This is a genomic window from Klebsiella pasteurii, assembly GCF_018139045.1.
GTDB lineage: Bacteria > Pseudomonadota > Gammaproteobacteria > Enterobacterales > Enterobacteriaceae > Klebsiella > Klebsiella grimontii.
In genome coordinates this window covers 57,672-115,342 of sequence record NZ_CP073236.1, presented here as the reverse complement: position 1 = coordinate 115,342, position 57,671 = coordinate 57,672, and the positions used below count along the sequence as shown (strand labels likewise).

Sequence of the window (57,671 nt, the reverse complement as noted above, 5' to 3'; positions counted from 1 at the left end):
ACCAATGTACTGCGCTAAATTTTCTGGCCGCATGCGTGCGGCCAGGGGTTGAAACGCGTTGTCGGAAAAATCGAGCGACAGATTGCTCACGTTCGCCTCTACTTACGTTGATCGTCCACCGTAACCCCTTGCGGCGGCGTAAAGGTGAACTTAGATGCATCCACGGCACCATTTTGTTGCGACTTCAGTTGATAGCTGCTGCGTTGATCGTCCTGCTCCACGGCGCTGAACTGATGAATCGTGCCGTCACGACCCACGTTAATGGTGAACTGCTTCAGATTGCCGCTACCGTTTTTCGGCGTCAGAACAAAATCATCGCCGTTCTGCTTAATGTTGTAGTTCTGCCAGTCGCTGGCCTGGTTGCGGGCAATCAGCATAAACGGCGTGTTGCTGGTCGCATCTTTCAGCCAGGTGGCGGTAGCCTGCTCAACAAAGGGGTTGTAGAACCACAGCGTTTTGCCATCGGAAACCAGCACGCTTTCATCCGGCTGGGTCATATGCCAGTTGAACAAATTTGGTCGCTTGACCCACAGGTCTCCCTGCCCGTCCTGCACGGCGTTGCCGCTGCCGTCCGTCACTTTCTGCGTAAAGCTGGAGTGGAAGCTGCTCACTTTATCAAGGCGGCTTTTTAAATCGCTGGCGGCGTCCGCCCATACCTGGCTGACGACAAAACTGGACAGTAATGCACAGGTGATTGCGAGTTTTTTCATTGTTATTCCTTAATGTGCGTCACTCCCGACGCGGGAGCCTAATCTGCTGCTAATGTAGAACGGCCAACGGCGGTAAAACAGCAGAACAGGCTGATTTTCACTTATTTACCCAACTTTGCGGTTACTCAAAAGGCGGCGGAGCCAGCACTTCACGGTTACCGTTATGACCCTGCTCGCTCACGATACCCTGAGCTTCCATTTGCTCAATAATACGCGCGGCGCGGTTATAACCAATACGGAACTGACGCTGCACCCCGGATATGGAGGCCTTGCGTTTCTCCGTCACAAAGTTGACGGCCTGATCGAACAGCGGATCGAGCTCTTCACCACCTTCATAGCCACCACCGCCGCCTTCGCTTTCGCTATCGGAGGTGATGCCATCAACATACTGCGGACGCCCGCGCGCCTTCCAGTCCTGGACGACAGCGTGAACTTCCTCGTCACGTACAAAAGCGCCGTGCACGCGCACCGGGATCGTCGAGTTAGGCGCGGAGTAGAGCATATCGCCCATCCCCAGCAGAGACTCCGCACCGCCCTGGTCAAGGATGGTCCGCGAGTCAATTTTACTCGATACGGTAAAGGCGATACGCGTCGGGATGTTGGCTTTAATCAGGCCGGTGATAACGTCAACCGACGGTCGCTGGGTCGCCAGCACCAGGTGGATACCTGCAGCGCGCGCTTTCTGCGCCAGACGCGCAATCAGCTCTTCCACTTTCTTGCCGACGGTCATCATCAGGTCGGCAAATTCGTCGACCAGCACCACGATATAAGGCTCTTTTTTCAGTACCGGATGCGTCGCATCCATACTGTCGCCGGGCTTCCAGTAAGGATCCGGAATGGGTCGTCCCATCCGCGCGGCTTCGGCAATCTTCTCGTTATAACCTGCGAGATTACGTACGCCTAGCGCGGACATGAGTTTATATCGGCGCTCCATCTCGTTAACGCTCCAGCGCAAAGCGTTGGCCGCATCTTTCATATCCGTCACAACTTCCGTCAACAGATGCGGTATTCCCTCATAGACCGACAGCTCGAGCATTTTCGGGTCAATCATGATGAACTTCACATCTTCCGGCTGCGCTTTGTAAAGCATGCTCAGGATCATGGCGTTGACCCCAACAGACTTACCGGAACCGGTAGTACCCGCCACCAGCAGGTGCGGCATCTTCGCCAGATCGGCGGTGACAGGTTCGCCCGCGATGTCTTTACCGAGGACCACCGTGAGCGGTGAAGGATTATCGCGGAATTTGGCATTATCCAGCACTTCGCGCAGGTAAACGGTCTGGCGCTTTTTGTTAGGCAACTCCAGGCCAACGTAAGGTTTACCCGGAATAACTTCCACCACACGGACCGCCGCCGTGGACAGTGAGCGCGCCAGATCGCGCGACAGGTTGGAAATCCGCGCCGCTTTTACCCCTGGAGCCAGGTTTAGCTCAAAGCGGGTGATGACCGGGCCTGGTGAGTAGTTCACCACGTCGGCTTTAATGCGGAAATCGGCCAGACGAGCTTCAACCAAACGCGCCATTTGCTCAAGGGCGAAGGTATCGATCGGCTCAACTTCAGCCGGTGGCGGCGTGAGCAGGTCAAGCGAGGGCAGCAGCGTCGTCGGCTTCTGTAACGGGCGACTGTCGCCATTGCGCATCAGTAGCGGGTGAATGAGACTTTCCTGCGGCTGCGGGATCGGCTGCTGCGGAGCCTGCTGCTGCGGATAGCTGCCAGGAGCCTGCTGCGGCATCGGCTGATGGTGAACAGGCTGCTGCTGTACGGATTGATAAGCCTGCTGCTGCGTATATTGCGGCGGCTGAGGCATCTGCGGGTGCGGCATCGGCTGCTGTACGGGCTGCGAATGCTGGGCCGGCTGCTGATACTGCGGGGCAGGCTGCTGTACTTCCGGCAATGGCGTGAAGACAGGCTCGCTCGGCGTATCATCAACTAATGTTTTCATTGGTGAGAATTCATAATCCGCCGCAGAGAACGGATGCGATCCCGGCGGCTGCTCGCTGGCGTAGCGCTGCTGCTGTGAAGCGGCAAACTGACGAGCAAGTTCGGCTTCAGCGGCAGAATCCTCGTCTACATCATCCTCTTCCGCAGCGTAGCTATCGCCATAGCGCTGATTTTGCGCAGCCGCGAACTGACGCGCCAGCTCACCCTGCTCAAGCTCTGCTACTTCCTCGTCCGTCAGCGCATCGTCATCATAGTGCTGATGCTCTGCCTGACGCGCACGTTCTTCAGCCAACCGTTGCGAAGGCAGCTTAATGCCATAGGAAGCCAGCTCACGGCGCGTGGGCACACGAACGCGGTTTGGACGCGGCAATTTCGGGCCTATGCCCTCTTTTACCTGCGCTCGCGGACCGCCCGACGCCGGGCTAAACAGCGGCGCGGCGCTGGATGCGGCAGATGCCGCGGCGGCGCTAGCAGAGGCCGCCCCGGTGGCCTGATGGACGCCAGACGCAAGCGCGCTCACCGCGGCAACATCAGCCGCCGGAGCAGGCGGAGGCGAGATCGGTTTTGTCGCAACCGGACTGACCGGCTCCGGAATCGGCTGATACCATGCGGCAAGCTGCTCGCGTTCACGCGCGCGTTTCTCTTCCACTTCTTCGAAGTAGTACATCGGCGGACGCTGAGGCTTCACCTCCTCTTGCGGAGGCTCAGGCTCAATGGAGGCGGCGTAAGGCTCAGGCTGCTGTACCGGGGCCTGTTCCGGCTGGTACGCGTGCTGCGGCGGGTAAGCCGGTTCAGGCTGATAAGCAGGCTGCTCAACAGGAGCCTGCTCCGGCTGATAGGCATGCTGCGGCGGGTAAGCCGGTTCAGGCTGATAAGCGGGCTGCTGAACAGGAACCTGCTCCGGCTGATAGGCATGCTGCGGCGGGTAAGCCGGTTCAGGCTGATAAGCGGGCTGCTGAACAGGAACCTGCTCCGGCTGATAGGCATGCTGCGGCGGGTAAGCAGGTTCGGGCTGATAAGCAGGCTGCTGAACAGGAGCCTGCTCCGGCTGATAGGCATGCTGTGGGTGGTAAACCGGTTCAGGCTGATACGCTGGCTGCTGTACCGGGGCCTGTTCCGGCTGGTACACATGCTGCGGCTGGTAAGCCGGTGCTGGCTGATATGCTGGCTGCTGTACCGGGGCCTGTTCCTGATGATAGGCTGGCGGAGCCTCATACCCTGGCCGCGGTTCAGACCATGCCTGCGGCGCAGCGGTATCCTGCGCGGCCAAAGCCACCGGATCGGCAATGTTATGACCGTTTAACAGAGGATCGTAGGGGTCAAAATCGCCGGGACGTGCCGCACTGACGCCGGAGAACAGAACATCATCAGCATTTGCCGGACGCGCTGCGCTGGAGCCAGAAAAAAGCACATCGTCAGCGGCAACAGGCGCACCGCCGGCGCTGTACTGGACCTCGTCTTCGGCGTCATCCATCCGTTTACCCGAGAATAGCGCCGCATCGGTCTTACGCCCCATCGGATTAGAGAACTTCTCAGCCAGACGCTGGCGGCGAGCTAAGGCGCTGCGTAAAATCCGCGCGCGTCGAGAACCCTGCGGCTTCGCAGGTTCATCATCTTCATATTCTTCTTCATCTTCTTCATATTCCCCTTCATCGACCCAGGTGTCGTCACGACGGGTACGGTTACTGGCGAAAGTGAGAATAGAAAGGATCGCGCCGCCGAGTTTTTCAGCAATGCTAACCCAGGACCAGCCGGTAAACAGCGTCAGTCCTGCGGCCCAGATACAGAGCAGCGCAATTGTGCCGCCGCTGCTGTGCAGCAGCGGTTGCAGGGTAGTACTCAGTAAGCTGCCGATCACCCCGCCCGAAGCGAAGTACCAGATATCATCCGCGTTAATCGCCGCCAGACCGCAGGACGTGAGGATCAGCGCCAGCGCGCCAATCAAACGCAGCGAGACGGCGAAATAGTCGATGTACTCGTCGTTTTCCTGATGACGCCAGGCAAACCAACAGCCACCGATAATGATGACCGGAATGGTATAGGCCATTACGCCAAAAATAAAAAATAGCGTATCGGCGAGCCATGCTCCCGGCGTCCCACCTATATTGTGAATAGGCTCATGCCACGCCGTTTGTGACCAGCTAGGATCCGAGGGATTAAAGCTGAGTAAGGCCGCCATCAACCAAATGGCAAAAAGGGAGCAAAGAATGAGTAACGCCTCAAGGAGTCGGCGCCCGCTACTTAGCTTTGTGAATTTGACTTCTTTGTCTTCGGTGTATTCCTGGCTCAAGAAAGGCTCTCCAGGTATCAGGCTGTTTCCTGCCTTCGGCTAAAACGGACAACAGTGCCGGGTCTCCCCGGCACTGTTGCTGTATGGATTAACAGGAGTGTAATCAAACTACATCGATTTTGCACCTGTTCCGTGTTAGCGCGTCTTGATTACCAGACGATTACTTTGCTTGACTTCTTCCATCACCACATAGGTACGGGTGTCATTTACGCCCGGCAGGCGCAGCAAGGTCTCGCCCAGTAATTTACGATACGCTGACATATCCGGTACGCGGGTTTTCAACAGGTAATCGAAATCCCCGGAAACCAGATGACACTCTTGAATTTCTTCAAGTTTTTGCACAGCGGAGTTAAATTGCTCAAACACATCCGGCGCGCCACGATTCAGAGTAATCTCAACAAATACCAGAAGTGATGCATCCAGATAGTGCGGGTTGAGCAGCGCTGTATAGCCCTGTATAAAACCCTGTCTTTCCAGTCGACGCACGCGCTCAAGGCAAGGCGTCGGAGAAAGTCCCACCCGTTTAGAAAGCTCGACGTTGGAAATACGCCCGTCTTTTTGCAATTCATTCAAAATATTACGATCAATGCGGTCGAGATCTTTGCCAGGGCGCTTCTTGCTATCTACCATTATTATTGTCTCTCTGTATTCCTTCCCTACTCCTGTTCCGACTCTGAGCCTTCACTGCCAGAGTCCATCCTGTTATCACCCGTACGACATTGGGTAACCCAGGGGTACGTGAGAAGCCCGTTGCCTGACGGCAGCCACCGACATCACGCATGGCGTCTGTCCACACCATGCGTAGATTTCGCTAACCCGGATAAAAATGGCATTTGCGTGCATGAAAATTCGCCACACGCGAAACACTGCTTTTCTTCTTCCATGAATGTTTTCGCAAAAGCACAGGGGATTGTCAAAGCAAAACATCGATTTTTAGTACAAGATGCCAGATATTCATTATCCTCCCCGGTTGATTCTCATGTTTTCCTCTTATAATTGTCTCGCTAACAGTAGAATTAGTTATATTCTTCGTTCGTTAAATCGCCAATTAATCGGCATCTTCTATTGCACATATCGTTAACAAAACCGCCACGCTCTTTTTTTACGCCAACAAATTCCCTACAATCCAGCTCATGTATGCCAATAAATTATGAGGATCTCATGGGCACGGCCAAACACAGTAAACTGCTTATTCTTGGTTCTGGACCTGCGGGATACACCGCTGCGGTCTACGCAGCGCGCGCAAATCTGCAGCCGGTACTGATTACCGGAATGGAAAAAGGCGGTCAGCTGACCACCACCACTGAAGTGGAAAACTGGCCAGGCGATCCTAACGATCTGACCGGACCGCTGCTGATGGAACGCATGCACGAACATGCCACCAAGTTTGAAACCGAAATTATTTTCGATCATATCAACAGCGTCGACTTGCAAAACCGTCCGTTCCGCCTGATGGGCGACAGCGGTGAATACACCTGCGATGCCCTGATTATCGCTACCGGCGCATCAGCGCGCTATCTGGGTCTGCCATCGGAAGACGCGTTTAAGGGCCGCGGCGTTTCTGCCTGCGCGACCTGCGACGGTTTCTTCTATCGTAACCAGAAGGTCGCGGTGATCGGCGGCGGCAATACGGCTGTTGAAGAGGCGCTGTACCTGTCTAACATCGCTTCCGAAGTTCATTTGATCCACCGTCGTGATGGCTTCCGCGCGGAAAAAATCCTTATCAAACGCCTGATGGACAAAGTGGAGAGCGGCAATATCGTGCTGCACACCCACCGTACGTTGGAAGAAGTGACCGGCGACCAGATGGGTGTAAGCGGCTTGCGTCTGCGCGATACGCAAAATGCTGACAACTTGGAATCCCTCGAAGTTGCGGGGCTATTCGTGGCAATCGGCCACAGCCCGAATACGGCAATTTTCGCCGATCAGTTGGAGCTGGAAAACGGCTACATTAAAGTTCAGTCCGGCATCCACGGCAACGCCACCCAGACCAGCATCCCGGGCGTTTTCGCCGCTGGCGACGTGATGGATCATATCTATCGTCAGGCGATTACTTCTGCCGGCACAGGCTGCATGGCTGCGCTGGATGCAGAGCGTTATCTGGATGGTTTAGCCGACGCTTGCAAATAATCTTTACAAGTCAGTAACAAAGGTAAAGAAGGCGACGAAAAGTCGCCTTTATTTTTGCCCCGTTGTAACATTGCCGTGCCCAAAAAACTCATAACTACACCTGCTAAGCGCGCAATGAATAAAACCCGTCAACAAGAGTTAACCCGTTGGTTAAAAGATCAAAGCATTATCTCCCGTCGCTGGTTGATGATTTCCCGAGTATTGGGCGTCGTTAGCGGCCTGTTGATCGTTGCTCAGGCCTGGTTCCTGGCGAGGATCCTTCACCGCATGATTATGGAAAATATCCCCGCGACGGCGCTGCTGCTGCCCTTTACGCTACTGGTGCTGGTCTTCGTACTTCGCGCCTGGGTGGTCTGGCTGCGTGAAAAAGTGGGGTTTCAGGCAGGTCAACATATCCGACTGGAGATCCGCCGTCAGGTTCTGGATCGCTTACAGCAAGCGGGGCCGGCCTGGATACAGGGGAAACCCGCCGGTAGCTGGGCCACGCTGATCCTTGAGCAGATCGACGATATGCATGATTACTATGCTCGCTATTTGCCGCAGATGACGCTGGCGGCCTCTATCCCTTTGCTGATTGTCATCACTATTTTCCCGGTCAACTGGGCTGCAGCGCTTATTCTGCTGGGCACCGCCCCGCTTATTCCGCTGTTTATGGCGCTGGTTGGGATGGGTGCGGCCGATGCCAACCGACGCAACTTTCTCGCTCTGGCGCGGTTGAGCGGCCATTTTCTCGATCGCCTGCGCGGTATGGAAACGCTGCGAATTTTTCATCGCGGTGAAGCAGAGACCGACAACATACGCGAAGCCTCTCAAGATTTCCGCCAGCGGACCATGGAAGTACTGCGCCTGGCGTTTCTCTCCTCCGGGGTACTGGAATTTTTCACCTCGCTCTCTATTGCGCTGGTCGCCGTTTACTTTGGCTTCTCCTATTTGGGAGAGCTCAACTTTGGCCATTACGGCGCCGGGGTGACGTTGATGTCCGGTTTCCTCGCCCTGATTCTGGCCCCCGAGTTTTTCCAGCCGCTGCGCGATTTAGGCACCTTTTATCATGCTAAAGCACAGGCTATTGGCGCCGCTGATAGCCTGAAGACCTTTATGGAAACGCCGCTGGCGCAGGCAGAGCGTGGGGAAAAGGCATTAAGCGATGACGTAATGGTAAGCCTTGAAGCTCGCGACCTGCTGATTAAATCTCCCGAAGGAAAAGTGCTGGCCGGACCGCTGAGTTTTTCCTTACGCGCTGGGGAACGTGTGGTGCTGGTTGGACAAAGCGGCTCGGGCAAGAGCTCGCTGCTGAATACGTTAACCGGTTTTCTTCCCTATGATGGCTCTCTCAGGGTCAATGGCGTTGAGTTAAAGAGCCTGGACGCCGACCGCTGGCGCCGTCTCCTGAGTTGGGTTGGGCAAAATCCGCAATTGCCCGCGGCGACGCTGCGCGAAAATGTCCTGCTCTCTTGCCCTGATGCTACCGAATCCCAACTGCAGCTTGCGCTGGATAAAGCCTGGGTCAGCGAGTTCCTCACCCTTCTGCCGCAAGGTATTAATACGCCTGTTGGCGATCAGGCCGGTCATCTGTCGGTCGGGCAGGCCCAGCGCGTCGCCGTCGCCCGCGCGCTGCTGGTGCCCTGTCGTCTGCTGCTATTGGACGAACCAGCGGCCAGCCTTGACGCGCATAGCGAACAGCGGGTGATGCAGGCGCTGACCAATGCGTCAACACAGCAAGCCACGCTGATGGTTACCCACCAGTTGGAAGGCCTGGCGAACTGGGATGCCGTCTGGGTTATGCAGGATGGTCAAATTGTTGAGCAAGGCAGTTATTCGCAGCTGGCGGCCGCAGGCGGTCCTTTCGCGACCCTACTCGCCCATCGTCAGGAGGAGATTTAAATGCGCGCATTGTGGCCTTACCTGGCGCTCTACAAACGACATAAATGGCTGTTGCTGCTCGGTATCGTGTTGGCGATCGTGACGCTGCTGGCCAGTATTGGCCTATTAACGCTGTCGGGCTGGTTCCTGTCGGCATCCGCCGTGGTTGGCGTAGCGGGCATCTACAGCTTTAACTATATGCTGCCGGCCGCCGGCGTACGCGGCGCGGCGATTATTCGCACCGCAGGCCGCTACTTTGAGCGTCTGGTCAGTCATGACGCCACCTTCCGCGTCCTGCAGCACCTGCGGGTCTTTACCTTTAGCAAGCTGCTGCCGCTCTCCCCCGCCGGACTGGCGCGTTTTCGACAGGGCGAGCTGCTCAACCGGGTGGTTGCCGATGTCGATACCCTGGATCATCTCTATCTACGCGTTATATCGCCGCTAGTAGGGGCGCTGGTGGTGATCCTGGTCGTCACCGTGGGACTGAGCGTGCTGGACGTCACGCTGGCCCTGACCCTCGGCGGTATTATGCTGCTCACCCTGCTGGTGATGCCGCCGCTGTTCTATCGCGCCGGCAAACCCGCTGGTGAAAGCATGACCCGGCTTCGCGGACAGTATCGCCAGCAGTTAACCTCATGGCTGCAGGGACAGGCGGAGCTCATGCTGTTCAACGCCAGCGATCGCTACCGGCGGCAAATGGAAAAAACAGAAGCGCATTGGCTGGATGCGCAGCGTCGCCAGGCGGAACTGACCGCGCTCTCTCAGGCGCTGATGCTGCTGATTGGCGGTATTGCGGTTATCGCAATGCTGTGGCTCGCCTCCGCGGGCGTTGGCGGCGATACTCAGCCAGGGGCGCTGATTGCGCTGTTTGTCTTTTGCGCGCTGGCGGCGTTCGAAGCGCTGGCGCCGGTTACTGGCGCATTTCAGCATCTGGGGCAGGTGATCGCTTCCGCAAAACGCATCACGCAAATCACCGAGCAAGAGCCGGAAGTCTGCTTCGCTCAGGGCAAAGACCAGAAGCTGGATCGCGTCTCGTTGAGCTTAAATCAGGTTACCTTCAGCTATCCTCAGCAGCCCTCCCCTGCGCTGGAAAATATTTCATTGCAGGTCAAGGCCGGGGAACATATCGCCATTCTGGGGCGCACAGGCTGCGGTAAATCAACCCTGTTGCAGCTGCTGACCCGGGCATGGGATCCGGCGGAAGGCGAAATATTACTCAACGATCAGCCGCTGGCGCAGCTAAACGAAGCAACGCTGCGTCAGGCGATGAGCGTCGTGCCGCAGCGAGTGCACCTGTTCAGCGCCACATTGCGCGATAACCTGCTGCTGGCTTCCCCCAACGCCAGCGATGCCCGGCTTGCCGAAACGCTTGAGCGCGTCGGTTTAGCGAAATTACTGGACGATAGCAGCCTGAATAGCTGGCTGGGCGAAGGCGGCCGTCAGCTCTCCGGCGGCGAACTGCGCAGACTGGCTATCGCCCGCGCCCTGCTTCACGACGCCCCGCTCATGCTGCTTGATGAGCCTACTGAAGGCCTCGATGCGACGACCGAAAGCCAAATCCTTGATTTACTCGCAGAAGTGATGCGTGAAAAAACCGTATTAATGGTGACCCATCGTCTGCGTGGACTGGCGCGTTTTAATCAGATAATAGTCATGGACAACGGGAAGATTATTGAGCAAGGTAGTCACGCAGAACTGCTGGCTGAACAGGGGCGTTACTACCAGTTTAAGCAGCGTCTGTAGGCTACTATTGAATCATTGCCTGATGCGTTGAGGTAAAAATGCGGCTGGTTCAGCTCTCTCATCATTCCATCGCCTTCCCCTCCCCGGAAGGCGCTTTACGTGAACCTAATGGCCTGTTGGCGCTGGGCGGCGATCTTAGCCCGGCGCGGCTACTGATGGCCTATCAGCGCGGTATTTTTCCGTGGTTTTCACCCGGCGATCCTATTTTATGGTGGTCCCCCGATCCGCGAGCGGTACTGTGGCCAGAGAAATTTCATCTCAGCCGCAGTATGAAGCGTTTCCATCAGCGCTCGCCTTATCGCGTCACGTTGAATCACGCCTTCGGTCAGGTTATCGAGGGCTGCGCCGACCATCGCGATGAGGGAACATGGATAACGGCAGGAATCGTTCAGGCCTACCATCAGCTGCACGAGCTGGGGCATGCGCATTCTATTGAAGTGTGGCAGGGAGATGCTTTAGTCGGTGGAATGTATGGCGTTGCGCAGGGCGCGCTGTTTTGCGGAGAGTCGATGTTCAGCCGTGCCGAAAACGCCTCTAAAACCGCGCTGCTGGTCTTTAGCCAGGTATTTTCACAGGATGGCGGAAAATTAATCGATTGTCAGGTGCTGAATAAGCATACGGCGTCGCTGGGCGCAGTGGAAATTCCTCGCCGCGATTACCTCGACTATCTCTCCGTGCTGCGGACTTATCGTCTACCGGAACTATTCTGGGTACCGAGGGTGCTATTTGCAGGAGAAGCGTAAATGTTTTCAGCACATTTTTTGTTGGGATGTTATAATTGCGCGGTAGAGTAGCTTCTGCCCGTTGCCCCGCCGCCGTTTGGGAATAATAAGAGTCAGATAACACCCATTGTTCTGTCACTCCCCTTTACGTTTGCGCCTGTCACCCGGTTTATCCGCGTGAATCACGGGTAATGCGCCAAAACTACTTCGGCGATTTGACGTAAAACTTTACATACTTGCTGAACTTCGGCATTATCTTGCCGGTTCAAAACTACGGTAGTGATACCCCAGAGGACTAGATGGCCAAAGAAGACAATATTGAAATGCAGGGCACCGTACTTGATACGCTGCCTAACACTATGTTCCGCGTAGAACTGGAAAACGGTCACGTGGTAACTGCGCATATTTCCGGTAAAATGCGTAAAAACTACATCCGCATTCTGACGGGCGACAAAGTGACTGTTGAGCTGACCCCGTACGACCTGAGCAAAGGCCGCATTGTCTTCCGTAGTCGCTGATCGTTTTCGCGCTTAGCGCGCCAGATGCTGAAGGCCGGGATAATTCCCGGTCTTTTCATTTCTACGTCATTTACAACTAAAAGCGCGCAGATAAAAAAACCGGCCCTGAGGCCGGTTTTGTCATTGGGTACCAGAAACTTAATGCGCCGCTTCCGGTTTGTGCTTCTGCGCACTCTGGAAGTCGTAGGTCAGCGCATTTTTCTCTTTGTCCAGTTCCACCGTTACCTGGCCGCCGTCAACCAGTAAGCCAAACAGCAGCTCGTTGGCCAGCGGTTTTTTCAGGTTGTCCTGAATTACCCGTGCCATCGGACGTGCGCCCATGGCCCGGTCATAGCCTTTCTCGGCCAGCCAATCGCGAGCTTCCTGGCTGACTTCCAAAGAGACGCCTTTCTGATCCAGCTGAACCTGCAGCTCGACGATAAATTTATCCACCACCTGATGGATAACCGTCGTAGACAGGTGATCAAACCAGATAATGTTGTCGAGACGGTTACGGAATTCCGGCGTAAAGATCTTTTTGATCTCATCCATCGCATCCGGACTGTTGTCCTGATGAATAAGGCCAATGGATTTACGCTCGGTTTCACGCACCCCGGCGTTGGTGGTCATCACCAGCACCACGTTACGGAAATCCGCTTTGCGGCCGTTGTTGTCGGTCAGCGTCCCGTTATCCATCACCTGCAGCAGCAGGTTAAAGACGTCCGGATGCGCTTTTTCAATTTCATCAAGCAGCAGCACCGCGTGCGGATGCTTAATAACCGCATCGGTCAGCAGCCCGCCCTGATCGAAACCGACGTAACCCGGAGGCGCACCGATTAAGCGGCTGACGGTATGACGTTCCATATATTCGGACATATCAAAACGCAGCAGCTCAATGCCCAGCGACTTCGCCAGCTGTACGGTAACCTCGGTTTTACCGACCCCGGTAGGCCCGGCGAACAGGAAAGAGCCGACGGGTTTGTGCTCATGGCCAAGCCCGGCGCGCGCCATCTTGATCGCTTCGGTTAAGGCCTCAATCGCCTTATCCTGGCCGAAGACCAGCATTTTCAGGCGATCGCCGAGGTTTTTCAGCGTATCGCGATCGCTGCGGGAAACGCTCTTCTCAGGTATGCGCGCAATCCGCGCTACCACGGACTCAATATCCGCCACGTTAACCGTTTTCTTACGTTTACTCACCGGCATCAAGCGCGCACGCGCCCCGGCTTCATCAATCACGTCAATCGCCTTATCCGGCAGATGACGATCGTTAATGTATTTCACCGCCAGTTCCACCGCCGCACGTACCGCCTTCGCGGTGTAACGGACATCGTGGTGCGCTTCATACTTCGGCTTCAGGCCGTTAATAATCTGCACCGTCTCTTCCACGGAAGGTTCGGTGATATCAATTTTCTGGAAACGACGCGCCAGGGCACGATCTTTTTCAAAGATGTTGCTGAATTCCTGGTAGGTTGTCGAACCGATTACCCGGATCTTACCGCTGGAAAGCAGCGGTTTAATCAGGTTAGCGGCATCGACCTGCCCGCCGGAAGCCGCCCCCGCACCGATAATGGTGTGGATCTCATCGATGAACAGAATACTGTTGGTGTCCTGCTCCAGCTGCTTGAGCAGCGCTTTAAAGCGTTTTTCAAAATCGCCGCGATACTTGGTGCCTGCCAGCAGCGAACCGATATCCAGCGAATAGATAGTGCAATCGGCCATCACTTCCGGCACGTCGCCCTGCACGATACGCCAGGCAAGCCCTTCAGCAATAGCGGTTTTACCGACGCCGGATTCCCCCACCAGCAGCGGGTTGTTCTTGCGACGGCGGCACAGAACCTGAATAGCGCGTTCCAGCTCTTTCTCGCGACCGATCAGCGGATCGATACCGCCTACACGGGCAAGCTGGTTGAGGTTGGTGGTGAAGTTTTCCATACGATCCTCCCCGCCTGCTTGCTCTTCGCCGCTGCCTGGCTGGCTTCCGCTACTATCGGAAGACTGGCTCGGCTCGTCTTTACGCGTACCGTGAGAGATGAAATTCACTACATCAAGTCGGCTGACTTCGTGTTTACGCAGCAGATAGGCCGCCTGAGACTCCTGCTCGCTGAAAATCGCGACCAGAACGTTGGCGCCAGTCACTTCGCTGCGGCCGGAAGACTGGACGTGGAAAACGGCACGCTGCAGGACGCGCTGGAAGCTCAGCGTCGGCTGAGTATCGCGCTCTTCTTCCGTTGCAGGCAGTACGGGTGTGGTCTGTTCGATGAAGGCTTCAAGCTCCTGACGCAGCGCGACCAGGTCCACTGAACACGCTTCAAGCGCTTCGCGGGCCGAAGGGTTGCTAAGCAGCGCCAGCAACAAGTGCTCGACGGTCATGAACTCATGACGGTGCTCGCGCGCTCTGGCGAAAGCCATGTTTAAACTGAGTTCCAGTTCTTGATTGAGCATAGGCACCTCCCCCAAGTTTATTGCCTGCATTCAGGCTTTTTCTAGCGTACACAACAACGGATGTTCGTTCTCCCTTGCGTACTGGTTCACCATCGATACTTTGGTTTCGGCGACTTCGGCGGTAAAGACCCCGCAAATCGCTTTACCTTGATAGTGAACCGTCAGCATCAGTTGCGTTGCACGTTCAACATCATAAGAAAAGAATTTTTGTAACACGTCAATAACAAACTCCATTGGAGTGTAGTCATCATTGACTAATATCACTTTATACATAGATGGCGGTTTAAGCGCATCCTTAACTTCGTCCTCTACTAGCTGATCGAAGTCCAACCAGTCTCTCTTACTCATCGTCAGTGTTCATCATCGGTTGCTGTTGCCAACAGGCGGTGGCCTGTCGATGACCAGAGGCTATGCACATCACAAATCTACAATAGATCATAGATAATTATCATCTATTACTTCCATCCGCGACGTCTGTCACATTCCCCGGCAATAGCGTTAACTGCTTCAAATTTTGACGCATTTTTCACCGTCCCCCAGCGTCAATCGCTTGACGCATTTCCTGATTTCTCTAAATTGTAGTGGCGAGAGTTGGCGAGCAAATGAACAACTCGTCACTCCACTACCGGTTCATTCCATCTTACTTATAAGATTTACGAAGGATGTCGAAGTATGGAAATGGGTACTGTTAAGTGGTTCAACAATGCCAAAGGGTTCGGTTTTATCTGCCCTGAGGGCGGCGGCGAAGACATTTTCGCCCATTACTCCACCATCCAGATGGATGGTTACAGAACGCTAAAAGCCGGACAAGCGGTTCGGTTTGATGTTCACCAGGGGCCAAAAGGTAACCACGCCAGCGTGATTGTCCCTGTTGAAGCTGAAGAAACAGAAACAGCCGCATAACTCTTTTGCTTCATTGTGTACATCCCGCCAGCAAAATGCCAGTCCTTCTGACTGGCATTTTTTTATCGCTACTCGCGCGCCAGGGCGTCTACCGGGTCCAGACGCGCCGCGTTGCGCGCCGGTAGCCAGCCAAACAGCACCCCAGTCAGCGTGGAGCATAAAAATGCGGTCAATAGCGCCAACGGCGAAAAACCGATCTCCCAGCCGGGTAAAAACAGCTGGAGAACAAAGGCGATCAGCAGCGAAAGCGTGACGCCCAGCGCCCCGCCGACCAGGCAAACCAACACCGCCTCGATCAAAAACTGCTGTAACACATCGCTGGCCCGCGCACCGACCGCCATACGGATACCGATCTCCCGCGTGCGCTCGGTGACTGAGACCAGCATAATGTTCATTACGCCAATTCCGCCGACCACCAGCGCAATCACCGCCACCAGCGTCAGAAACAGCTGTAATGTATGTGTGGTCCGTTCCGCCGTTTTCAAGACGCTGTCCATATTCCAGGTGAAAACATCTTTCTTACCGTGACGCAGTTCCAGTAGACGCAACAGCTGCTGCTCGGCAATCGAGCTGTCATAACCTTCATTCACCCGCACGGTGATGGAATTCAGCCACGACTGCCCCATCACCCGCCCGGCCATCGTGGTATAGGGTAACCAGACGCGCAGGATTTTGCTGCTGCCGAACATCGACTGTTTTTCATCCGCGACGCCGATCACCGTCGCCGGCATGTTGCCGACCAGAATGATCTCACCCACCACTTTCGCTTTGTGCGGAAACAGCTGTCGACGCGCGTTACTGTCGAGCACCACCACCTGCGCGCGGCTATTTAGCTGAAGCTCGTTAAAGGTATTTCCTTCGCTGAAGGTCATGCCGTAGACGTTAAAATACTGTGACCCTACGCCCTCGGCGCTGGCGGCAACGTCAATGTTATCAGCCCGCAGACGCAGGCTTTTTGATACCGCCGGGGTCGCCGAGCTGACCCAGGGCTGTTTCTGAATAGCCAACAGGTCATCGTACTTCAGAGACTGCTGATAGCGGGGATCGTCATCGCCGAAATCCTTGCCGGGATAAACATCAATGGTATTGGTACCGATAGCGCGAATATCGGCCAGCACCATCTGCTTCGCGGCATCGCCCACCACCACAATCGACACCACCGAGGCAATGCCGATAATAATCCCGAGCATCGTCAGCAGCGTACGCATTTTATTCGCCGCCATCGCGCGCCAGGCCATAACCAGCGCTTCGCGAAAGCCGCTGCTGAACTGACGCCACGCCGATGGCTCAGCCGCCGTACGCTGACGCAGTACGCCGTCGTGGGCGAACCCCAGCGCGGGCGGATTACGCACGATTTCACCATCGTGTATTTCAATGACCCGTTCTGCCTGGGCCGCCACCTGCGGATCATGGGTGACGATAATCACCGTATGCCCCTGCGCTTTTAGCTGGTGAAGGATCCCCATGACCTCTTCGCCGGAGCGGCTGTCCAGCGCGCCGGTTGGCTCATCCGCGAGAATCACTTCCCCGCCGTTCATCAGGGCGCGGGCGATACTCACCCGCTGCTGCTGGCCGCCGGAGAGCTGCGAAGGCTGATATTCAGCTCTGTCGCCCAGTCCCAACCGAATCAGCAGCTCATGGGCCCGGGCCAGACGCGCTTTACGCTCCGCGCCGGCATAAACCGCCGGAACTTCGACGTTCTGCGCCGCGGTCAGATGCGATAGCAGGTGATAGCGCTGGAAAATAAAGCCGAAATGCTCCCGCCGCAGGCGCGCCAGCTCGTCGCCGTTGAGACGAGCCACGTCCGTTCCCGCGACCCGGTAGGTACCGCCGGTCGGTTTGTCCAGACAGCCGAGAATATTCATCAGCGTGGATTTGCCGGAGCCGGACGCCCCGACAATAGCCACCATTTCTCCTGCGGCAATGCTCAACGTAATGCCTTTCAGCACCTCAACGTTGCCCTCACCAGAAGGATAGCTGCGGCGAATATCACGCAGTTCCAGTAACGCCGTCATTTCGCCGCTCCGGCCGCACCTTCGCCGATAATCACTTCATCCCCCTCTTCCAGCCCTTTCACCACTGCCACATCGGTGTCGTTACGCGCGCCGATAACGATTTCACGCTCTTTAACTTCACCGGTACGCAGCAGACGCACGTGGTAGCGGTTATCGCCGATGGCTTCACCCAGCGCGCTCAGCGGGATGGTGATGACGTTTTTCACTTCCGAGAGCTGGATATGCACCTGGGCGGTCATTTCCAGACGCAGGATGCCCTGCGGGTTCGGCACTTCAAAACGGGCGTAGTAGAAAATCGCGTCATTGACCTTTTCGGGTGTCGGCAAGATATCCTTCAATGTCCCTTCATAGCGCGTCAGCGGATCGCCCAGCACGGTAAACCAGGCTTTTTGCCCCGGCTTCAGATGAATCACGTCCGCTTCCGAGACCTGCGCCTTCACCAGCATAGTGCTGAGATCGGCCAAGGTTAAAATATTCGGCGCCTGCTGGGCGGCAATCACCGTCTGCCCCTGCAGGGTAGTGATTTGCGTCACTTCCCCGGACATCGGTGCCAAAATTTTGGTGTAGTCGAGGTTGGTTTTGGCCGTATCCAGGGTAGCCTGATTACGTTTGACCTGCGCTTCAATCGTACCGATTTGCGCCTCTTTGACCGCTAAGTCAGTCGCGGCGGTATCGAGGTCCTGGCGAGAGACTAACTGGCGCTGCGCCAGCTGCTGCTGGCGGGCCAACGTCGCCGCAGACAGTTTACGCTCCGCACGGGCCTGGTTGAGCTGCGCCCGCAGCTCCATCAGCGTCGCTTCAACTTCTTTAATCTGGTTTTCCGCCTGCTCGGGATCGATAACCCCCAGCAGTTGATCTTTTTTGACTTTGTCGCCAATCTCAACGCGCAGCGTTTTTAGCTGTCCGCTAACCTGGGCTCCGACGTCAACTTTTTTTAACGCATCCAGCTTACCGGTCGCCAGCACGCTCTGCTGCAGGTCGCCTTTGCGTACAACCAGCGTCTGATATTGCGGCAGCGGCGCATTCAGAATTCGCCATCCCCAGACGGCGAGGGCCAGTACGACAATCGCCAGCAGCCACCATACTTTCCTGCGCTTTCCATTTAATTTCATAAAAATTCCTGATGTTTTAACCCGCAGAACCCGCAACAATTCTATCTAAATGCGGCAATAGAATAACGCGCATTTTTAGCTGCGCTTAATTTTTGTTTAACCAAAGTTGAAGGTCGCGCGGATCAAGGCATGCCGGGAGAGTTCCCGGCAGAGAGAGGTAAACGGCGGTCGGCGCTAATCCGCCCGCCCGCGCGCCAGCCATAGCACGCGGGAGAACATTTTTTTCAACAGCGCCGGAATGGCGTCAACCCCGCGACGCCCGGCCTCCATCGCCACTTCAATCGCCAGGTCCGGTTTTGACGAACGGTGGATCGCTTTGGTGATCACCCGCCGCATATTCATGGGAATATTCATCGGCAGCTGGGCCACCCGATGATAAACATCGTCGAAGCCCTGGCGGTACATAAAATGCTCCATATCCATCGCCGGTAGCGCGGTGAGATGGTCGCGCTCAAGCATTTTGTCGTCATTTAACAGCCCGCGAACGGTGGCGGCATATTTCTTCCCGGCCTCATCGCCGTCCACCAGCACGTGCCATTCAATACCCATTCGCCGGGCGAATTTGATAAGCGGTTTTAATCCCGACTGGGCAAACTCAATCACCTTCACCCCTTCTGCATCAAAATGGTGGCCGCACTGGCGAGCCAGCTCGTTGATAACCCAGGTTTCGGTCTCCCCTTCGACCAGCAGCCAGCAGCGGGCAAAGAGCGATGAAGCGCGGTTAAAGCGAATATGAAAAGCGATGCGCCGGCTGTCTTCGGCATTCATCCCGCCGGGACCCAGCCGCCAGGCAGATACCCGTGAAGATTCGCGCACCAGCCGGCAAACGTGCTCGACGGGCGTTAATGACAGCAGTTCGCCAGAGTTCGTCGTCGTCACCCGCTGCAGCGGCAGTAAATTAAGCAAATGCCAGGCTACAGACAGCATAATCGGATGCAGACGGGTTTCCGGGTCCTCAATCAACAAGAGCGGCCGCGCATCGCGATCGAGTCTCACCGTACCTTTCGCCTGCAACAACGTAGAAAACAGTCCCAATAAAATCACCCGATGGCTGCGCCCGCCGGGCTTGTCGATCATCCTGTTAATGATGTCCAGGTAGCGCCAGCTGCGCTGTTCATCATGTGAATGACGGCGCATCAGGCGATGACGCGACTGTGCGCTGCTCTGCTCGGCAAAATAGTGCTCCAGCAATTGCACCATGGCCGACAGCCCCTGGCGGATCTGCCCATCGGTTAAATTTTGCGGATGATGCACCAGTTCTCGGGAGAGGAAATCAAGCTGGCGCGCGGTAATTTCGATCTGCGGCGAATGCGGAACAGTGCCGTTGTGGATCCGTCGCATAAAGCGGGCGTCGCGCAGCCGCAGAACCGGCATCAGCCGCACCAGGTGACGGGCGAGTTCATCAATATCGTCAAGCTCCAGCGCTTCCCCTTCACCATTAATAAAGCTACGCAGGGTCATTACGCTGTCGTCATCAGCAAGCTCCCCCTCGAGGCGATAGAAAACGCGCTGATAGCCGTCGTCGCAGGGCACCCAGCAGTTGCTGAGAGGGCGATAGCGTCGTACCCGATGGCGGCCGGGTTCATTTTCACGGAAGGTCAAAATGATATGCAGATGATGCTCGCGCCCCTGAATATCGCCGGGCGGAAACCAAAAATCTTCCCGAACAAAATGATAAAGGTCAAACTCCGGCGACAGGAGTAGCGTCAGGGCATCCAGCAGGCTGGATTTACCCCAGGCATTTTCGCCAATCAGCACGTTATTTTGCTCAAGCATCAACGATAAACGGTTAATGCCGCGAAAACCGACTATTTCGACGCGCTCAAGATGCATATGCCCTCCGCTCGGTGGCGACTATCTCCTTCAGTTATCAGCAGTATAGCGAGGTGAGCATCAACATGACACCACAGGCGTATTATGAATCGCTATGGGGTGAAGAGCCGGAATGTGATGCGAGATATTTTACTTAATTGAGAAACGCATTCATCATCAAAAGTCGTTTTTTTAATCATTTTTGTTCTACACTTTTAAAAATTCCCATATAAAAAGGAATCCCAGCGCATTGTTCTATATCAAATTACATCAATTTATTTAACTGGTCCCAGAGTAGCGATCGTCCCTAGAATAGCGTCGCTTTATTCTAGTCGTCATTCTTTGTGGCGAAAATAAAGGCCGGCACGAAAACTCGTGCTCGTTTACGTTTTTATTGAGGTGGTTATGTTTAGAAAATTAGCAGCAGAATGCTTTGGTACATTCTGGCTGGTATTCGGTGGCTGCGGCAGCGCCGTTCTGGCTGCAGCGTTCCCGGAGCTGGGAATTGGTTTTGCCGGCGTCGCGCTGGCCTTCGGTTTAACCGTATTAACCATGGCCTATGCCGTTGGCCATATTTCCGGCGGGCATTTTAACCCGGCGGTGACTTTAGGTTTATGGGCGGGTGGTCGTTTCCCGGCCAAAGAGGTGATTGGTTATATTATCGCCCAGGTCGTCGGCGGTATTATCGCCGCCGCTATTCTGTATGTTGTCGCCAGCGGTAAAGCGGGCTTCGACGCCGCCGCTAGCGGGTTCGCATCGAACGGTTATGGCGAACATTCTCCGGGCGGTTTCTCCATGCTTTCCGCCATTGTGATTGAGATTGTCCTGACCTGTGGCTTCCTGCTGGTTATTCACGGCGCCACGGATAAAAACGCCCCTGCCGGCTTCGCCCCTATCGCCATTGGCCTGGCGCTGACGCTTATTCACCTGATCAGCATTCCGGTCACCAACACGTCGGTAAACCCGGCGCGTAGCACCGCGGTAGCGATTTTCCAGGGCGGCTGGGCGCTGCAGCAGCTGTGGCTATTCTGGGTAATGCCGATTATCGGCGGCATTCTCGGCGGCGTGCTCTACCGCACCCTGCTGGAAAAACGCAGCTAAGCTCCCACTATTCTCTTGAGGCCCGGTATCGCCGGGCCTTTCTTTTTTTCGACTACTTTACTCAGTCCGGCGATTTGGGTAGTGTCAGTGACGCTATTTTCACTCTGCAAGGATCGTGTCGTTCATGTTTTCGGGACTATTAATCATTCTGCTGCCGTTGGTCATAGGCTATCTTATTCCTCTTCATCGGCCATCAGCCCTTAAACTCATTACGCGACTTCTGAGCTGGATCGTCTACGTTATTCTCTTCTTTATGGGAATTAGCCTGGCCTTCCTGGATAATCTGGCCAGCAATCTCCTGGCGATCCTTCATTATGCGGCGGTCAGCGTCGTTATTATTATGCTGTGCAATATTGCCGCCCTGATGTGGCTTGAACAGAAAATGCCCTGGCAAAATCATCATCGTCAGGAAAGATTACCCTCGCGTCTGGCAATGGCGCTGGAATCCCTTCAGCTATGCGGCGTGGTGCTTATTGGCTTCCTGATTGGTCTAAGCGGTCTCTCTTTTTTACAACACGCCACCGAGGCCAGCGAATATACGCTGATTTTCCTTTTGTTCCTCATCGGTATTCAACTGCGTAATAATGGCATGACGCTGCGGCAAATCGTTCTTAATCGTCGCGGCATGATTGTCGCGGTGGTGGTGATGGTCAGTTCATTGCTGGGCGGCGTCATCAATGCCTTTATTCTTGACCTACCGCTAAAAACCGGACTGGCCATGGCCTCCGGTTTTGGCTGGTATTCACTCTCCGGGATCCTGCTGACCGAATCCTATGGCCCGGTGATTGGCAGCGCGGCATTCTTTAACGATCTTGCCCGCGAGCTGCTGGCGATTATGCTTATCCCTGGTCTGGTGCGCCGCAGCCGTTCAACGGCGCTAGGCCTTTGCGGCGCGACATCAATGGACTTTACACTGCCGGTACTGCAACGTTCAGGCGGGGTGGAGATTGTGCCGGCGGCCATCGTTCATGGCTTCATTCTCAGTCTGCTGGTGCCCATCTTGATGGCTTTCTTCTCCGCTTAATACCTACCTGGCGGTAGTCTCCTGCCGCCAATTTTGCGCTAAATCAATCTCCCTGTAAGTTGTATCAGAAATACCTTTTCTCTTCTCGCGCTCGGGCATAACCTTAAACATGTATCTTAAATATAACTTTAAAAAAGGTGTGACCATGTTTTGTGTGCAATGTGAACAAACCATCCGTACCCCGGCAGGGAACGGCTGCTCTTACGCGCAGGGTATGTGCGGGAAAACGGCCGAAACCTCCGATCTGCAGGATCTGTTGATTGCTTCTTTGCAGGGCCTCTCCGCATGGGCGCTTAAAGCCCGCGAATACGGCATCATCGACCACGACATCGATAGCTTCGCGCCGCGTGCTTTTTTCTCCACGCTGACCAACGTTAACTTCGACTCCCCGCGTATCGTTGGCTACGCCCGCGAGGCCATCACCCTGCGTGAAGCGCTGAAAGCCCAGTGCCTGAACATTGATGCCCACGCGACGGTTAACAACCCGATGGCCGATCTGCAGCTGGCGAGCGACGATCTGGGCGACCTGCAGCGCCAGGCGGCGGAATTCACCCCGAACAAAGACAAAGCGGCCATCGGCGAGAACATTCTCGGCCTGCGCCTGCTGTGCCTGTACGGCCTGAAAGGCGCTGCGGCTTATATGGAGCACGCGCACGTTCTGGGTCAGTACGACAACGCCATCTACGCCCAATACCATAAAATCATGGCGTGGCTCGGTACCTGGCCTGCCGATATGAACGCGCTGCTGGAATGTTCGATGGAAATCGGCCAGATGAACTTTAAGGTGATGAGCATCCTGGACGCCGGCGAGACCACCAAATATGGCCATCCCACCCCGACTCAGGTCAACGTCAAAGCGACCGAAGGCAAATGCATCCTGATTTCCGGCCATGACCTGAAAGATCTGTACAACCTGCTGGAGCAAACCGAAGGTACCGGGGTTAACGTCTACACCCACGGTGAAATGCTGCCGGCGCACGGTTACCCGGAACTGCGTAAATTCAAACATTTGATCGGTAACTACGGCAGCGGCTGGCAAAACCAGCAGGTCGAGTTCGCCCGCTTCCCTGGCCCGATTGTCATGACCTCAAACTGCATCATCGACCCAACCGTCGGCGCCTATGACGATCGTATCTGGACCCGCAGCATCGTCGGCTGGCCGGGCGTGAATCATCTGGAAGGCGAAGATTTCGCCCCGGTTATCGCCCAGGCGCAGCAAATGGCAGGATTCCCATACAGCGAGATCCCGCACCTGATCACCGTTGGCTTCGGTCGTCAGACCCTGCTGGGCGCGGCTGATACGCTGATCGACCTGGTGAGCCGTGAAAAACTGCGTCATATCTTCCTGGTGGGCGGTTGCGACGGGGCGCGCGGCGAACGTAACTACTTCACCGATTTCGCTACCAGCGTACCGGATGACTGCCTGATCCTGACCCTGGCCTGCGGCAAGTACCGTTTCAACAAACTGGATTTCGGCGATATCGAAGGTCTGCCGCGTCTGGTCGATGCAGGTCAGTGTAACGACGCTTACTCCGCCATCATCCTGGCGGTCACGCTGGCGGAAAAATTGGGCTGCGGCGTCAATGACCTGCCGCTATCGCTGGTCCTTTCCTGGTTCGAGCAAAAAGCGATTGTCATCCTGCTGACCCTGCTCTCGCTGGGCGTGAAAAACATCGTCACCGGCCCGACGGCGCCAGGTTTCTTCACGCCGGACTTGCTGGCCGTTCTCAACGAGAAATTCGGTCTGCGTTCGGTGACCACCGTTGAAGAAGACATGAAGCAGCTGCTGAGCGCGTAAGGAGTAAAAGTATGACTTTGCCAACTCATCAGTGCCCATGGCGGATGCAGGTTCATCACATCCATCAGGAAACGCCGGATGTCTGGACAATTTCGTTGCTCTGCCACGACTATTATCCGTACCGTGCCGGGCAGTATGCACTGGTCAGCGTACGTAATTCAGCGGAGACGCTGCGTGCTTACACCATTTCATCGACGCCGGGAGTAAGCGAGTACATCACGCTGACCATCCGTCGGATTGACGATGGCGCAGGCTCACAGTGGCTGACCCGCGACGTGAAGCGCGGCGACTATATCTGGCTGTCCGATGCCATGGGTGAATTTACCTGTGAAGATAAGGCTGAAGATAAGTTCCTGATGCTGGCTGCTGGCTGCGGCGTTACGCCGATCATGTCAATGCGTCGCTGGCTGGCGAAATATCGCCCGCAGGCTGATGTGCAGGTGATTTTTAACGTGCGTTCCCCCCAGGATGTCATTTTTGCTGAGGAATGGCGTCAGTATCCGGTGACGCTGGTGGCGGAAAATCACGCCACCCACGGTTTTGTGGCAGGACGTTTAACGACTGAACTGCTGCAAAGCGTGCCGGATCTGGCATCGCGTACCGTGATGACCTGCGGCCCGGCGCCGTATATGGCGTGGGTTGAGCAGGAAGTGAAAGCGCTGGGCGCGACTCGCTTCTTCAAAGAGGAGTTCTTTACGCCGGTAGCCGAGGCCGCTACCAGCGGCCTGAAGTTCACCAAACTGCAGCCGGCGAAAGCGTTCTATGCGCCGGTCGGCGCCACGCTGCTCGAGGCGCTGGAAAGTAACAAAGTGCCGGTTACCGTTGCCTGTCGCGCAGGCGTCTGCGGCTGCTGCAAAACGAAAGTGGTTTCCGGCGAATATACCGTCAGCAGTACCATGACGTTAACCGATGCGGAAATCGCTGAAGGCTACGTGCTGGCCTGCTCCTGCCATCCGCAGGGGGATCTGGTACTGGCTTAACCATCAACTGCCGGATGGCGCAGCGCCATCCGGCTCTCTTTACCGCCAGGCCGAATTTCCGGCGATGGTATAGCGCCCCGCTCCCAAAAAAGCGACCGCCAGCGCACCCACGAAAAAAAAGACCAGGCTCTCAATCGCCCACGCGCCGACCGCATCCAGCGCGAAGGTTTTGCCCGTGCCGACCATAAGCCAGGCGACGACCATCGTAAAAGCCAGCACCAGCGCCGCCGGACGGGTAAGAATTCCCAGGATCAGTAGGCAAGGCGCAACCACCTCGCCCACTAATACCCCATAAGCGATAAAACCCGGCAATCCTTTTGCTACCAGCATATTGCTGATTCCCCCTACGCCATCAAATAGCTTGTGTAATCCGTGAAACAGCATCAGTCCGCCGACGGCAAGTCGTAACAAGAGTTTGCCGAAATCGTCATGAGACAGCAGTTTATTAACAGCATTTAACAGCGATTTAACCATTTGAAATGATTCCTGTTTACCACTTTATGTGAGCACAGATTATGCGGAGTTTTCGCTGAAAAAAACCAGAGGAAAATGAGGGGTGAAAGCGAGCGTAACCGGCAGTTTCATCTAAGCTTGTAAGCGTTATCACAAAAAGGAGATGGAGAACCATGAAACAAACCGTGGCGGCATACATTGCCAAAACTCTTGAACAGGCTGGCGTTAAACGTATTTGGGGCGTAACCGGGGATTCTCTTAACGGCTTAAGCGATAGCCTGAACCGCATGGGGACCATCGACTGGATGCCCACGCGCCACGAAGAAGTGGCCGCCTTTGCCGCCGGAGCGGAGGCCCAGCTTACCGGCGAACTGGCGGTCTGCGCCGGTTCCTGCGGGCCGGGCAACCTACACCTGATTAACGGCCTTTTCGACTGCCACCGCAATCACGTTCCGGTTCTGGCTATCGCCGCCCATATTCCTTCCAGCGAAATCGGCAGCGGCTATTTTCAGGAAACGCACCCGCAGGAGCTGTTCCGCGAATGCAGCCACTACTGCGAACTGGTCTCATCCCCGGAACAAATTCCGCAGGTGCTGGCCATCGCCATGCGCAAAGCCGTAATTAACCGCGGCGTCTCGGTAGTGGTACTCCCCGGCGACGTTGCGCTAAAAGCCGCGCCGGAAAGCGCCAGCAGCCACTGGTATCACGCGCCGCTGCCGCAGGTGACGCCAGCGGAAGAAGAGCTGAAGAAGCTGGCCCAGCTGCTGCGCTATTCCAGCAACATCGCCCTGATGTGCGGTAGCGGCTGCGCCGGGGCGCATAAAGAGCTGGTGGCGTTCGCCGAGAAGCTCAAAGCGCCTATCGTTCATGCGTTGCGCGGCAAAGAGCACGTTGAATACGACAATCCTTATGATGTGGGGATGACCGGGTTGATTGGCTTCTCCTCCGGCTTCCACACCATGATGAACACCGACACCCTGGTCCTGCTCGGCACCCAGTTCCCCTATCGCGCCTTCTATCCGACGGATGCCAAAATCATTCAGATTGATATCAATCCCGGCAGTATTGGCGCCCACAGTAAAGTGGATATGGCGCTGGTAGGCGATATCAAATCCACCCTCAGCGCGCTGCTGCCGCTTCTCGAAGAGAAAACCGACCGCAAGTTCCTCGATAAAGCGCTGGAACACTATCGCGACGCGCGTAAAGGGCTCGACGATCTGGCCAAGCCCAGCGACAAAACGCTTCATCCGCAGTATCTGGCGCAGCGCATTAGCCACTTTGCCGACGAGGACGCCATTTTTACCTGTGACGTGGGTACGCCGACCGTCTGGGCCGCGCGCTATCTACAGATGAACGGCAAGCGCCGCCTGCTCGGCTCCTTCAACCATGGTTCAATGGCCAACGCCATGCCGCAGGCCATCGGCGCAAAAGCCACGGCACCTGACCGCCAGGTCGTGGCAATGTGCGGCGACGGCGGCTTTAGCATGCTGATGGGGGATTTTCTCTCGCTGGCGCAAATGAAGCTGCCGGTGAAGATCGTTATCTTCAATAATAGCGTACTGGGCTTCGTGGCGATGGAGATGAAGGCCGGGGGCTATCTGACAGACGGCACCGAGCTGCACGCCACCAACTTTGCCTGCATCGCCGAAGCGTGTGGTATCAAGGGCATACGCGTTGAGCGCGCGTCAGAGGTTGATGAAGCGCTGCAAACCGCTTTCGCTACCGATGGCCCGGTACTGGTGGATGTGGTCGTCGCCAGTGAAGAGCTGGCGATGCCGCCGCAAATCAAGCTGGAGCAAGCCAAAGGTTTCAGCCTGTATATGCTGCGCGCGATTATCAGCGGCCGCGGCGACGAGGTTATTGAACTGGCGAAAACCAACTGGCTAAGGTAAAAATATCCTTTTCAATTCATACACAAAATCTTTCGTGGTGCTTCAAGGCGGCAAGCTCGAAAATCCCCGGAAGCATAGATAACTATGTGACCGGGGTTTGAGGGTGCAGTCAACGCAGAGGCTGCGCGAAAGATGAAGTGTACAAGGATATGACATGATTGATTTACGCAGTGATACCGTTACCCGCCCGGGCCGCGCCATGCTGGAAGCCATGATGGCCGCCCCGGTTGGGGATGACGTGTATGGCGATGACCCGACCGTTAACGAACTCCAGCGCTTTGCCGCCGAGCTGGCGGGCAAAGAAGCCGCGATCTTCTTGCCCACCGGCACCCAGGCCAACCTGGTCGCCCTGCTCAGCCACTGCCAGCGCGGCGAAGAGTATATCGTCGGCCAGGGCGCGCATAACTATCTCTATGAAGCCGGCGGCGCGGCCGTACTTGGCAGCATCCAACCGCAGCCCATCGACGCCGCAGCGGATGGCTCCCTGCCTCTGGACAAAGTCGCGGCCAAAATCAAACCGGACGATATTCATTTCGCGCCCACCCGCCTGCTATCGCTGGAAAATACCCATAACGGCAAAGTGCTGCCGCGTGAATATCTGAAAGAAGCCTGGGAATTTACGCGCCAGCGCGGCCTCGGGCTGCACGTGGACGGCGCGCGTATTTTTAACGCTGTCGTGGACTACGGCTGCGAGCTGCGCGATATCACCCGATACTGCGATTCTTTCACCATCTGTCTGTCCAAAGGTCTCGGCGCGCCGGTAGGCTCACTGCTGGTGGGGAGCGAAGAGTATATTCGCCGCGCGATCCGCTGGCGGAAAATGGTCGGCGGCGGAATGCGTCAGGCCGGGATTCTGGCGGCCGCGGGCCTGTATGCCTTGCAGAACAACGTCGCGCGCTTAAAAGAGGATCACGACAACGCCGCGTGGATGGCGGAGCAGCTGCGCGCCGTTGGCGCCGAGGTGACACGTCATGATACCAATATGCTGTTTGTTCGCGTTGGTGAAGAGCGCGCCGCCGCGCTGGGCGAGTATCTGCGCGAACGCGGGGTGCTGATCAACGCCTCGCCCATCGTGCGCCTGGTGACGCATATTGACGTTAACCGTCAGCAGCTCGCCGAGGTAGTTAACCACTGGCAGGCATTTTTAAACCGTTAAGGAGTCCGGCGTGTCGCAGCGAATTCTGGTGCTTGGCGCCAGCGGTTATATCGGCCAGCATCTGGTGAAACGACTCAGCGAGCAGGGCTTCACCGTTCTGGCGGCGGCACGCCATATCGACAGGCTTAAAAAGCAGCATCTCCCCGGCGTCGAGTGCTATTCGCTCGATTTAAACCAGCCGGACACGCTACCCGCCCTGCTGGCGCAGGCTGACACTCTTTACTATCTGGTGCATGGGATGGGCGAAGGCGGCGACTTTATCCGCCACGAGCGGCAGGTCGCGCTCAACGTTCGCGACGCGCTGCGCGAAACACCGGTGAACGAAGTCATCTTTCTCAGTTCCTTACAAGTGGCGGAGCAGGAGCAATCCGATCATCTGCGCGCTCGCCAGATCACCGGCGATCTGCTGCGCGAATCGGGCGTCCCGGTGGCGGAAGTTCGCGCCGGCATTATCGTCGGCGCCGGTTCCGCCGCCTTCGAAGTGATGCGCGATATGGTTTACAACCTGCCGGTGCTGACGCCGCCGCGCTGGGTACGTTCGCGTACTACGCCGATTGCGCTGGAAAATTTGCTCTACTATCTGCTGCGGTTGCTTGACCATCCGTCCCACGAGCATCGGGTATTTGAAGCTGCCGGGCCGGAAACGTTAAGCTATCAGCAGCAGTTTATCCGCTTTATGGCGGTCAGCGGCAAACGACGCCCGCTGATCCCCATCCCTTTCCCGACCCGCTGGATTTCAGTGTGGTTTCTTAACATGATTACCTCGGTGCCGCCAACCACGGCCAAAGCCCTGATTCAGGGGCTAAAGCACGATCTGATCGCCGACGATCGCGCCCTGCGGGCCTTAATTCCTCAACCGCTTATCGCATTTGATGAGGCGGTGCGCCGCACGCTTAAAGAAGAGGAGCAGTTGGTGAACTCCAGCGACTGGGGCTACGATGCGCAGGCCTTCGCCCGCTGGCGGCCAGAGTACGGCTACTACCCGAAACAGGCGGGCTATACCGTTAACACTTCCGCAAGCCTTGCCGCGCTGTGGGAGGTGGTCAACCAAATCGGCGGCAAAGAGGGCTATTTCTTCGGTAATGTTCTGTGGAAAACGCGCGGGGCGATGGACCTGCTGGTCGGTCATCGGCTGGCAAAAGGTCGTCCGGAAAAGGCGTATCTGCAAACCGGCGATGCGGTAGACAGCTGGAAAGTAATTATCGTCGAACCGGAAAAGCAGCTGACGCTGTTATTCGGCATGAAAGCGCCCGGCCTTGGCCGCCTGAGCTTTACCCTGCGCGATAAAGGCGATCATCGCGAGCTGGACGTGCGCGCCTGGTGGCACCCGCACGGTATGCCGGGGCTTTTCTACTGGCTGCTGATGATCCCGGCGCATCTGTTTATTTTTCGCGGTATGGCGCGACGCATCGCGCACCTGGCGGAGCAAATCACCATCAAATAGAGTATAGGTGCAGAATTCTTTCATGATTCTCATTGCATCACAGTCAGAATCACGGAAAAATGCGCACGAAATTCTTTTGTTTAACAGTGGATCGATATGAAGGTACTGGTTACCGGTGCGACCAGCGGATTGGGCCGCAACGCGGTGGAATATCTGCGTAACAGGGGCATTAGCGTCAGAGCGACCGGGCGAAACGAAGCGATGGGTAAGCTTCTGAGCAAAATGGGCGCAGAGTTCGTCCCTGCGGACTTAACCGAGCTGGTCTCTTCACAGGCCAAAGTGATGCTCGCCGGTATCGACACCCTGTGGCACTGTTCCAGCTTTACCTCGCCGTGGGGCACCCAACAGGCCTTCGATTTAGCTAACGTCCGCGCGACTCGCCGTCTCGGCGAGTGGTCGGTTGCCTGGGGCGTGCGCAACTTCGTGCACATCTCTTCACCGTCGCTCTATTTTGATTATCACCATCATCGCGATGTTAAGGAAGATTTTCGCCCGCAGCGTTTCGCCAACGAATTCGCCCGCAGCAAAGCGGCAAGTGAAGATGTGATCCATCTTCTGGCGCAGGCCAACCCGAATACCCGTTTTACGATCCTGCGGCCGCAGAGCCTGTTTGGTCCGCATGATAAAGTGTTTATCCCACGGCTGGCGCAAATGATGCAGCACTACGGCAGCGTTCTGTTGCCGCGCGGCGGCAGCGCGCTGGTGGATATGACCTACTATGAAAACGCGGTACACGCGATGTGGCTCGCCAGCCAGCCCCAGTGCGACCTCCTGCCCTCGGCCCGCGCGTACAACATTACTAACGGCGAACCGCAAACCCTGCACAGCATCGTACAGAAACTCATTGATGAGCTGGGAATAAAGTGCCGCATCCGTTCGGTCCCTTACCCGATGCTGGATATTATTGCCCGCAGCATGGAGCGCTTTGGCAATAAGTCAGCTAAAGAGCCCGCCTTTACCCACTACGGCGTCTCTAAGCTGAACTTTGATTTCACCCTTGATATCTCCCGCGCCCAGCAGGAGCTAGGCTACCGGCCGGTTGTCACGATGGATGAGGGCATTATCCGTACCGCCGCCTGGTTGAAGGACCACGGTAAGCTGCACTATTAACCCCGGCCATACTTTTCCAGCAGCGCTTCGGCTATCGCCAGGGTTTGGGCATCAGCAACCCCGTCCCAGCGCTCGGGGCGGAAGTGCATCTGGAAAGCCATAATGACCCGCTTCTGCTGCGCAGGGGTCATGTCCGGCGTCACCTGATAGCCGTAGCGAGACAGCACGTCCAGCAGCGCTGCGGCGTCGACTGGCTCGTATGACGGGCGCCCCTGCAGATAAAACGCCACGCGCCGGGCATCCGGCCATGCGCCAATTCCCTGTTCGGCCAGCCTGCGCCACGGGAACAGCGGCCCCGGATCGTCTTTACGCTGCGGGGCGATGTCCGCATGGGCGACCACGTTCTGCGGCGCGATATGGTAGCGGGCGATAATGTCTTTCGCCAACGGGATCAGAGCGTCAATTTGCGCCGGATTAAACGGCGTGAAGCTTTTGCCCCCGGCCGTTTTTTGCCAGCCGCGATTCTCCAGCTCAATACCAATCGAGGTATCGTTAATACGCGTGCTGCCGCGCCAGAAGCTGACGCCCGCATGCCAGGCCAGATCCTCTTCCGGCACCAGCTGCCAGATCCGCGGTTTGCCTCCGTGCAGCGGCGGTATCTCCGGGATCAGGTAGTGAGAGCTCACCTGGTTATCCGTCAGCGTCGCCAGCGAAACGTCGAAATCATCGGCGGTGTAGTGGATCACCAATACTTTGATGCGCGGATAAGCCGCCTGCGCCGGGTGGCGCGTATCCAACTGATAGCCGTCGCGATCGATAATGCCCTTTTCCGTCGCGCAGCCCGCCAGCAGCAGCGCCAGCAGGACGCCTGCCCGGCAAATTCTCATCGGCGGGTCTTCACCGCAGTGCCGCTAACGCTGACCATCAGCATGCTGCTATCTTTACCGACGGTTTCGTAGTCAATATCAATGCCGACCACCGCATTGGCGCCCAGCGCCTTCGCCTGCTCGCTCAGTTCTTCAAAGGCGATTTCACGGGCTTTACGCAGCTCCTTTTCATAGGCGCCGGAACGACCGCCGACGATGTCGCGGATACTGGCGAAAAAATCGCGGAATACGTTGGCGCCGAGAATCGCTTCCCCGGTGACGACGCCGCAGTATTCGATGATGGGTTGACCTTCGAGGGTTGGCGTAGTTGAAAATTGCATGTTCAAACTCCTTCTTTAGCGTTCAATGCGTTAGCTCTCAGGGTCAAGCACAATCCCTATCTGATACACTATGCTTGTACAGATATTCTAACGTAGTGAGCTCATAAGGAAATCATCATGCGCTACAAAGTTCTTGCATTAGTCCTCCCCTGCGCGCTGGCGCTCAGCGCCTGTACTACCGTCACGCCTGCCTACAAAGATAACGGCACCCGCAGCGGCCCCTGCATCGAAGGCGGCCCGGATGACGTGGCGCAGAAGTTTTATGACTATCAGGTGCAGCATCGCAACAGCGATTTAACCGCGCTGCGTCCGTACCTGAGTGACGGTCTGGCAAAACTGCTGAATGACGCGCGTCAGGACCCGTCTAACAACGCCCTGCTGCAGTCAAACCTGTTCTCAAGCAGCACAACGCCCGCCGACAGTGCCGATGTCGCCAGCGCCTCGACCATCCCTAATCGCGACGCGCGCAATATTCCCCTGCGCGTGGAGCTGAAACAGGGCACTCAAAGCTGGAAAGACGAAGTGCTGATGATTCAGGAAGGCCAGTGCTGGGCCGTGGATGACGTGCGCTACCTCGGCAACAACGCCCATGCGCCGGCGGGCTCCCTGCGTCAGAGTCTCGAAAAACGCTAATCTGGGCACTAGTCCGCTCAGGCCGAATGAAATAACCCCGGTAAAATGTCGGCATTTCCGCTGGTAATGCCGACATTGACTTCTCCCACCTTCACGAAGCCATATTTTGTGCTAACTTTAAATGTAAACATGGTTTACATTTAACTTTTAACGCATAAATATTGCATAACTATTCTGCCAAAGGTACTATTTGCGGCCTCAATTGCTATATGTATCAGACTGCCCAGATGAGCATTAAATTAAACGGCATTAATTGCTTCTACGGCGCGCACCAGGCGCTGTTCGACATCACGCTGGATTGCCCGCAGGGGGAAACGCTGGTGCTGCTCGGCCCAAGCGGTGCCGGTAAAAGCTCGCTGCTGCGCGTCCTCAATCTGCTGGAGATGCCGCGTTCCGGTACGCTGCATATCGCCGGAAATCATTTCGACTTTACCAGAGCGCCTTCTGACAAAGCCATTCGCGAGCTGCGCCAGAACGTGGGTATGGTTTTCCAACAGTACAATCTGTGGCCGCATCTGACCGTGCAGCAAAATCTGATTGAAGCTCCCTGCCGCGTGCTCGGTTTGAGCAAAGATCAGGCTTTAGCCCGCGCTGAAAAGCTGCTCGAACGTCTGCGCCTGAAACCCTATAGCGATCGCTACCCGCTGCATCTTTCCGGCGGCCAGCAGCAGCGTGTGGCCATTGCCCGCGCCCTGATGATGGAACCGCAGGTTCTGCTGTTCGATGAACCCACGGCAGCGCTCGATCCAGAAATCACCGCCCAGATCGTCAGTATTATCCGCGAACTGGCTGAAACCGGCATTACGCAGGTTATCGTCACCCACGAAGTGGAAGTGGCGCGCAAAACAGCCAGCCGCGTGGTCTATATGGAAAATGGCCATATCGTTGAACAAGGTGATGCAGGCTGCTTTGCGCATCCGCAGACCGACGCGTTTAAAAACTATCTTTCACATTGATGTTTTCGGGGAAATGACGATGAAAAAAGTACTGATTGCCGCTCTTCTTGCGGGCATGAGCCTCTCCGCTACCGCAGCCCAGACCATTCGTTTCGCCACCGAGGCTTCCTACCCTCCGTTTGAATCGATCGATGCCAATAACAAAATCGTCGGCTTTGACGTCGATCTGGCGAATGCCCTGTGTAAAGAAATTGATGCGACCTGCACCTTTACCAACCAGGCCTTCGATAGCCTGATCCCCAGCCTGAAGTTCCGTCGTTTCGATGCGGTCATGGCCGGGATGGACATCACTCCTGAGCGTGAAAAGCAGGTGCTGTTCACCACCCCATACTATGAGAACTCTGCGCTGTTCGTCGGCCAGCAGGGTAAATTCACCAGCATTGATGCCCTGAAGGGTAAAAAAGTCGGCGTGCAGAACGGCACAACTCATCAGAAATTCATCACCGACAAACACCCGGAAATCACTACCGTTCCTTACGACAGCTACCAGAATGCGAAGCTGGACCTGCAGAACGGCCGTATTGACGCGGTATTCGGCGATACCGCCGTAGTGACCGAATGGCTGAAGAGCAATCCGAAGCTGGCCGCGGTGGGCGACAAAGTTACCGATAAAGACTACTTCGGCACCGGTCTCGGCATTGCGCTACGCCAGGGCAATACCGAACTGCAGCAGAAATTTAACGCTGCGCTGGAAAAAGTAAAAAGCGATGGGACTTACCAGTCTATCTATAACAAATGGTTCCAGAAGTAACGCTGAATGAACGAATTTTTTCCATTAGCAAGCGCCGCCGGGATGACCGTCGGCCTTGCCGTTTGCGCCCTGATCATCGGCCTGGTGCTGGCGATGCTGTTTGCCGTCCTCGAGTCGGTGAAGCTGCGCCCGGTCGCCTGGCTCGCAACCGGCATTGTCACCCTTTTACGCGGACTACCGGAAATTCTGGTGGTTCTGTTTATCTATTTTGGTTCCTCACAGCTGCTGCTGACCCTCTCTGACGGCTTTACGATCAATCTCGGCTTTGTGCAGATCCCGGTACAGATGCAGATTGAAAATTTTGACGTCAGCCCGTTCCTCTGCGGAGCTATCGCGCTTTCTCTGCTGTATGCCGCTTACGCATCGCAGACCCTGCGCGGAGCGCTAAAGGCTGTTCCGCAAGGGCAATGGGAATCCGGCCAGGCGCTGGGACTATCGAAAGCCGCTATTTTCTTTCGCTTAGTGATGCCGCAAATGTGGCGTCACGCGCTGCCGGGTCTCGGTAACCAGTGGCTGGTGCTGCTGAAGGATACCGCGCTGGTGAGCCTGATCAGCGTCAACGACCTGATGCTGCAAACCAAAAGCATCGCCACCCGTACCCAGGAGCCGTTTAACTGGTATATCATCGCGGCGGCAATCTATCTGGTCATCACCCTGTTGAGTCAATACATCCTGAAACGTATTGACCAGCGTGCGACGCGCTTCGAACGGAGACCGGGCTGATGCTTGATTACTTACCCGAACTGCTAAAAGGGCTGCATACCAGCCTGACGCTGACGGCGGCCTCTATCGTCGTGGCGCTGATTCTGTCGCTGATCTTTACCATTATCCTGACGCTAAAAACGCCGGTGCTGGTGTGGATCGTGCGCGGCTATATCACGCTGTTTACCGGCACGCCGCTGCTGGTGCAGATCTTCCTGATTTACTACGGCCCGGGACAGTTCCCGTCGCTGCAGGAGTACCCGGTACTTTGGCATCTGATTTCCGAGCCCTGGCTCTGCGCGCTGATCGCTCTTTCTCTCAATAGCGCTGCCTATACCACGCAGCTGTTTCATGGCGCCATTCGCGCCATCCCGGATGGACAGTGGCAATCCTGCGGCGCGCTGGGAATGAGCAAGAAAGATACCCTGGCGATCCTGCTGCCGTACGCCTTTAAACGCGCCCTCTCCTCCTACTCCAACGAAGTGGTGCTGGTGTTCAAGAGTACGTCTCTGGCCTACACCATTACCCTGATGGAAGTGATGGGTCACAGCCAGCTGCTCTATGGGCGTACCTATGATGTGATGGTGTTCGGCGCCGCCGGTATTGTCTACCTGGTGGTCAACGGCCTGCTGACGCTGCTGATGCGCCTGATTGAACATAAAGCGCTGGCGTTTGAGCGACGTAATTAAAATCGCATAAGTAGCCAGACCAAGACGGATAAGTTCACTGAATTATCCGTCTTTTTTTAAATTAATAAAAATAACCATTCATCTTTATTGAATACAAATTCATTTGATGGCATTGTTAGACCCAGCCGCAGACACGGCACAACATCATAAGATTGACCGACGGGAGTTCCACAATGAAAAAGTTAGTTATGGCCGCACTGCTTAGCTCTTTCGCCTTTGGCGCCGCTGCCGCAGAAAAAATCAGCTTTGGCGTTTCCGCAACTTACCCACCGTTTGAATCCATGGACGCCAATAACCAAATCGCCGGTTTCGATATCGACCTAGCGAACGCGCTGTGCAAACAGATGCAAGCCGAGTGTACTTTTACCAACCATGCTTTCGACAGCCTGATCCCGGCGCTCAAATTTAAGAAATATGATGCGGTCATTTCCGGTATGGATATTACCCCTGAGCGCAGCAAGCAGGTGGCGTTTACCGACCCGTACTACGCCAACTCCGCGCTGGTTATCTCGAAGAAAGATGCCTTCCACTCTTTTGACGATCTGAAAGGCAAGCGCATCGGGATGGAAAACGGCACCACGCACCAGAAATACCTCCAGGATAAACATCCTGAGGTGAAAACCGTGGCTTACGATAGCTACCAGAATGCGTTTATCGACCTGAAAAATGGTCGTATTGATGGAGTGTTTGGCGATACCGCCGTGGTCAACGAGTGGCTGAAAACCAACCCGCAGCTCGGCGCGGCGACGCCAAAAGTGACCGACGCGCAGTATTTCGGCACCGGCCTCGGCATTGCGGTACGCCCGGATAACAAAGCGCTGCTGGAAAAACTGAACGCCGCGCTGAAGGCGATTAAAGCCGACGGCACTTACGACAAAATCAGCAAGCAGTGGTTCCCGGAGTAAGCATTTCCCGAAGGCGGCGCTTCACGCGCCTGTCCGGGCTACCGGCCTACAGACAGCCGTGGTCCCGTAGCCCGGTCAAGCGCAGCGCGGCCCGGGAAGCAGCCGCACCGAAGCATCACTCCCAGTGCATTCCCCGGGTTGCGGCGTAAACGCCCTACCCGGGCTACCGGTTAGCGGACGGCGGTAAACCGGTATCCCAATCGGCCAATCCGCAACCTTACACCGGCAGGGTAAACTGGAAACAGGCCCCTACCGGCGCATCAAGCAGGCGAATATCGCCGCCGTGGAGCTGCAGCATCCGTCGCACAATCATCAACCCCAATCCTCCTCGTGATGCGCTTTGCGCGCCAGGCTCCAGCACCGAAGGCCTTTCGAACAGCGTTGCCCGCAGCTCACTGCCGATGCCCGGCCCGCTATCGGCCACCTCAACGATAAACTCCGGTCCTGAGCGACGCGCCGACAGGCGGATAAGCCCGCCTTCCGGCGTATGGCGAATGGCGTTATCGAGCAGATTAGTCAGCACCCGCTCAATCATCGAGAGATCTGCGGTTATCGGCGGTAGCCCGGTGGCCAGCTCCAGCCGTAGACCGATATTGCGCGTCGCGATTGGCAGGTCGAATTTTTGCGCCACATCCTGCACCAGCTCGGCCAGTACGAAGGTTTCCGGCTTCAGCTTAATCCCGCCGTGCTCCAGGCGAGCCAGCTCAAAAAGCTGCTGAGACAGATGGCGGACTTTGTTGCCCTGACGTAGGGCGATATTCAGATACTGCTTATTCTCCTCCATCGTCAGGCGATCGGCCTTCAGGCTTAACGTTTCCAGATATCCCAGCAAAGAGGTAAGCGGCGTGCGTAAATCGTGGGAGATATTGGCGACAAATTCCCGCCGCTGACGATCGCTGTCAGCCAGACGATCCCACTGCCCGGCAATCTGGCGGGCCAGTTCAATAAAGCGATTATGCAGCACAGCCACTTCATTTCCGGGGTTCGCCTCCGGGGTTTGCGCCGCCAGCGCCTTGATCGCATGAATACTGTCCTGGCTGTCGGTTGCCACCAGCGCGGTGAGCTGACGCACCGGGCGCGTTACCCAGAACCAGGCAAGCCAGCCCGCCAGCCCACCGAGAACGGCCACCAGCAGCAGAGTCCACAGCAGCAGGCTCCACAAGGTTTTCTGCCAGGCGCTCGCCGCCAGTTCATTAAAGGTTTCACCCTGCAGGATAATGTAGAGATAGCCACGCAGCTGGCCGTCCTGGCGCAGCGGCGCGACGCTAAACACCTTTTGCTTATCAAGGCTGCGCGGATCGTCGCCGTAAACCGGCCAGGCGCCGCCGGACAGGAACGTTTGCACCGGCGCCAGATCGATGCGCTGACGCTTAATATGCCCCGGCGGCGCGGCGTCGGCCAGCAGCTCGCCGTCGGGCGAAAGCAGATACAGCTCCACGCTGGGATTAAAGGTCATCAGCCGGTCAAAAAGCGGCTTCAGCATCCGGCGATCAACCTGCCCCTGAGCGTCCAGCAGCGGCTCGCGGGCGGCGATCTGCTGCGCCAGCCCGGCGGAGAGACGCTGGACCATGACATTGCCGTACTGCGCGCTGCTGTACAGCTGGATCAGACAAACGGCTATGGCACAGAGCAGCAGCAGTGAGGTAAACACCAGCGCCAGGCGCTGGCTGAGGCTGAGACGACGGATCATGGCTGCGCCTCTTTGCTCTCCACGGCAAATTTATAGCCTTTTCCCCAGACGGTCAGAATGATGTCCGGCTCCGCCGGGTCGCGCTCAATTTTGGTACGCAGGCGGTTGATATGGGTATTGACCGTATGCTCATAGCCGTCGTGCTGATAGCCCCACACCCGATCGAGCAGCTCAAGACGGGAAAAGACCTCCCCCGGATGGCGGGCAAAGTAGTAGAGCAGATCGAACTCACGCGGGGTCAGATCCACCGTCTCGCCGCGCAGCTTAACCTCGCGCGACAAGGGGTCAATGCTTAAACCATGGCTAACGATACGACCGACATCCATCAGCAGATTCTGCCCCATCGCCTCCTGACGACGGAACACCGCTTTAACCCGGGCGGTCAGTTCGAGAATCGAAAACGGTTTGGCCAGGTAATCATCCGCTCCCATCTCCAGCCCCTGTACCCGCTGGGTTTCGCTGGCGCGAGCGCTGATAATAATCACCGGCAGATAGCGGGTTTGCTGACGAATGCGGCGACAAATTTCCAGACCGTCGACGCCCGGTAGCATCAGGTCGAGGATCACCGCATCCCAAAGCTCTTTTTCCAGCAGGCGCAGGGCCTGCGCCCCGTCTGCCACGTGGACTATCTGATAGCCCTCATCCAGCAGATTCAGGCGCAGCAGCGCGGCGATATCTTCATCATCTTCAACCAACAGGATTTTTTTTGCCACCGGCAGCACTCCGCTATTCTTACGTTCTGATTAGCCAAGCTTACCCGATCTTCAGCACCTGAAGAGTTCACATTTTGTTTATACTTCGCGAACCAGCAGGGTCAGCACCTCATAATGGGCGGTGTGGGGGAACATATCGAACAGCTGGACGCGCTCAATACGATAACCGCTCAAGCGAGCAATATCTTTCGCCATCGTCCGGGCGCTGCAGCTGGAATAGATAATAAACTCCGGCGCCATACGGCTTAAATACGCGCATAGCTCGTCGCCGATGCCGCGACGCGGCGGATTCACCAGCACCAGATCCGGGATCTCGCCTTCGTCGGTGGCAAACTGCGTGGAATCAAGCGCCTGGAAATGCAGGTTATGCAGGCCGAGCTCTGCCGCCGACTGCTTCGCGCAGGCAATCGCCTCCGGGGCAATTTCAATCCCGGTCAGGCGCATATTCGGTGTGGCGCAGTGCAGACCAAAGCCGCCGACGCCGCAGAACAGATCCCACATATGGTTGACCGGCAGCTGACGCACCCAGTCGCGAGCGGTGGCATACAGACGGCTGGCTACCACAGGGTTGGTCTGAAAGAAGCTTTGCGGGCGGATCCACAGCGGCACGCCGTTGAAATTTTCCGCCAGCGCCTGCTGGTCGGTAAGGAAAATTTCCCGCTCTCCTTCCATGATGGCCATATGTACCGGCTGAATATTGGCGGTAATGACTTTCAACTGCGGCAGCAGCGCCTGCAGCGCCGGCAGCGCGGCGCGCAGCTGGGCAAGCTTGGTCTCCGAACGCAGGACAAAGCGCAGCATCATACCGCCGTCGAGCCGGCTTTCGGTCAGCAGAATGTACTTCAGCTCTCCGCGCCTGCGGGCAACGTTATAGGGCGTGAGCCCAGCGCGGGCGATAAACGGCTTGAGCGCAGCGAAGACGGGTGCGAAGCTTTGCGGATAAAGCGGGCAGTCGGTCAGGTCTTCCGGGGCGCCATCACGGTGCAGCATCCCGAGCAGCGGGCGCTCCACGCTACCGCTGACCACCATTTTCGCTTTGTTGCGAAACCCGCTTTCCGGCCCGCAAACCGGTGCGCACCATTCAGCGACGGGCGCATCGGCGAGAAGCGCGCGCAGATCGGCCATTTTATCGGCGAGCTGTTGGGATACCGGCAGTTCCAGCCACTGGCAGGAGCGGCAGCGGCCCGCGTCATAAAGTGCGCAATGCATAACAAGACCTTCAAAAAAACAGGGGCGGGGATTGTATCACCGTTACTGTAAACGGAAAAAGCGTCGGCACGGGGCCGGCACAAACAGCATCGCCAGCACCAGCAGATCCGGTAGTTTTTGCAGCACCAGGGAGCGAAAGATTTCGCGCTTCGATTCCCCGGCAATACTAAACAGCTCGGGATAACCGTAGCCCAATGACGCGGCCCACAGGTAGCCAATCACGATAATCTGCGTCAACAAGAACAGCCAACGCGCCCAGTTGCGCCCTTTTACCAGCGAAAACGCGCACCAGATTTCAATAAACACCAGCACCAGACTTGAGAGAAACACCAGCGTGAGCGCCCACGTCTGCACGCTGCGATGGACAAAATCCGCGATTCCCTGAACGCCAAGCTGATTGAGGATCATCAGCAAATCCAGGCCGCGGATTAAAATAATGGCGAAGGCCGCCACCTGCACCAGCGCAGGAACGTTAAGACGAGCATGAGACGAACGCGTTTTAGTAAACAATCCCAACGTAAAGTCTTCCATGAAAACGGCGCCTCAAGTGCGGCGCCGATGTTAACTCTATTGCAGATTTTAGGTGGTTCAGCCGCTTCTTGCACGCTGGATATCGCGCACCCGCTGCTTTTCCGCGCGGGCCATCAAATACCAGGCGATAAAACCAACAATCCCGACCACGCCGAGGATTAACGTCGCCAGGGCGTTAATCTCCGGGTTGACCCCCATGCGCACGCTGGAGAAGACCAGCATCGGCAGCGTCGTCGCCCCTGGTCCGGAAACAAAGCTGGCTATGACAAGGTCGTCGAGCGACAGCGTAAAGGCCAGCAGCCAGCCGGAGACCACCGCCGGCATAATCATCGGCAGCGTAATGACGAAAAAGACCTTCAGCGGCGCGGCGCCCAGATCCATCGCCGCCTCCTCAATAGAGTGGTCAAGCTCACGCAGGCGCGATGAAATGACCACCGCGACGTACGCGGTACAGAAGGTGACGTGCGCCAGCCAGATGGTCAGCATGCCGCGATCCGACGGCCAGCCAATGGAATGCCCCAGCGCCACAAACAGCAGCAGCAGCGACAGGCCGGTAATCACATCGGGCATCACCAGCGGCGCGGTGATCATAAAAGCAAAGCCGTTTGAACCGCGGAAGCGGCCAAAACGCACCATCACTACCGCGGCAATGGTACCGAGGATCACCGCCGCCGTCGCGGCGCAGGCGGCAATGGTCAGACTTAAGCCTACCGCGCTCATCATCGCATCGTCATGAAACAGCTCGCGATACCAGCGTGTCGACCACCCGGCCCATACCGTCACCAGCTTTGAGCTGTTGAACGAGTAAATCACCAGCATCAGCATCGGCGCATACAAGAAGGTAAAGCCGAGCAGCAGTATTAAAATTCGCCACGGCGAACGGACTACCGGCAAATTATTCATCCGTGTTCCCCCACCTGTTTTTGCTGATGCTTGTGGAACCACATTATCGGCACGATCAGCAGCAACAGCATCATGATCGCCACCGCCGAGGCGACCGGCCAGTCGCGGTTATTGAAGAACTCCTGCCACAGCACGCGGCCAATCATAATGCTGTCCGGGCCGCCCAGCAGTTCCGGGATAACGAATTCCCCGACCGCCGGAATAAACACCAGCATCGACCCGGCAATAATCCCGCCTTTGGTGAGCGGAACGATGACCTGGAAGAAAGTCTTCAGCGGTCGGGCGCCCAAATCCAACGATGCCTCAACCAGCGAGTAATCGATACGCGTGAGAGCGGTATAGATCGGCAGCACCATAAACGGCAGATAGGCGTAGACAATACCGATATAGACCGCCAGGTTGGTGTGCAGGATCTCCAGCGGCTGGTCGATGACCCCCAGCCACAGCAGGAAGTTATTGAGCACGCCGTTGCTTTTCAGCAGCCCCATCCAGGCATAGACGCGGATCAGGAACGAGGTCCATGACGGCAGGATCACCAGCAGCAGCAGGATATTTCGCGTCGATGGCTTACTGTGCGCCACCGCCCACGCCAGCGGATACCCCAACAGCAGGCAGCAGAACGTCGAGATCGCCGCCACCTGAAGCGACTGCAGATAGGCTTCAAAATAGAGCGGATCGTCGGTGAGCTGCAGGAAATTCCCGAGATTCAGCGTCAACGTGAGCTGACCGTCGGCCCACTCCATCAGGTCGGTGTACGGCGGGATCGCCCGCGCCATCTCCGCCAGGCTGATTTTAAAAACAATCAGGAACGGCAGAAGGAACAGCAGGATCAGCCACACGTAGGGCAGCGCAATAACCAGCTTGCGCCCGTGGGCCATCTGCAGTCGCGCCAGCCATAGCGCAAAACCGCCCGGTTTTTTTACGCCTGACGGGGGTTCTAATGTACTCATCGCCCTCTCCTTACACCGTCAACACGACGCAGCTATCGGCATCCCAGCATAAACGCACCTCATCACCCCAGGTTGGCGCCCCTTTACGGTAACGATGTTCGTTCTGCAGCTGAGCGCTCAGCATCTGCCCGCTTTTCAGGCGCACATGGTAGATAGACAGGTCGCCGAGATAGGCTATATAGATAACCTCGCCCACCGCGAAGTTATAGCCATCCGCGGGCGGGTCCTCGCAGAGCATGATTTTTTCCGGGCGCAGGGCCACCCACACCGGGACGTTATCAACGACGGAGGCATCGGGATCGACCTTCAGCGGATGGGTCAGGCCCGGGGAGTCCAGCACCAGGCCATCTTCCTGCCGCTCTTTCACCAGCCCTTCAAAGACGTTGACCGAGCCGATAAACTCCGCGCTGTAGCGGGTGGTCGGGTGTTCATAGATTTCCTCCGGCTCGCCGATTTGCACGAACTTACCGCGGTTCATAATGGCGATACGCCCCGCCATGGTCATCGCTTCTTCCTGATCGTGGGTCACCATCACGCAGGTGACGCCGACGCGCTCAAGAATATCGACGACTTCCAGCTGCATCCGATCGCGCAGCTTTTTATCCAGCGCCCCCATCGGCTCATCAAGCAGCAGCAGTTTCGGTCTTTTCGCCAGACTGCGGGCCAGGGCCACGCGCTGACGCTGGCCGCCGGAGAGCTGATGCGGTTTACGTTTTGCAAACTCCTGCATATGCACCAGCGCCAGCATCTCCTGCACCCGGCTGGTGATTTCGGCCTTGGGCAATTTGTCCTGCTTGAGGCCAAAGGCGATATTCTGCTCAACCGTCATATGGGGAAACAGCGCGTAGGACTGGAACATCATATTAATCGGCCGCTGATACGGCGGCACCCGCGCCAGATCGACGCCATCCAGGACAATCTGTCCGGCGGTGGGCTGTTCAAAACCTGCCAGCATGCGCAGCAGGGTTGACTTGCCGCAGCCGGATGCGCCCAGCAGAGCGAAAATTTCGCCTTTATAAATAGTGAGATTGACGTCGTCGACGGCGTGCTGACCGTCAAACGATTTGGTTAAATTACGGATTTCCAGTAGCGGGGTCAGCGCTTTAGGGGTTTTCGCCTGCGGGCGAGGAATCACATCATTCACGGGGTGTTCTCCGGCAAAAATCAAATCATGGTGCAGGCGCACCATCGCGGTGCGCCTGTTGCCGACAGCGCGAGGCATCGTCGGCCTACAACTCACGGAGAATTACTTACCGCTTTTCACCTTCGTCCATGCGCGAGTACGCACGCGGTCAATTTTCGGATCCTGGACTTTCAGCGTGAACAGCTTGGCGAAGACGTCAGCCGGCGGGTAAATAGCCGGGTTATTGCGGATCTCTTCGCTGACCAGCGGGAGAGAGGCTTTATTGCCGTTAGCGTAATAGACATGATCGCTGATGTGGGCGATAACATCCGGGCGCATCAGATAGTTGAGGAACTGATAAGCCTCATCTTTGTTTTTCGCATCGGCTGGCATCGCGAAGACGTCAAAGAACGCCAGCGCCCCCTCTTTCGGAATAAAGTAGGAAACATTAACGCCATTCTTCGCTTCTTTCGCCCGGTTAGCCGCCTGCCATACGTCGCCCGCCCAGCCGATAGCGACGCAGATATCGCCATTCGCCAGGTCATTGATGTACTGTGAGGAGTGGAAATAGCGAATATTCGGCCGCAGCTTCAGCAGCAGGTCGGTGGCCGGGCCGGTGTAATCGTCGGCTTTGCTGCTGTTAGGATCTTTGCCGAGGTAGTTCAGCACGGTAGCGAAAATCTCTTCCGGAGCATCCAGGAAAGAGACGCCGCAGCTTTTCAGTTTCTCCAGGTTTTCCGGCTTCATCACCAGATCCCAGCTGTCCAGCGGCGCATCTTTGCCCAGCACCGCTTTCACTTTATCGATGTTATAGCCAATACCGGTGGTCGCCCACAGGTACGGGACCGCGTATTTATTGTCCGGGTCGTGCTTCGCTACCAGCTTCAGCACTTCCGGATCGAGATTTTTCCAGTTGGGAAGTTTGCTCTTATCCAGCGGCTGGAAAACCCCTGCCGCCAGCTGGCGCTCAAGGAAGCTCGCCGACGGCACCACAAGATCAAAACCGGTGCTGCCCGCCATGAGCTTACCTTCCAGCACTTCGTTGGAGTCAAAGACGTCATACACCACTTTAATGCCGGTCTCTTTTTCAAAATTCGCCACCGTATCCGGCGCAATATAATCAGACCAGTTATAAACATGCAGGGTTTTTTGTTCGGCTGCGAGCGAACCGGCAGAAACGGCCATCAGCGCACCCGTAACCAGACCTGTTAACCATTTTTTACCAAAGGCGGTCATATCTCTTATTCCTTCTCAATGCCCGTTAACAAGCGGGCTGAATATACGCACTTGTTCGCATGCAATAATCATGCATATTTTTTCATTGCCTAAGAAAAGGAGAGAGGACCTCTCCCGGAATGGTTGCCCGCAACTGGAAGCAGCGTCAGAATAACTGTAGCCAGAATAAGAGGCTATAGCCCAGGTAAAAAAACGGCTTTTATCAATTTTTTATGCAATAAGGGTCTATGTGATAAGCCGAAAGCGGCAGAATGGCGGTGAAAAATTCTTTGCAGGAAGGTTAATAGCAGAATAAAAGCACGTAATACGCAGCCGCCATGGCAGTGGCTGCGCTATTTTTCGACAGGCTTAGTGAAGAAAATGGTACTGAATATTCTCAGCCGCCGGCTCTTCTTCCTCGGACTTATACAGCACCTGATTGGCGCTGGCCTCAAGGATAACCATAGAAATCTGTTCTTCGCTCTGGCGGAAAAACCACGCGAACTGGTCGAGGGTCACGCCGACGCCGACGGTCAACGCCTGACACACCACCAGTTTCGGCAGATTATCGTCCTGAATATCGAGGAAAGCTTTGACCGTCAACGAACTGGCGTTAATCGCAGAAAGATCGGCGGAAAGCGGCAACAGCGCGGAGGGTTTCACCTCAGCCAGCGCAGAGAAAAGCACCACGTTATCCACCAGGTCAAGTTTGGCATCAAAAATGCCTTCGAAATTTTGCATATGCGGCAGGTGCAGTGCCTGGCAGGAATCACACTCAAAAAAGCTGATGCCCAATTCGTCGAGCCATTGACGTAATGTATCAAGACCCGGAACGACCAGTGAATCCATATGACCTGTGACCTCTTACTGTGAAAAATGCGACGCCATAGCTTACGCAAAAAAAGCGTCCTGTTCCATGACGGTGTCGTGAAAGGGAATTATCCGCCCATTTTCAGACAAAATCCGGGCGTGGCTTGCCGTTCGATCCAGGCGATCATTTTGCTAGCGATATCGACGCCGGTAGTGGTTTCAATCCCTTCCAGGCCAGGAGAAGCATTGACCTCCATCACCAGAGGACCGCGCGCGGCGCGCAGAATATCAACGCCAGCGACGTCCAGCCCGAGCGTCTGCGCGGCCTTGATGGCCATTTCACGCTCCTGCTCGCTGATAAACGCCACCGACGCTACGCCGCCGCGATGCAGGTTAGAGCGAAAATCCCCCTCCTTCGCCCGCCGCTCAATCGCCGCCACGACCTCATTGCCCACCACGAGGCAGCGCACGTCCCGGCCTTTCGCCTCGGCGATATACTCCTGCACCAGAATATGCGCATTCAGACCGCGAAAAGCATCAATGACGCTCTCTGCCGCCTGCCGCGTTTCGGCCAGTACGACGCCGATGCCCTGAGTGCCCTCCACCAGCTTTACCACCAGCGGCGCGCCGCCAACCATCGCGATCAGGTCGCTGGTATCGTCTGGCGAATGGGCAATCCCGGTGAGCGGCAGGTCGATTCCCTGACGCGCCAGTAGCTGGAGCGAACGCAGCTTATCGCGGGCGCGGGTGATAGCGACGGACTCATTGAGCGGATAGCTGCCCAGCAGTTCAAACTGACGCAGCGCCGCGGTGCCGTAGTAGGTAATCGCCGTGCCGATGCGCGGGATGACGGCGTCAAAATGCGGGAGCTGGCGGCCTTTGTAGTGAATCGATGAGGCCACCGGACTGACGTTCATATAGCAGGAAAGCGGATCGAGGATTTCCACCTGATGTCCGCGTTTTTGCGCGGCTTCACGCAGGCGTCGACATGAATAAAGCGTTCCATCCCGGGATAATATGGCAATTTTCACCCTGCACCTCTGCGAAAAGACCCGCTCCGGCGGGCCTTTGGTAGTCAATGAGCGCTGACCTGCGGAATTTCCTTACGTCAGACCGGGGGCAGTTTACACGCAATCAGCGCGTAGCCCATCCCTGCTTATGCAGATATTCCAGAATAAATGGACGGCTCTCTTTGACGATAGTCCTGCGGATATGATCGCTCCAGGTATCGCGACGCGTGTTGCTGCCGCGCGAGAGATAATACTGCGCTATCTGCTCGTCATATTCCGCAAGGACCGTCTCATCCAGCGGCTGATAGTGATTTTCATGCACCAGCATCGCCGACGGCATGCGCGGTTTCACTTCCGGATTATCATCCGGCCAGCCAAGGCACAGGCCAAACAGTGGCAGTACGTGCTGCGGGAGCTTAAGCAGTTCGGTCACCGCATCGATATTGTTGCGCAGGCCGCCGATATAGACACCGCCCAGCCCAAGGGATTCCGCCGCCACCAGCGCATTCTGCGCCAGAAGAGCGGTATCGACGCAGCCCAGCAGCAGTTGCTCGGCGAGGCCCAGCTGAGCGTCCGGGCAGATTTGCAGATTGCGGTTAAAATCAGCGCAGAATACCCAAAACTCCGCGGCCTGCGCCACGTGCTGCTGGCCGCCGCTCAGCGGGACCAGCTGTTGACGTATTTCCGGGTCGGTAACGCGAATAATTGAGGAACATTGTAAAAAACTGGAGCTGGAAGCGCCCTGCGCGCTGGCAATAATCGCAGCGCGCTGTTCGTCGCTTATCGGCGCGTCGGTAAAATGGCGAATAGAACGGTGGCTACGCAGCAGCTCAATGGTCGGCGTCATCTCGTTTTTCTCTGTCAGGCAATGAGGAAGGTGGGGTTTTCGTGTGCGTCAACTGCGGGGCAATGACTTGCGCCACGCGCCAGATTAACGCCACGGCGGCCGGGAGCATCAGCAGGATCCCCGCGAAGATCATCAGCAGCGCCGCCGTCGGGCTGGAAAACGGCGCGGGCAGGCTGACGTACTGGTTGAGCGAGAGCCAGGCCAGGGTCAACAGCACCATGCCGATAATCTCAACTACCAGAATGCTTGTGGGTAATGCAGCGGGCGATCGCATAACGCTCCTCCGGTCCAAATCATGCACGCTCCCGGGCAAAAACGGGTCGCGTATCAGGCCAGTATAGCGGTTTCATCAGCAGAGTATTTAACAAACATAGCCTTAAGCCATCGAAGCAAAAGGCAGAACCTTCTTTCCCTCGTCGACATAACGCGGCATGATACCCGCCATTCGCCATCCGGCTGAGGTTTAAGGAGAGAGACTATGTTTACGGTAATTTTTGGTCGTCCAGGCTGCCCCTATTGCGTTCGCGCCAAAGAGCTGGCGGAAAAACTGAGCAATGAGCGCGATGATTTTAACTATCGCTACATTGATATTCACGCAGAAGGTATCAGCAAAGCCGATCTGGAAAAAACCGTGGGTAAACCGGTAGAAACCGTACCGCAGATTTTTGTCGATCAGAAGCACATTGGCGGCTGCACTGACTTTGAAGCCTGGGCGAAAGAGAATCTCGGCCTGTTCGCCTGAGACAGCTCACTCCTCTGACGAGTGTTTGCGTCTGGTATCAAGCCAGGCGCAAATGAACAAAAAGCACAGCGCGCCCAGCGCGCACCAGAATACCGCGCTAAATAACCACGCCAGTTCCTGCCAGAAAGAACGCTGGGTCACAAAGAAAAGCCGCATGACCACCAGACAGACGGGCGCAGCCAGCATCGCGCCGATAAGCGGACGAATGACCCGCTGTCCGGGAGAAAGGCAGCTTGCCGCCGCACCGGGTAGCAAAAAGAACAGCAGCCCAAGCTCAGGGTTACCGGTAGCCCGAAAGGCGCCTTTCATATGTAACAGTAGTGACAAACAAACCACAATAAATAGAAAGAACCCACAGATAATACCGGCCCAAGCACGCTCAGATTTCACGACATCCTCCTGATTTTGCCTCTAACCAACTTCCACTTCGCCCAGTCAGATAAAGATTCTGGCAATCCATGCCAATAAAAGATCCCGTCAATGTAAAAACGATTGTTACTAGCCGCAGCCTCCAGGAAGGATTAAACTGTCGACTATATTTTGCTGGTTATAACGGGATGCCAGAATAGCGTTCGGGACAACGCGAACACTGGACCAACCTTAGACCAAATAACCATTTCCTTCAACAACTTACTAGTAAATGAGAAGTTGGCTTTCGTGAATATAAACGTCGCAGATTTGTTAAACGGGAATTACATCCTGTTATTGTTCGTTGTACTAGCATTAGGACTCTGCCTCGGGAAACTGCGTCTCGGGTCGGTACAACTTGGTAATTCCATTGGCGTTTTAGTCGTTTCCCTATTATTAGGGCAGCAGCATTTCAGTATTAACACTGACGCCCTCAATCTCGGCTTTATGTTGTTTATTTTCTGCGTCGGCGTGGAGGCGGGACCTAACTTTTTTTCTATTTTTTTTCGCGATGGGAAAAATTACCTGATGCTCGCGCTGGTGATGGTCGGCAGCGCGATGCTGATCGCCATGGGGCTGGGTAAGCTATTCGGCTGGGATATCGGCCTGACGGCAGGGATGCTCGCCGGCGCCATGACCTCTACCCCCGTGCTGGTTGGCGCCGGAGATACGCTACGCCACTTCGGTCTGCCCAGCGACCAGTTAGCCCTTTCGCTCGATCATCTGAGTCTCGGCTATGCCCTGACCTATCTGGTTGGCCTGGTCAGCCTGATCGTCGGCGCCCGTTATATGCCGAAGCTGCAGCATCAGGATTTGCAGACCAGCGCCCAGCAAATCGCCCGCGAGCGCGGCCTCGATACCGACTCCCGGCGTAAGGTGTACCTGCCGGTGATCCGCGCCTACCGCGTCGGCCCGGAGCTGGTGGCATGGGCTGATGGCAAAAACCTGCGCGAGCTAGGCATTTACCGCCAGACCGGCTGCTACATTGAACGCATCCGCCGCAACGGCATTCTGGCGAATCCGGACGGCGATGCGGTGCTGCAGATGGGCGACGATATCGCGCTGGTGGGCTATCCGGATGCCCACGCCCGCCTCGACCCAAGCTTCCGTAACGGCAAAGAAGTCTTCGACCGCGATCTGCTCGATATGCGCATCGTCACCGAAGAGATCGTGGTCAAAAACCACAACGCCGTCGGCCGCCGCCTGGCGCAGCTAAAGCTTACCGATCACGGTTGCTTCTTAAACCGCGTTATCCGCAGCCAGATCGAAATGCCGATCGACGACAACGTCGTGCTCAACAAAGGCGATGTGCTGCAGGTTAGCGGCGACGCGCGTCGCGTCAAAACCGTCGCGGATCGGATCGGCTTTATCTCCATCCACAGCCAGGTAACCGATCTGCTCGCCTTCTGCGCCTTCTTTATCGTTGGCCTGATGATCGGCATGATCACCTTCCAGTTCAGCTCGTTCAGCTTCGGCATCGGTAACGCCGCCGGTCTGCTATTTGCCGGCATCATGCTCGGCTTCCTGCGCGCCAACCATCCGACGTTCGGCTATATCCCGCAGGGGGCGCTGAATATGGTGAAAGAGTTCGGCCTGATGGTATTTATGGCCGGCGTGGGGCTCAGCGCCGGCGCCGGCATTAATAACGGCCTCGGCGCCGTCGGCGGTCAGATGCTGGCGGCGGGCCTTATCGTCAGCCTGGTGCCGGTGGTTATCTGTTTCCTGTTCGGCGCGTACGTCCTGCGCATGAACCGCGCGATGCTCTTCGGCGCCATGATGGGCGCCCGCACCTGCGCGCCGGCGATGGAAATCATCAGCGATACCGCGCGCAGCAATATTCCGGCGCTGGGATACGCGGGGACCTACGCCATCGCTAACGTGTTGTTAACCCTGGCGGGTACGCTGATTGTCATCATCTGGCCGGGGCTACAGTAAACTTTTCAGAAAAAAAACGCGTATACGCAGAACTTTTTTTGCTGGCATCAGTCATAAGTAGTGCCACTGCTTTTCTTTGATGTCCCCATTTTGTGGAGCCCATCAACCCCGCCATTTAGGTTCAAGGTTGATGGGTTTTTTGTTTTCTGCTCCCAGCTCACTCCCCCGCCAGTCGGTCGACCATCAGTCGAATCGCTTCTCTTGATAGCGGCGCGCTGTCGGTCACGAAGTGCAGCGTCATCCCCTCGATAAAGGCGTCAAGCCCGCGGGCCGTGGCCGGTTCAAACCACTGCTCAAGGGTCTGCTGGCTGCGCAGCATCCAGTTCTGCATGACCGCTTTTAAATTCGGCTGGCTGCTGCAAAAAGCATACAGCTGATACATCAGCTCCATATTGCGCGCGGTGGTGACCTGGGCGCTAAAAATCAGTTCGGCAATGGCGTCACAAGCCTCCCGGCGATTATGCACATCGGCAAAAAACTGCTGATACTGCGCCGACATCTGGCCGGTAAACAGGCTGAACGCTTCTTCGACCAGCGCCTCAATGCCGCTGAAATAGTAGGTCAGCGAGCCCAGCGGCACGCCCGCGCAGGTGGCGATTTTCCGGTGCGTAACCGCATGAATGCCGTGTATCGCGATCGTGTCCAGCGTCGCCTGCAAAATCCGCTCCCGCCGCTGCGGGTCGTTTGGTCGACGGGCCATACTTTTTTCCTCTTTCATTTAATATGCCTCAGGCTGAATCGAATCATAGAGGTCAATAAAAAAGCATTCCTCAGCAAGCAACCTGGATGTACAAATGTACACAACCTTGCTACTGTTGTCTGCATCTCTTCACTCTCGGGCATTTACGGATGACAGCGCAAACCTCACGCAGAGCCCTTCAGCTAAGGCTGTGGGCGCTCTTCATGTTCTTTTTTATCCCCGGATTACTCATGGCCTCATGGGCCACCCGCACGCCGGCGATTCGCGATCTGCTCGCGCTATCGACGGCGGAAATGGGGATTGTATTATTTGGACTCTCAATAGGTTCGATGAGCGGCATCCTCTGCTCAGCGTGGCTGGTCAATCGATTCGGCACCCGTAAAGTGATTCGCGCCACCATGTCGTGCGCGGTGGTCGGTATGCTTGTGCTCAGCGCCGCGCTATGGTTCACATCGGCGGTGCTGTTTGCCATTGGCTTAGCCATCTTCGGCGCCAGCTTTGGCTCAGCGGAAGTGGCGATTAACGTCGAAGGCGCCGCCGTTGAACGCGAAATGAATAAAACCGTCCTGCCAATGATGCATGGTTTCTACAGCTTCGGCACGCTCGTCGGCGCCGGGATTGGCATGGCGGTAACCGGCTTCGGCCTGCCCGCCGCGCCGCACATCCTGCTGGCGGCGCTGGTGGCCGTCGCCCCCATTGCTATCGCCATTCGCGCGATTCCTGAAGGCACCGGCAAAAATGCGGCGGTAGCGGCGCGCCATGAAGGCAAAGGCCAGCCGATCTGGCGCGATGCCCAGCTGCTGCTGATTGGCGTAATCGTCCTGGCCATGGCCTTTGCCGAAGGCTCCGCCAACGACTGGCTGCCGCTGCTGATGGTGGACGGCCACGGCTTCAGCCCGACCTCCGGCTCGCTTATTTACGCAGGCTTCACCCTCGGCATGACCCTCGGCCGCTTTACCGGCGGCTGGTTTATTGACCGCTACAGCCGGGTGACGGTGGTACGCGCCAGCGCGGTGATGGGCGCGCTCGGTATTGGCCTGATTATTTTTGTCGACAACCCGTGGGTCGCCGGTCTCTCCGTACTATTATGGGGCCTCGGCGCGTCGCTGGGCTTCCCGCTGACCATTTCCGCCGCCAGTGACACCGGCCCCGATGCGCCGAAGCGCGTCAGCGTGGTGGCGATTACCGGCTACCTCGCCTTCCTCGTCGGGCCGCCGCTGCTGGGCTTCCTCGGCGAACACTTCGGCCTGCGCAGTGCCATGATGGTGGTGCTGGCACTCGTGCTGGTCGCGGCCATCGTCGCCCGCGCGGTAGCGAAGCCACAATCTGAACCCGTGATGGAGAACAGTTAATGAGCATCAAAATGATTGCGGTAGACATGGATGGCACCTTTCTGAGCGATGCCAAAACCTATAACCGTCAGCGTTTCCTCGCCCAGTATGCGCGGATGCGTGAGCAGGGCATCCGCTTCGTCGTCGCCAGCGGCAACCAGTATTACCAGCTCATCTCCTTCTTCCCTGAGGTGGCGCACGAAATCGCTTTTGTCGCCGAAAACGGCGGCTGGGTGGTCAGCGCCGGCGAGGACGTGTTTAACTGCCGGATGCCGCAGGAACATTTCAATACCGTTATCGACCATCTCCAGACGCTGGCCAACATTGAAATTATCGCCTGCGGTAAGCGCAGCGCTTACACCCTCAACCGCTATAACGATGAGCTGAAAGCGGTCGCGGCGAAGTACTATCATCGCCTCGAAATGGTCGACGATTTTAATCATATTGCTGATGATGAAATTCTGAAATTCGGACTCAACGTGCCGGACCAGCTGATCCCGCAGATTCAGCCGAAGCTGCACGCCGCGCTTGGCGATATGGTGACCGCGGTCGCCACCGGCTACGGCAGCATTGACCTGATTATTCCCGGGGTGCATAAAGCCAACGGACTGCGCATCCTGCAGGAACGCTGGGGCATCGAGAACCATGAAGTGGTGGCGTTTGGCGATAGCGGCAATGATATCGAAATGCTGCAGCACGCCGGATTCGGTTTCGCGATGGCCAACGCCGCCGCGCCGGTGAAGGCCGTCGCCGGCTACCGTGCCCCGCACAATAACGAAGAAGGCGTGCTGCATATTATTGATAAAGTACTGAATCGCGAAGCGCCGTTCGCCTGAGGCAGCGCCTGCTGCGGCGCGTCACGTCGCAGCAGAGCATTTGAAGGTTACTGCGGTTCGAGGGCGTTGCCCACGCGTTTATCCTTCAGGAAGTAGACCGTCATCGCCAGCCAGAGCACCCCGCTCAGCAGGTTGAGCAAGCTGAAGAGCCCGCTGCCGCCAGACTCATAGGCGTGCTTGCTGACTTCGATACCCACGGTAAAGATCAGCATTTGCAGCATCCCCATCGCTGCCGACACCGTCCCCTTACTCATCTCGCTGGCAAACAGCGTCAGACGCACCAGCCCGGCGTTGGCAAGACCAATCCCGAAGGCGTAAACGCTCAGCCCGGCGGTCATCCACAGATACGCGTGCGTCGACGCCACCGTCGCCACGGCGGCGATCAGCAGGCCGATCATAATCGGCCAGCCGCCGAGAATAATCAGCGAGCGCACCGTTTTGCGTGAAGTCTGGCGCGCCAGCACAAGGTTCCCGGCAATCAGCGCGCCAAAAATCGGCACCTGCAGCAGGCCATATTCGTAGCTGGTCGCCTGCTCGCCACTGATGATGATCACCGGCGATTGGGCAATCCACGCCAGCAGCGGCAAGCTGACGAAACCGGTGGCCAGCGCGCCGGCGACAAAGCGCAGGTTTTTCAGCACCTCACGATAATCACGCCCCAGCTCTTTTACCGATAGCTTCTCGCCCATGCGGGTGGCGGTTTCCGGCATCGCCTTTTGTAGCCCGAAAAAGGCAATAGCGGCCAGCACGGCAAACAGGACAAACATCATCTCCCACGGCAGGAGATGAACCCAGGCCGCCCCCACCAACGGCCCAAGCAGTGGCGCAATCAGCGCGACGTTGGCCATCAGGGCGGTGATCTTGATGCACACCGCCTCTTCAAAAGACTCCTGTATCGCCGCATAGCCGACCGCGCCGATAAAGCACAGGCTGATACCCTGCAAAAAGCGCAGCAGCGTGAACTGCTCAATAGTCTGCGCCAGCAGCGTCGCCAGGCAGGTCACGATAAACCACACCACCCCGGTCAGCATCACCGGACGGCGGCCGATGCGGTCCGAAAGCGGCCCCAGCAGCCACTGCAAAAACATACCGCCGGCCAGATAGGCAGTCATTGAGGTCGGCACCCACTCATTGCCCACACCAAACTCTTCCACCACCGAGAGCATGCCCGGCTGGATCATGTCATTGCCGATATAGGTGGCGAATTCGTATAACACCAGGCATAGCGGAAAGAGCAGCGCCTGACGTCCGAGGCGTTTGCCTGAAAGCGAAGAATTATGCATGAAATCTCTTATTTAAATAAAACCGCGCAAAGTTTAATGAAAGTCGTCGCGGGGAGATAGCGAATTGTGAGCGATAAAGCAAAATATCGCCACGCAGATAGCGCATCGCCAGCAACCATTCAAAATCCAGCTGTATGTATTTCGTTTATGTTTCAATTAGATTACAGGCTATATACTCCTTTACTCAGTCTGTTAACGAAGCCACACTCACACTTTCATTCATAACAAACTGATAATTAAGACAATACTGCTTTACCTTATCGCCACCGTTTTTTAAGGTAGGCGGCTTGTTGCTAACGGACCCAAGAGCCTGGATGTATGCTGGAAAATATTAACTACTCGCTGTTTGCATTCCTCAACGCTACCCCCGCGTCGCCGTGGTGGGCGATTGAAATCGCGACGTTTATCGCCAAAGACCTGATAATTATGGTGCCATTATTGGTGTTGGCCTTATGGCTTTGGGGTCCAAACCAGCGGCAGTTAGTCTTTAAGGTCATGATGGCATTAGCCATTAGCCTGACGCTTTCGTGGATATTCGGCGTGTTTTTTCCGCATGACCGTCCGTTTGCCGCCGGTATTGGCTATAACTTCCTGCATCATTCGCCCAATAACTCCTTCCCGAGCAATCACGGCACGATCTGCTTTACCTTTGCGCTGGCCTTTATGTTCTGGCACCGCCTGTGGTCGGGAGCGCTGCTGTTCGCCCTTGCCTGCGCGATTGCCTGGTCCCGGGTCTACCTCGGCGTGCACTGGCCGATGGACATGCTCGGCGGGCTGCTCACCGCGATGATCGCCTGCCTCAGCGCCCAACTGCTGTGGCAAAGCGGCGGAAAAACCCTCTATCAGCATCTGCAGCGGCTGTACCGACTGTTCTTTTCGCTGCCGATTCGTAAAGGCTGGGTGCGCGAATAGACGTTCCTGACCAGCCGGTAAAGTTGCGGCAGCGCCCGATTCCTGCGCGTGACTAAGCCTCTTCCGGCAGGTAAAATCGCCGCTGACGCCCTGTCAATGCAGGGCGCTTTCAGCTTAGAGGGAATATGGAAACTCGTCGTGACGAACGCATCAGTCAGCTTATTCAGGCACTCAAGCGCAGTGATAAACTCCATCTAAAAGAAGCGGCCACCCTGCTTGGCGTGTCTGAGATGACCATTCGTCGCGATCTCAACGGCCACAGCGGCCCGGTCGTTTTGCTGGGCGGCTATATCGTTCTGGAGCCGCGCAGCGCAACGCACTATCTGCTGAGCGATCAGAAAACACGCCTTGTGGATGAAAAACGCCGCGCAGCCCGCCATGCGGCTAAGCTGCTTGAGCCCCACCAAATGGCCTTTTTTGACTGCGGGACCACCACGCCTTGGATCATCGACGCCATCGATAGCGCCCTGCCCTTTACCGGGGTCTGCTATTCGCTCAATACCTTTCTTTCCTTGCAGGAAAAACCCCAGTGCCGCGCGATTTTGTGCGGCGGCGAGTTCCACGCCAGCAACGCCATTTTCAAACCGCTGAGCCTGCAGGATACGCTGAGCCACCTTTGCCCGGACATCGCGTTTTATTCCGCCGCGGGCGTCGATTACGAGCAGGGCGCGACCTGTTTTAACCTGGAAGAGCTGCCGGTCAAACACTGGGCGATGAAAAGCGCGCGCTACCATGTGCTGGTCGTCGATCACAGTAAATTTGGTAAAGTTCGCCCGGCGCGGATGGGGGATTTATCGCAATTTGACGTGATTGCCAGCGACGTGTGTCCGGATGACGATCTGCTCGCGCTGGCGAAGGAAAAACAGATTTCACTGCTTTACTAACCGCGCCCCGCAGGGCGCGGCCTGTATTTTAAGAGAACCAACCGCCGAACCAGCCGTGCAGTTTCATCAGCACGAAATCGATCATCCGGCTAAAGAAACCGCCTTCGTTTACCGCTTCCATCACAATCAGCGGCCGCTGCTCAATAGTTTTATCATTCAGCTTGAAGTCGATGGTGCCGACCACCTGCCCTTTGGTCAGCGGCGCGGTCAGCTGCGTATCATTCAGGGTGTAGCTGGCCTTGAGGTTTTTCAGCTGACCTTTCGGCAGCGTGATGGAACCGGCCTCGCCCGCCCCCAGCTTCGCTTCACTGCTATCGCCAAACCAGACGCGCTGGGTAATAAAGGTGGCATCGGGTTTAATCGGCGTTACGGTTTCATAGAAGCGGAAACCCCAGGTCAGCAGTTTTTCTGATTCGTTAAAACGGATGCGGTCAGTTTTGGTGCCGAGCACGACGGCAATCAGGCGCATGTCGTTTTGCGTCGCGGAAGAAACCAGATTGTAGCCCGCCCCGGCGGTGGTCCCGGTTTTCACGCCGTCTGCGTTGAGGTTCGTGCTCCACAGCAGACGGTTGCGGTTCGGCTGACGGATTTTGTTGAAGGTGAACTCTTTTTCTTTATGGATAGCATACTCTTCCGGCACGTCATGGATCATCGCTTTGGTGAGCAGCGCCATATCGCGGGCGGTACTAAACTGACCCGGCGCATCCAGACCGTGCACGGT

At 56.4% G+C, this 57,671-nt stretch carries 54 protein-coding genes (2 of these 54 cut by a window edge); 26 read left to right on the top strand and 28 right to left on the bottom strand.

What is annotated here, in order from left to right; translation table 11 throughout:
* The 4 genes from rarA to lrp form a co-directional block, all read right to left on the bottom strand.
* On the bottom strand, positions 1–90 hold the 5' end (the start) of the coding sequence (gene rarA, locus KCG39_RS00500; protein WP_004130913.1) for a replication-associated recombination protein RarA. 1,254 nt of this gene lie to the left of the window's left edge; 90 of the gene's 1,344 nt are visible here — the first part of the coding sequence; the start codon lies at positions 88–90; the stop codon falls past the left edge of the window.
* Between the two features lie 8 nt (positions 91–98).
* Positions 99–710, bottom strand: a complete 612-nt coding sequence (gene lolA / locus KCG39_RS00495; RefSeq protein ID WP_004130911.1) for an outer membrane lipoprotein periplasmic chaperone LolA — start codon at positions 708–710, stop codon at positions 99–101.
* A 121-nt stretch (positions 711–831) separates the two neighbouring features.
* A complete protein-coding gene (gene ftsK / locus KCG39_RS00490; RefSeq protein ID WP_142467771.1) occupies positions 832–4,941 on the bottom strand; it encodes a DNA translocase FtsK in 4,110 nt (1,369 codons plus the stop codon).
* A 135-nt stretch (positions 4,942–5,076) separates the two neighbouring features.
* Positions 5,077–5,571, bottom strand: coding sequence for a leucine-responsive transcriptional regulator Lrp (gene lrp, locus KCG39_RS00485; RefSeq protein WP_002439523.1), 495 nt, complete (start codon positions 5,569–5,571; stop codon positions 5,077–5,079).
* 531 nt (positions 5,572–6,102) lie between these two features.
* Here lrp and trxB point away from each other — a divergent pair.
* The 5 genes from trxB (at position 6,103) to infA (ending at position 11,914) form a co-directional block, all read left to right on the top strand.
* The gene (gene trxB, locus KCG39_RS00480) at positions 6,103–7,071 is read left to right on the top strand and encodes a thioredoxin-disulfide reductase (RefSeq protein ID WP_142467772.1); all 969 of its coding nucleotides are present in this window, start codon (positions 6,103–6,105) and stop codon (positions 7,069–7,071) included.
* A gap of 114 nt (positions 7,072–7,185) precedes the next feature.
* On the top strand, positions 7,186–8,952 hold the full coding sequence (gene cydD, locus KCG39_RS00475; protein ID WP_142467773.1) for a heme ABC transporter permease/ATP-binding protein CydD: 1,767 nt from the start codon (positions 7,186–7,188) through the stop codon (positions 8,950–8,952).
* Entirely contained in the window at positions 8,953–10,674 is a 1,722-nt protein-coding gene (gene cydC / locus KCG39_RS00470) for a heme ABC transporter ATP-binding protein/permease CydC (RefSeq protein WP_142467774.1), read from the top strand.
* Positions 10,675–10,712: 38 nt separating this feature from the next.
* Positions 10,713–11,417 carry a leucyl/phenylalanyl-tRNA--protein transferase gene (gene aat / locus KCG39_RS00465; protein ID WP_049112133.1) on the top strand — a complete coding sequence of 235 codons (705 nt, stop codon included), beginning with the start codon at positions 10,713–10,715 and terminating at the stop codon, positions 11,415–11,417.
* 278 nt (positions 11,418–11,695) lie between these two features.
* Positions 11,696–11,914 (top strand): translation initiation factor IF-1, encoded by a 219-nt coding sequence (gene infA / locus KCG39_RS00460; protein ID WP_002211347.1) that lies wholly within the window; start codon positions 11,696–11,698, stop codon positions 11,912–11,914.
* Between the two features lie 138 nt (positions 11,915–12,052).
* On the opposite strand, the gene clpA is transcribed toward infA, so the two are convergent.
* On the bottom strand, positions 12,053–14,335 hold the full coding sequence (gene clpA, locus KCG39_RS00455) for an ATP-dependent Clp protease ATP-binding subunit ClpA (protein ID WP_004130900.1): 2,283 nt from the start codon (positions 14,333–14,335) through the stop codon (positions 12,053–12,055).
* Positions 14,336–14,365: 30 nt separating this feature from the next.
* Positions 14,366–14,683, bottom strand: a complete 318-nt coding sequence (gene clpS, locus KCG39_RS00450) for an ATP-dependent Clp protease adapter ClpS (RefSeq protein ID WP_004130898.1) — start codon at positions 14,681–14,683, stop codon at positions 14,366–14,368.
* 324 nt (positions 14,684–15,007) lie between these two features.
* On the opposite strand from clpS, the gene cspD reads away from it, so the two are divergent.
* Positions 15,008–15,238 carry a cold shock-like protein CspD gene (cspD, locus tag KCG39_RS00445; RefSeq protein ID WP_004100627.1) on the top strand — a complete coding sequence of 77 codons (231 nt, stop codon included), beginning with the start codon at positions 15,008–15,010 and terminating at the stop codon, positions 15,236–15,238.
* 68 nt (positions 15,239–15,306) lie between these two features.
* On the opposite strand, the gene macB is transcribed toward cspD, so the two are convergent.
* From macB to KCG39_RS00430, 3 genes are all read right to left on the bottom strand, one after another.
* The gene (gene macB / locus KCG39_RS00440; RefSeq protein WP_139529711.1) at positions 15,307–17,253 is read right to left on the bottom strand and encodes a macrolide ABC transporter ATP-binding protein/permease MacB; all 1,947 of its coding nucleotides are present in this window, start codon (positions 17,251–17,253) and stop codon (positions 15,307–15,309) included.
* Positions 17,250–18,365 (bottom strand): macrolide transporter subunit MacA, encoded by a 1,116-nt coding sequence (gene macA, locus KCG39_RS00435; RefSeq protein ID WP_004130894.1) that lies wholly within the window; start codon positions 18,363–18,365, stop codon positions 17,250–17,252. The genes macB and macA overlap by 4 nt, the downstream gene beginning before the upstream one ends.
* Positions 18,366–18,539: 174 nt before the next feature.
* Complete coding sequence (locus KCG39_RS00430; RefSeq protein WP_004130893.1) at positions 18,540–20,198, bottom strand: ATP-dependent endonuclease; 1,659 nt, start codon at positions 20,196–20,198, stop codon at positions 18,540–18,542.
* Between the two features lie 384 nt (positions 20,199–20,582).
* Here KCG39_RS00430 and aqpZ point away from each other — a divergent pair, with 384 nt between their 5' ends.
* The 4 genes from aqpZ (at position 20,583) to hcr (ending at position 25,080) form a co-directional block, all read left to right on the top strand.
* Complete coding sequence (gene aqpZ / locus KCG39_RS00425; protein WP_004130892.1) at positions 20,583–21,278, top strand: aquaporin Z; 696 nt, start codon at positions 20,583–20,585, stop codon at positions 21,276–21,278.
* Positions 21,279–21,402: 124 nt separating this feature from the next.
* On the top strand, positions 21,403–22,302 hold the full coding sequence (locus tag KCG39_RS00420) for a LysO family transporter (protein ID WP_004130891.1): 900 nt from the start codon (positions 21,403–21,405) through the stop codon (positions 22,300–22,302).
* Between the two features lie 145 nt (positions 22,303–22,447).
* Complete coding sequence (gene hcp, locus KCG39_RS00415) at positions 22,448–24,100, top strand: hydroxylamine reductase (protein WP_087830133.1); 1,653 nt, start codon at positions 22,448–22,450, stop codon at positions 24,098–24,100.
* Between the two features lie 11 nt (positions 24,101–24,111).
* Positions 24,112–25,080, top strand: a complete 969-nt coding sequence (gene hcr / locus KCG39_RS00410; RefSeq protein ID WP_049112136.1) for an NADH oxidoreductase — start codon at positions 24,112–24,114, stop codon at positions 25,078–25,080.
* A gap of 39 nt (positions 25,081–25,119) precedes the next feature.
* Here the strand turns inward: hcr and KCG39_RS00405 are convergent, their stop codons facing one another.
* Positions 25,120–25,554 carry a DoxX family protein gene (locus tag KCG39_RS00405; RefSeq protein ID WP_004130883.1) on the bottom strand — a complete coding sequence of 145 codons (435 nt, stop codon included), beginning with the start codon at positions 25,552–25,554 and terminating at the stop codon, positions 25,120–25,122.
* A 152-nt stretch (positions 25,555–25,706) separates the two neighbouring features.
* Here KCG39_RS00405 and poxB point away from each other — a divergent pair, with 152 nt between their 5' ends.
* The 4 genes from poxB to KCG39_RS00385 all read left to right on the top strand — a co-directional run bounded on the left by poxB (position 25,707) and on the right by KCG39_RS00385 (position 31,135).
* Positions 25,707–27,425: a ubiquinone-dependent pyruvate dehydrogenase gene (gene poxB, locus KCG39_RS00400; RefSeq protein WP_211811503.1), complete on the top strand. Its 1,719-nt coding sequence runs from the start codon at positions 25,707–25,709 to the stop codon at positions 27,423–27,425.
* A 154-nt stretch (positions 27,426–27,579) separates the two neighbouring features.
* Positions 27,580–28,581 carry a low-specificity L-threonine aldolase gene (gene ltaE / locus KCG39_RS00395; protein WP_142446175.1) on the top strand — a complete coding sequence of 334 codons (1,002 nt, stop codon included), beginning with the start codon at positions 27,580–27,582 and terminating at the stop codon, positions 28,579–28,581.
* 10 nt (positions 28,582–28,591) lie between these two features.
* Complete coding sequence (locus KCG39_RS00390) at positions 28,592–30,025, top strand: DUF2867 domain-containing protein (RefSeq protein ID WP_142446176.1); 1,434 nt, start codon at positions 28,592–28,594, stop codon at positions 30,023–30,025.
* A 96-nt stretch (positions 30,026–30,121) separates the two neighbouring features.
* Positions 30,122–31,135 (top strand): NAD-dependent epimerase/dehydratase family protein, encoded by a 1,014-nt coding sequence (locus tag KCG39_RS00385; RefSeq protein ID WP_004130877.1) that lies wholly within the window; start codon positions 30,122–30,124, stop codon positions 31,133–31,135.
* Here KCG39_RS00385 and KCG39_RS00380 read toward each other — a convergent pair.
* Together KCG39_RS00380 and KCG39_RS00375 are read right to left on the bottom strand one after the other, a co-directional pair.
* Positions 31,132–31,962: an N-acetylmuramoyl-L-alanine amidase gene (locus KCG39_RS00380; protein WP_087830070.1), complete on the bottom strand. Its 831-nt coding sequence runs from the start codon at positions 31,960–31,962 to the stop codon at positions 31,132–31,134. The two genes, KCG39_RS00385 and KCG39_RS00380, sit on opposite strands and share 4 nt — an antisense overlap.
* Positions 31,959–32,282, bottom strand: coding sequence for a heavy metal-binding domain-containing protein (locus tag KCG39_RS00375; RefSeq protein WP_004100606.1), 324 nt, complete (start codon positions 32,280–32,282; stop codon positions 31,959–31,961). Before KCG39_RS00375 ends, KCG39_RS00380 begins: the two co-directional genes overlap by 4 nt.
* Positions 32,283–32,399: 117 nt before the next feature.
* Between KCG39_RS00375 and KCG39_RS00370 the strand changes: the two genes are divergently transcribed.
* The 6 genes from KCG39_RS00370 (at position 32,400) to artJ (ending at position 36,918) form a co-directional block, all read left to right on the top strand.
* Positions 32,400–32,915 carry a lipoprotein gene (locus KCG39_RS00370; RefSeq protein WP_004130873.1) on the top strand — a complete coding sequence of 172 codons (516 nt, stop codon included), beginning with the start codon at positions 32,400–32,402 and terminating at the stop codon, positions 32,913–32,915.
* Between the two features lie 227 nt (positions 32,916–33,142).
* The gene (gene artP / locus KCG39_RS00365) at positions 33,143–33,871 is read left to right on the top strand and encodes an arginine ABC transporter ATP-binding protein ArtP (protein WP_032742293.1); all 729 of its coding nucleotides are present in this window, start codon (positions 33,143–33,145) and stop codon (positions 33,869–33,871) included.
* Positions 33,872–33,890: 19 nt separating this feature from the next.
* A complete protein-coding gene (gene artI / locus KCG39_RS00360) occupies positions 33,891–34,622 on the top strand; it encodes an arginine ABC transporter substrate-binding protein ArtI (protein ID WP_004130868.1) in 732 nt (243 codons plus the stop codon).
* A gap of 6 nt (positions 34,623–34,628) precedes the next feature.
* Entirely contained in the window at positions 34,629–35,345 is a 717-nt protein-coding gene (gene artQ, locus KCG39_RS00355; RefSeq protein WP_049087317.1) for an arginine ABC transporter permease ArtQ, read from the top strand.
* On the top strand, positions 35,345–36,013 hold the full coding sequence (artM, locus tag KCG39_RS00350; protein WP_004130864.1) for an arginine ABC transporter permease ArtM: 669 nt from the start codon (positions 35,345–35,347) through the stop codon (positions 36,011–36,013). The genes artQ and artM overlap by 1 nt, the downstream gene beginning before the upstream one ends.
* 173 nt (positions 36,014–36,186) lie before the next feature.
* Positions 36,187–36,918, top strand: coding sequence for an arginine ABC transporter substrate-binding protein ArtJ (gene artJ / locus KCG39_RS00345; RefSeq protein WP_004130862.1), 732 nt, complete (start codon positions 36,187–36,189; stop codon positions 36,916–36,918).
* Between the two features lie 217 nt (positions 36,919–37,135).
* On the opposite strand, the gene KCG39_RS00340 is transcribed toward artJ, so the two are convergent.
* From KCG39_RS00340 to KCG39_RS00285, 12 genes are all read right to left on the bottom strand, one after another.
* The gene (locus KCG39_RS00340) at positions 37,136–38,608 is read right to left on the bottom strand and encodes a sensor histidine kinase (protein ID WP_142467776.1); all 1,473 of its coding nucleotides are present in this window, start codon (positions 38,606–38,608) and stop codon (positions 37,136–37,138) included.
* On the bottom strand, positions 38,605–39,321 hold the full coding sequence (locus KCG39_RS00335; RefSeq protein ID WP_004130858.1) for a response regulator transcription factor: 717 nt from the start codon (positions 39,319–39,321) through the stop codon (positions 38,605–38,607). The genes KCG39_RS00340 and KCG39_RS00335 overlap by 4 nt, the downstream gene beginning before the upstream one ends.
* Before the next feature lie 78 nt (positions 39,322–39,399).
* On the bottom strand, positions 39,400–40,530 hold the full coding sequence (gene rlmC, locus KCG39_RS00330) for a 23S rRNA (uracil(747)-C(5))-methyltransferase RlmC (RefSeq protein WP_112165355.1): 1,131 nt from the start codon (positions 40,528–40,530) through the stop codon (positions 39,400–39,402).
* A 42-nt stretch (positions 40,531–40,572) separates the two neighbouring features.
* Positions 40,573–41,061 (bottom strand): YbjO family protein, encoded by a 489-nt coding sequence (locus tag KCG39_RS00325; RefSeq protein ID WP_004100588.1) that lies wholly within the window; start codon positions 41,059–41,061, stop codon positions 40,573–40,575.
* A gap of 57 nt (positions 41,062–41,118) precedes the next feature.
* Positions 41,119–41,964, bottom strand: coding sequence for a putrescine ABC transporter permease PotI (gene potI / locus KCG39_RS00320; RefSeq protein ID WP_004130847.1), 846 nt, complete (start codon positions 41,962–41,964; stop codon positions 41,119–41,121).
* The gene (gene potH, locus KCG39_RS00315) at positions 41,961–42,914 is read right to left on the bottom strand and encodes a putrescine ABC transporter permease PotH (RefSeq protein ID WP_142467777.1); all 954 of its coding nucleotides are present in this window, start codon (positions 42,912–42,914) and stop codon (positions 41,961–41,963) included. Before potH ends, potI begins: the two co-directional genes overlap by 4 nt.
* A gap of 10 nt (positions 42,915–42,924) precedes the next feature.
* Positions 42,925–44,058, bottom strand: a complete 1,134-nt coding sequence (gene potG, locus KCG39_RS00310) for a putrescine ABC transporter ATP-binding subunit PotG (protein WP_004134592.1) — start codon at positions 44,056–44,058, stop codon at positions 42,925–42,927.
* Positions 44,059–44,160: 102 nt separating this feature from the next.
* The gene (gene potF / locus KCG39_RS00305; protein WP_004130840.1) at positions 44,161–45,273 is read right to left on the bottom strand and encodes a spermidine/putrescine ABC transporter substrate-binding protein PotF; all 1,113 of its coding nucleotides are present in this window, start codon (positions 45,271–45,273) and stop codon (positions 44,161–44,163) included.
* A gap of 348 nt (positions 45,274–45,621) precedes the next feature.
* The gene (locus tag KCG39_RS00300; RefSeq protein ID WP_004130838.1) at positions 45,622–46,101 is read right to left on the bottom strand and encodes a type III secretion system chaperone family protein; all 480 of its coding nucleotides are present in this window, start codon (positions 46,099–46,101) and stop codon (positions 45,622–45,624) included.
* A gap of 89 nt (positions 46,102–46,190) precedes the next feature.
* A complete protein-coding gene (gene rimK / locus KCG39_RS00295) occupies positions 46,191–47,093 on the bottom strand; it encodes a 30S ribosomal protein S6--L-glutamate ligase (protein ID WP_004130837.1) in 903 nt (300 codons plus the stop codon).
* A gap of 103 nt (positions 47,094–47,196) precedes the next feature.
* The gene (gene nfsA / locus KCG39_RS00290; protein ID WP_004130836.1) at positions 47,197–47,919 is read right to left on the bottom strand and encodes a nitroreductase NfsA; all 723 of its coding nucleotides are present in this window, start codon (positions 47,917–47,919) and stop codon (positions 47,197–47,199) included.
* Entirely contained in the window at positions 47,903–48,193 is a 291-nt protein-coding gene (locus tag KCG39_RS00285; protein WP_004130834.1) for a YbjC family protein, read from the bottom strand. The genes nfsA and KCG39_RS00285 overlap by 17 nt, the downstream gene beginning before the upstream one ends.
* A gap of 204 nt (positions 48,194–48,397) precedes the next feature.
* On the opposite strand from KCG39_RS00285, the gene KCG39_RS00280 reads away from it, so the two are divergent.
* The gene (locus KCG39_RS00280; protein ID WP_004100567.1) at positions 48,398–48,661 is read left to right on the top strand and encodes a GrxA family glutaredoxin; all 264 of its coding nucleotides are present in this window, start codon (positions 48,398–48,400) and stop codon (positions 48,659–48,661) included.
* A 6-nt stretch (positions 48,662–48,667) separates the two neighbouring features.
* Here KCG39_RS00280 and ybjM read toward each other — a convergent pair whose 3' ends face one another.
* Positions 48,668–49,051 carry an inner membrane protein YbjM gene (gene ybjM / locus KCG39_RS00275; RefSeq protein WP_004130832.1) on the bottom strand — a complete coding sequence of 128 codons (384 nt, stop codon included), beginning with the start codon at positions 49,049–49,051 and terminating at the stop codon, positions 48,668–48,670.
* A gap of 267 nt (positions 49,052–49,318) precedes the next feature.
* On the opposite strand from ybjM, the gene KCG39_RS00270 reads away from it, so the two are divergent.
* Positions 49,319–51,004: an aspartate:alanine antiporter gene (locus KCG39_RS00270; RefSeq protein WP_004134610.1), complete on the top strand. Its 1,686-nt coding sequence runs from the start codon at positions 49,319–49,321 to the stop codon at positions 51,002–51,004.
* A 157-nt stretch (positions 51,005–51,161) separates the two neighbouring features.
* Here the strand turns inward: KCG39_RS00270 and KCG39_RS00265 are convergent, their stop codons facing one another.
* Positions 51,162–51,704: a TetR/AcrR family transcriptional regulator gene (locus KCG39_RS00265; RefSeq protein WP_142446179.1), complete on the bottom strand. Its 543-nt coding sequence runs from the start codon at positions 51,702–51,704 to the stop codon at positions 51,162–51,164.
* 149 nt (positions 51,705–51,853) lie between these two features.
* Between KCG39_RS00265 and KCG39_RS00260 the strand changes: the two genes are divergently transcribed.
* The gene (locus KCG39_RS00260) at positions 51,854–53,056 is read left to right on the top strand and encodes an MFS transporter (protein ID WP_142467779.1); all 1,203 of its coding nucleotides are present in this window, start codon (positions 51,854–51,856) and stop codon (positions 53,054–53,056) included.
* A complete protein-coding gene (locus KCG39_RS00255) occupies positions 53,056–53,871 on the top strand; it encodes a Cof-type HAD-IIB family hydrolase (protein WP_004130823.1) in 816 nt (271 codons plus the stop codon). The genes KCG39_RS00260 and KCG39_RS00255 overlap by 1 nt, the downstream gene beginning before the upstream one ends.
* Positions 53,872–53,918: 47 nt before the next feature.
* Here the strand turns inward: KCG39_RS00255 and KCG39_RS00250 are convergent, their stop codons facing one another.
* On the bottom strand, positions 53,919–55,154 hold the full coding sequence (locus KCG39_RS00250; RefSeq protein ID WP_004130821.1) for an MFS transporter: 1,236 nt from the start codon (positions 55,152–55,154) through the stop codon (positions 53,919–53,921).
* Positions 55,155–55,472: 318 nt separating this feature from the next.
* Here KCG39_RS00250 and ybjG point away from each other — a divergent pair, with 318 nt between their 5' ends.
* Complete coding sequence (gene ybjG, locus KCG39_RS00245) at positions 55,473–56,066, top strand: undecaprenyl-diphosphate phosphatase (protein WP_004130818.1); 594 nt, start codon at positions 55,473–55,475, stop codon at positions 56,064–56,066.
* Positions 56,067–56,191: 125 nt separating this feature from the next.
* Positions 56,192–56,950, top strand: coding sequence for a DNA-binding transcriptional repressor DeoR (gene deoR / locus KCG39_RS00240; RefSeq protein WP_087830059.1), 759 nt, complete (start codon positions 56,192–56,194; stop codon positions 56,948–56,950).
* A 28-nt stretch (positions 56,951–56,978) separates the two neighbouring features.
* Here deoR and dacC read toward each other — a convergent pair whose 3' ends face one another.
* A protein-coding gene (gene dacC / locus KCG39_RS00235; protein WP_029669928.1) for a serine-type D-Ala-D-Ala carboxypeptidase crosses the window boundary here: on the bottom strand, positions 56,979–57,671 show its 3' portion. 510 nt of this gene lie beyond the right edge of the window; only the last 693 of its 1,203 coding nucleotides appear in the window; its start codon lies off the right edge, out of view; its stop codon occupies positions 56,979–56,981.

Coding starts and splice junctions, on each gene's coding strand:
- aqpZ (WP_004130892.1), top strand. CDS start 20,583: ATGTTTAGAAAATTAGCAGCAGAATGCTTTGGTACATTCTGGCTGGTA.
- ltaE (WP_142446175.1), top strand. CDS start 27,580: ATGATTGATTTACGCAGTGATACCGTTACCCGCCCGGGCCGCGCCATG.
- ybjG (WP_004130818.1), top strand. CDS start 55,473: ATGCTGGAAAATATTAACTACTCGCTGTTTGCATTCCTCAACGCTACC.
- KCG39_RS00375 (WP_004100606.1), bottom strand. CDS start 32,282: ATGCAATTTTCAACTACGCCAACCCTCGAAGGTCAACCCATCATCGAA.
- cydD (WP_142467773.1), top strand. CDS start 7,186: ATGAATAAAACCCGTCAACAAGAGTTAACCCGTTGGTTAAAAGATCAA.
- KCG39_RS00285 (WP_004130834.1), bottom strand. CDS start 48,193: ATGCGATCGCCCGCTGCATTACCCACAAGCATTCTGGTAGTTGAGATT.
- cspD (WP_004100627.1), top strand. CDS start 15,008: ATGGAAATGGGTACTGTTAAGTGGTTCAACAATGCCAAAGGGTTCGGT.
- artM (WP_004130864.1), top strand. CDS start 35,345: ATGCTTGATTACTTACCCGAACTGCTAAAAGGGCTGCATACCAGCCTG.
- lrp (WP_002439523.1), bottom strand. CDS start 5,571: ATGGTAGATAGCAAGAAGCGCCCTGGCAAAGATCTCGACCGCATTGAT.
- clpS (WP_004130898.1), bottom strand. CDS start 14,683: ATGAGTAAGAGAGACTGGTTGGACTTCGATCAGCTAGTAGAGGACGAA.
- KCG39_RS00265 (WP_142446179.1), bottom strand. CDS start 51,704: ATGGCCCGTCGACCAAACGACCCGCAGCGGCGGGAGCGGATTTTGCAG.
- macA (WP_004130894.1), bottom strand. CDS start 18,365: ATGAAATTAAATGGAAAGCGCAGGAAAGTATGGTGGCTGCTGGCGATT.
- KCG39_RS00250 (WP_004130821.1), bottom strand. CDS start 55,154: ATGCATAATTCTTCGCTTTCAGGCAAACGCCTCGGACGTCAGGCGCTG.
- clpA (WP_004130900.1), bottom strand. CDS start 14,335: ATGCTCAATCAAGAACTGGAACTCAGTTTAAACATGGCTTTCGCCAGA.
- cydC (WP_142467774.1), top strand. CDS start 8,953: ATGCGCGCATTGTGGCCTTACCTGGCGCTCTACAAACGACATAAATGG.
- KCG39_RS00280 (WP_004100567.1), top strand. CDS start 48,398: ATGTTTACGGTAATTTTTGGTCGTCCAGGCTGCCCCTATTGCGTTCGC.
- macB (WP_139529711.1), bottom strand. CDS start 17,253: ATGACGGCGTTACTGGAACTGCGTGATATTCGCCGCAGCTATCCTTCT.
- potF (WP_004130840.1), bottom strand. CDS start 45,273: ATGACCGCCTTTGGTAAAAAATGGTTAACAGGTCTGGTTACGGGTGCG.
- potI (WP_004130847.1), bottom strand. CDS start 41,964: ATGAATAATTTGCCGGTAGTCCGTTCGCCGTGGCGAATTTTAATACTG.
- trxB (WP_142467772.1), top strand. CDS start 6,103: ATGGGCACGGCCAAACACAGTAAACTGCTTATTCTTGGTTCTGGACCT.
- artI (WP_004130868.1), top strand. CDS start 33,891: ATGAAAAAAGTACTGATTGCCGCTCTTCTTGCGGGCATGAGCCTCTCC.
- KCG39_RS00325 (WP_004100588.1), bottom strand. CDS start 41,061: ATGGAAGACTTTACGTTGGGATTGTTTACTAAAACGCGTTCGTCTCAT.
- KCG39_RS00300 (WP_004130838.1), bottom strand. CDS start 46,101: ATGGATTCACTGGTCGTTCCGGGTCTTGATACATTACGTCAATGGCTC.
- potH (WP_142467777.1), bottom strand. CDS start 42,914: ATGAGTACATTAGAACCCCCGTCAGGCGTAAAAAAACCGGGCGGTTTT.
- aat (WP_049112133.1), top strand. CDS start 10,713: ATGCGGCTGGTTCAGCTCTCTCATCATTCCATCGCCTTCCCCTCCCCG.
- hcr (WP_049112136.1), top strand. CDS start 24,112: ATGACTTTGCCAACTCATCAGTGCCCATGGCGGATGCAGGTTCATCAC.
- hcp (WP_087830133.1), top strand. CDS start 22,448: ATGTTTTGTGTGCAATGTGAACAAACCATCCGTACCCCGGCAGGGAAC.
- KCG39_RS00430 (WP_004130893.1), bottom strand. CDS start 20,198: ATGCATCTTGAGCGCGTCGAAATAGTCGGTTTTCGCGGCATTAACCGT.
- KCG39_RS00405 (WP_004130883.1), bottom strand. CDS start 25,554: ATGGTTAAATCGCTGTTAAATGCTGTTAATAAACTGCTGTCTCATGAC.
- KCG39_RS00340 (WP_142467776.1), bottom strand. CDS start 38,608: ATGATCCGTCGTCTCAGCCTCAGCCAGCGCCTGGCGCTGGTGTTTACC.
- KCG39_RS00370 (WP_004130873.1), top strand. CDS start 32,400: ATGCGCTACAAAGTTCTTGCATTAGTCCTCCCCTGCGCGCTGGCGCTC.
- deoR (WP_087830059.1), top strand. CDS start 56,192: ATGGAAACTCGTCGTGACGAACGCATCAGTCAGCTTATTCAGGCACTC.
- infA (WP_002211347.1), top strand. CDS start 11,696: ATGGCCAAAGAAGACAATATTGAAATGCAGGGCACCGTACTTGATACG.
- poxB (WP_211811503.1), top strand. CDS start 25,707: ATGAAACAAACCGTGGCGGCATACATTGCCAAAACTCTTGAACAGGCT.
- artP (WP_032742293.1), top strand. CDS start 33,143: ATGAGCATTAAATTAAACGGCATTAATTGCTTCTACGGCGCGCACCAG.
- lolA (WP_004130911.1), bottom strand. CDS start 710: ATGAAAAAACTCGCAATCACCTGTGCATTACTGTCCAGTTTTGTCGTC.
- rlmC (WP_112165355.1), bottom strand. CDS start 40,530: ATGCATTGCGCACTTTATGACGCGGGCCGCTGCCGCTCCTGCCAGTGG.
- nfsA (WP_004130836.1), bottom strand. CDS start 47,919: ATGACGCCGACCATTGAGCTGCTGCGTAGCCACCGTTCTATTCGCCAT.
- KCG39_RS00255 (WP_004130823.1), top strand. CDS start 53,056: ATGAGCATCAAAATGATTGCGGTAGACATGGATGGCACCTTTCTGAGC.
- KCG39_RS00260 (WP_142467779.1), top strand. CDS start 51,854: ATGACAGCGCAAACCTCACGCAGAGCCCTTCAGCTAAGGCTGTGGGCG.
- artQ (WP_049087317.1), top strand. CDS start 34,629: ATGAACGAATTTTTTCCATTAGCAAGCGCCGCCGGGATGACCGTCGGC.
- artJ (WP_004130862.1), top strand. CDS start 36,187: ATGAAAAAGTTAGTTATGGCCGCACTGCTTAGCTCTTTCGCCTTTGGC.
- KCG39_RS00380 (WP_087830070.1), bottom strand. CDS start 31,962: ATGAGAATTTGCCGGGCAGGCGTCCTGCTGGCGCTGCTGCTGGCGGGC.
- KCG39_RS00385 (WP_004130877.1), top strand. CDS start 30,122: ATGAAGGTACTGGTTACCGGTGCGACCAGCGGATTGGGCCGCAACGCG.
- KCG39_RS00420 (WP_004130891.1), top strand. CDS start 21,403: ATGTTTTCGGGACTATTAATCATTCTGCTGCCGTTGGTCATAGGCTAT.